Source organism: Chitinophaga sp. RAB17 (assembly GCF_052114225.1).
Classification (GTDB): domain Bacteria; phylum Bacteroidota; class Bacteroidia; order Chitinophagales; family Chitinophagaceae; genus Chitinophaga.
Genome location: NZ_JBFREI010000012.1, coordinates 57672 through 115342, shown reverse-complemented (window position 1 = coordinate 115342; position 57671 = coordinate 57672). Strand labels below are relative to the sequence as shown.

The window sequence follows — 57671 nt, the reverse complement described above, 5'->3', positions numbered from 1 at the left end:
CGGCGATGCTATTCTCGCGAATGGAGTGGGGCTATCTGTGGGGGAGCAGGCCACTATTTATAACTGGATGTCGCTGGAGGGAACCGTTACCTGGAATATTAATGTGAAGCAACCGGGTAAATACAAAATGATTTTGAGTACTGCCTGTACAGATGCTTCTGCCGGATCAAAGATTGCAGTAAGCGCTGGAAATACCACATTGACAGGAGTGGTAAAGGGTACGGATAACAGCTGGGGCGCTTATAAAGACTGGGAGTTAGGTACAGTGGCGTTATCGAAAAAAGGTGTGAATACTGTGCTGGTGAAAGCATTAGCCAAACCAGGTTTGGGGGTGATGAATCTTCGCGGTATCCGTTTGGTGCCTGTTAGCCGTTAGCTTTTAGCTTTTAGTAAATGCAGCGGAGACCAACATATATTCATTTCCGCTGCATTTACTAAAAGCTAACGGCTAAAAGCTAAAAGCTAAAAGCTAAAAGCCAATCGTAACCCCTGCAAAGAAATTAATTCCTGCCATCGGGTAATAATAATTATCATAAACTACGCGGTTATTCTTCAGGTCGTAGCTGGAGTACGTGCTGCCATTGGGCTCATATTTTGCATCAAATATATTATTGAGCATAAACTGTAATCCAAGTTCACGGAATAACGTTTGTGGCACTACGTAGTTGATACGGAGGTTGCTCACAAAGTATGGATCCAGGCTACCATCTTCGTTGGAAGTATTATCCATATACTGGCGGCTTACATATTTGCCGAGCAAATCGATGTTCAGATTTTTCACCGGCTTCGCAGATAACGTTAATCCACCTACGAAAGTAGGAGAGAAGGAAATATCTGTTTTGTTGAAGACCTGTGTGTGCCGCGCATATGCAGAATCATAGGTAACTGCATGATAGTCCAGTACTTTATTCTGACTCACGGCAGCGTTGGCTGCTATGTTCACCATGTTGCCCAGTTTTACGGTACCGTTTACTTCAATACCCATGCGGTAACTCTTAGGAATATTGGTACGCACATATGCGCCCACATTGGTAAGCTCCCCGGTTTGTACGAGTTGGTTTTTGTAGCTCATGTAGTATACATTGGCTTGTATGGCAGCAATGTTGTTATTCCATGAATAGCCGGCTTCCACATCGCGCAGTATTTCCGGTTTAGGTGTAGCCACGCCGTAGTTGTTTTCAAAATCACCTCGGTTAGGTTCTTTGTGTGCAATGGCTACAGACGCAAATATGCGGTTGGTGGCATTGATATTATAAGAGATACCGGCTTTTGGATTGAAGAAATTATAGTTTACGTGTGCTATATATTCCGGTGCCGCTTCAAAACCATCCATGTTGTACATGATGTTACGGTATTGCATATCTGCAAAAATGCTCAGTGCGGAAGTGATTTTATATTCTCCTTTCCAGTAGACGTTGAAATCATTTTTTGCTGCGGGGTAGCGGTAATATTCATGATCTTTTTCAAACTGCGTATCTGCCCATATTACTTTTCCGTAATGGTCGCCGGTATATCTGTTCCAGCCGCCGCCGAGGCTCCAGTTGAATTTTTCACCTGTGCGGTTTACAGAAAATACGCTGCCATAGAAATAATTATCTAGCCAAAGCTGGTTAATCACATCTGCAGTATCTCTTTTCACACCATTGATGATCTGGCCTGGAATACCATAATTGGCGAGTGGTTGAAAACCGTTGTAATTTTCGTAGTAACCACGCCCGCGGGTCAGATGAAAAGCCACGTTGAAATTCAGGTGAGTATTGATTTCCTGGTTGAGGAATAACTGATAATGATCCTGCTGATAGTTATCCGTCTGGTTATCGTAAGGGCTGCCTGGTTTATCGGTACCTGCGGGATTAAACGTCCGGTCGGTATTCAGGAGGGCCTGTGGTACACCATACCAGGCCTGGTATGTTTTTTCTTTTCCGGAGAAAACATTCAGCCGTATGGCTGTCTTTTTGGAAATATAGGCAGCAGAGGTATAGAAGGAGCGCAGGTCGGAGGTTGCGCGGTCTATATACCCGTCTGATGAAATTTTAGACAGGCGTGCATCGATGGTGAAATGATCGTTGATCAGTCCGGAACCTGCTTTCACGGTGTGTTTCCAGCTATTGAAAGAACCATAGCTATTGCTGATTTCGCCGTATGCTTTTTCGTTGAATTCATTGGTGCTGAGGTTAAGGGTAGCACCGAAAGCGCTGGCGCCGTTGGTAGAAGTGCCTACACCCCGTTGCAGCTGAATGCTGCTCACAGAGGAGGCAAAGTCGGGCATGTTTACAAAGAAAGTTCCCTGTGACTCTGCATCGTTTACGGGGATACCGTTTACCGTAACATTGATGCGGGTGATGTCGGAGCCGCGTACACGCATACCGGTGTAGCCGATACCGGTACCTGCGTCTGAGTTGGTTACCACACCTGGTTGCTGATCGAGTAAAATGGGTAAGTCGTGGCCCAGGTTTGCTTTCTTTAGATCAGCTGCCGATATAGTGGTATTGACGAAGGGTGAATTTTTTCCTGCACGCAGACTGCTGATCTCTACCGGTTTTACAAACAGGGGAGATACTTCCAGTGAAATATCTTCCTGTTGGGTATTATTATGTGCATTAACGGTTGTGCTGAAAGATTTGAAACCAATGAAACTGGCGGTTAAAGTATAGCTTCCTTTTTTAGGAAGGCGGATACTGTAATGACCTTTACTGTCGGTTAATGCGCCTGTTTGGTTGATAGCGATGGTCACACCTTCCAGTGGTTGGCCACTGGTTTTATTGGTAACGGTACCGGTAACCAGGGATTGTGCATGCAAAGTGCCTGCTATAGATAGCAGCACTAATAACATTAGCTGTTTCATGTAAGTATGTCTGTTTTCTGTTTGTTCATTTCCTAACCAGCATTACCTGGTCCAGGTTCATTGGGTGTGATCTCAGCCTGAAAGTAAGGCACCCCATGTATTGTGTTACTGCAAAGGTATACTTGTATGTATTAAAAATCAGAAATTATTTTTTGGGAGAAAGATTTTTGCGTAATTTCCATGGATACTTCTCTCAATCATCTTTTATAAATTTTTAACCATTTAAATCTTTATTTCTGATGATCAAGCTTCAGTTAATCGGGCATCTTGGCCGCGATGTAGTGAAAAAAGAAGTCAACGGGGCGTCCGTTTTTAATTTCCCGGTAGCTGTTAATGAGCGTTTTAAAAATGCGCAGGGCATACTGGAGGAAAGAACCACCTGGGTAGATTGCTCCTTGTGGGACAAAGGGAACGTAGCTCCTTATTTAACGCAGGGTGCCATGGTTTACGTAGAAGGGGCTCCAAAAGTGGAGGCTTATGTAAGCAACAGCACTGGTGCATTGTCTGGCGCTTTAAGATTGAGGGTTTTTTCGTTGCAGTTGCTCAGCCGTAGGGATGAGGAGAAAAGACAGGCAACCTTAACAGAAACCCCTGTTCCTGATGCAGAACCGGTTCAGGAACAGCCCGCTGACGATCTTCCATTCTAAAAGTGTATCAAGCATTCCAATATGAAAGCCAACCATTTATGGTTGGCTTTTTGTGTTTCTTTTAAAAAGATTTGGCGGGAATAAAAATAATCCTATATTTGCACCCTCATTGCGAGGTAGAGCAGAGGTAGCTCGTCGGGCTCATAACCCGAAGGTCAGTGGTTCGAATCCGCTCCTCGCTACAAAAATAGAGCTGAAGAGCATCTAAAAGATTTAAGAGCCGAAGAAATTCGGCTTTTTTTATTTCCGTAAGTTTGAGTTGTGAAAGCAGCGTTTAATTGTCATCATGCACAAAGCAGGTTTTGTAAATATTTTCGGTAAGCCCAATGCGGGGAAAAGCACATTGCTGAACGCCATTATCGGTGAAAAGCTGGCTATTATATCTCCCAAAGTGCAAACCACGCGGCATCGTATTACAGGGGTATTAACAGACCCTGCGTATCAGATCGTATTTTCTGATACTCCGGGTATTATTGATCCCAAGTATAAGTTGCACGAGAAAATGATGGGTGCAGTAAAATCTGCCCTGGAAGATGCTGATGTGGCCTTGTTGATCATGGATGCCAAAGACTCCCTGGAAGAAAACCTGGAGATGTTTGACTCACTGAAACTGAAAGTACCCATTATCCTTATCATCAATAAAATGGACAATATCCTTAAAGAGGAAATGGCTGTTTTAATTGATCGTGCAAAGGCCTGGGGCAAAGCAACAGCGGTGGTGGCAGTGTCTGCCATGCAGAAAAAAGGTATTAAAGAACTGCTCGCAGAAATTGTAGCACTTTTACCAGATGCAAACGCTTTTTATCCTGATGACACACTAACAGATAAGTCTACACGATTTTTCGTGGCAGAAATGATCCGTGAAAAAATATTCCAGTTATTCGAAGAAGAAATTCCTTATCACACTACGGTAATTGTTACACAATTCCAGGAGAAGGAAACGCTGACAAAAATAACGGCAGAAATTATTGTTACCCGCGATACCCAGAAAGGAATCATTTTGGGCGAAAGAGGTAAGTCGATCCGTGAGATAGGCACCCTGGCCCGTCAGGACATTGAAAAATTCATAGAAAGAAAAGTATTCCTGGAACTGTTTGTGAAAGTACGCGGAAAATGGCGTGATAATGATACGTTCCTGAAGGAATACGGATATTAATTATAGAAAAATTCCTGGATATATTATTCAGGTTAGTACGACAAAATATAATAGAAAATGGCAGGATTTACAGTAGCTATCGTGGGCCGTCCCAACGTAGGCAAGTCAACGTTGTTCAACCGTTTATTGGAACAACGTAAGGCCATCGTGGATGACCAGAGCGGTGTAACCCGTGATCGACAATATGGTGTTGCCGACTGGAATGGCAAAACCTTCAACGTAATTGATACTGGTGGATTTGTAACCAACAGTGATGATGTTTTTGAGCGGGAAATCCGCAAACAGGCAAAAGTGGCCATGGAAGAGGCCAACCTGATCATCTTTATGTGTGATGTAACTACAGGTATTACAGACCTGGACGCAGACGTGGCAAATATTCTCCGCCGCACTTCCAAACCGGTATACGTAGTAGTAAATAAAGTAGATAACCATCAACGCCAGCTGGAAGCCACGGAGTTTTACAGCCTCGGTTTTGAACATATTCACTTCCTTTCCTCCATGACCGGTAGCGGTACCGGTGAATTGCTGGATGAAGTGGTGACCAATATTACTCCTGAAATGGGAGATGCTACCCTCGATAATGATCTGCCGAAAATAGCGATCATCGGGCAACCGAACGTAGGTAAGTCATCCCTGCTGAATGCACTGGTAGGCGTAGAGCGTAATATCGTTTCTGATATCGCCGGTACTACCCGTGATACCATTCACACCCGTTACAACATGTTCCAGAAAGACTTTATGTTGATCGATACCGCAGGTATCAGGCGTAAGAATAAGGTAAATGAAGACCTGGAGTTTTATTCCGTTATCCGTGCAATCAAAGCAGTAGATGAGTCTGACGTGGTGATGCTGTTGCTGGATGCCGAAAAAGGCGTTACTGCACAGGATCTCAGCATCTTCAGCCTGGCTACCCGCAAAGGTAAAGGCATTGTGGTGCTGGTGAACAAATGGGATATGATGGAAAAAGGTACCAACACCGCGAGAGATTATGAGAAAGAACTGAAGAAGCGCCTGGCGCCCTTCTCCGATGTTCCTATCATCTTTACCTCTGTAACGGAGAAACAACGTATTTTCAAAGCAATAGAAACCGCGCTGGAAGTATATGATAACCGTCAACGCAGGATCCAGACTTCCGTATTAAACGAAATTCTGTTGAAAGCGATTGAAGCGTATCATCCGCCGGTAGTAAGAGGTACGCCTATCCGTATTAAATATGTTACACAGCTGCCTACGCATACGCCGGCATTTGCCTTTTTCTGTAACCTCCCGGATGACGTGAAAACACCTTATCGTAACTACCTGGAAAACCAGATCCGTACGAATTTCAACTTTACCGGGGTGCCATTGAAGATATTCTTCCGACAAAAATAGCCGTTTCGCTAAAAAAGAGATGACAGGATTTTGTAATTTATAAAATTTGTATACCTTTGCGGCGGTTTTAAAAATAAAACAAACAATCAAATGAAAAAATTATTCGTATTCGCTGTTGCTGCAGGTATGTTCTTTGTAGCTTGTAACGGTGGTAGCACTCCAGCTGCTGATTCTACTGCAACTACAACTGTTGACACTATGAACGCTGCTCCAACTGCTCCAGCAGCTGCTCCAGTTGATTCTGCTGCTCACGTTGATTCTTCTGCTGCTGCTCATGTTGATTCAGCTGCTGCTGCAACTCCAGCTAAGTAAGAGATTATTATATCAAATAATATCTTTCTTGCAAGAAATTAAAAAGCCCATCGCTTATGCGGTGGGCTTTTTGATTATACTTAAGGGTTAGTTACCCTACGTATCCTTTTGGCGCCATAGTCGGCTATTAAAAGATCTCCATTTGTACGCAAAGCTACGCCCGTAGGATACACCAAATTAGCGGCAGTAGGCAGGCCGCCATCACCCAATACCGTTCCTCCTCCTGCAATGGTGGTGATGATACCGGTTGAAATGGCTATTTTACGTATGCGCGCATTTGAATAGTCGGCCAGGATGATATTCGCCATCTTATCTACCAACAATCCGATGGTGCCAACGCGGGCATTTACAGCAGGGCCGCCATCACCTCCACCCCCATACGTGCCATTACCGGCAATAGTGCTAATGGTTCCGCTACTATTTACTTTACGGATACGGTTGGCGCTGGCAATATATACATTGCCCAGTGTATCTGTTGCTACACCAGTAGGATATTGCACTACTGCATTGATGGCCGGAATACCATCGCCGTTATAGTTTTGCATACCATTGCCGGCAAGGGTGCTAATGATACCCGCCGTATTTACCTTGCGTACGCGGTGATGAGCCCAATCCGCGATATACATATTTCCTGCTTTATCAAATGTTACATCTTGTGGTGAACTCAATCTCGCATTAATGGCAGGCCCTCCATCACCGTTGTTAGGCAGCGTAGTACCACCATTGCCTACTACTGTAGTAATAATGCCAGCGGTGCTTATTTTCCGGATACGGTCATTACAGGCAACATAAATATTACCGGTTTTATCTACCGTAATTCCCTGGATAAATCCCAGGCTGGCAACAGTAGCCAGACCTCCATCACCACTAAATCCGTTGATACCGGTACCTGCTATGGTACTAATAATACCACTCGTATTTACTTTCCTGATCCGGTTGTTGCCCACGTCAGAAATATAGAAGTTCCCGACAGCATCTGTTGCAATACGACGGTTGTTGTATAATTGTGCCGCAGTAGCCAGGCCTCCGTCACCAGTAAACCCCTGTGTGCCATTACCAGCCACCGTAGTAATTACCGGCGTGGCAAGCACTTTTACCGCCAGATCTGCCGGCTTGTTGGTGATGGTGTTTATACCGGTGGCGCCATCTTTCTTACAAGCTGCCACCACACATAAGAATGAAATACTAATGAGATAGATTGTTTTTTTCATCGCTAATGAATTTTGAAGGTTAAATAAAATGTGTCTGCCGGATTTTATTCGTTATAAGAAAGGACATTTTTCATGTGAGGAGACTTTTTGTATGTTGAAGGTGTAATGACTGCTGCAAGTATATGGGTAGGTGTCCGAATTAATTAGCCGGATTTTTTTTCAATATAATAGACATCATTGCTGAAGGGTAACCCCGGTAAAAAAGGGAAACCAGATGTTACATGCCAGGATAGTAAATAGTTTTTCATAACAGGTGTTTATTGATATTGATTGATCATGTTGAGTCAAAAATATCTCACCTATCAGACAATAAAATGGGCAATTGGAGGATGCCTTTGTTATTTGGTATATGACCTGTTTAGCGGGTTAAATGGAATTGATGCGTACTGTTTTTTTTGATATTTCGGCTATCAGCTTATTTTTCCCGTTCCTTGACGCATGTAGCGGTTCGGGAAGATATTTTAACGTCACTTCACTTTTTGTTGGCGAAAAAGTAGTGATGTATTTTAGGTTAATGATGGTGGAGTCGTGTATTCTGCAAAAATTCAGGGAGGTTAAATAATCTTCCCAGATACCTATACCAATAGTGGTGATGATACCTTTCAAATGCGTATCATTTTCATCTTCTCTGATGAAAATTTCTGTGTACTGATTAATTGATTTACAATAAATCAGGTTTTTTGCTTTTACGAAATAGGTGCCCTCTGATCGTCTGAAGGAGATGGTTTGTTCATCCACCTGGTCTGTCGTCAGGTTGGATAATAGCACATTTATTTGTCTGGAGCTATCATCGCCCGGACGTTTTTGCCAGAATTTATCCAATACTTCTTCCAGTTCGTCTGGCATATAAGGCTTTGGAAGATAGTCTATACCGCAGCGGCGGATATCTTTTATATTATGATCAATATGCGCCGTGGTGAATATTACATCGAAGGAAATCTTTTTGAATTTCTTCAACAGGTCAAATCCTCCTCTTGGATTGTCGTGAAGCTTTATGTCAAGAAATATTACATCTGGCTGATGCGTGTTGATGGCGGTGAAAGCCTCTTCTATGGTATGACATACGCTTAGCACCCGGATGCGGCTATCCGTTGCCGTCAGTAGTTTTTTCAGCCGGTTACTGTGTATCGGTTCATCTTCAACAATAATACTTGTAATAACGTCATTCATTTTGTCAGGCGTTTACCGGAAATGAAAATATTGCTTTGGTACCTGTTGGATTTCCTTGTTGGTCAGATAGGTCAATGATTTCAAAAGAAGTATTGCCATAGTCAGGTTTCCAGAATGTTATTAATTTTTCCACCAGCTGCAAGCCATAGGAAATCCTTTGCGGATCTCTTTTCTCTTGTGATTTTTTTCTACCAATGCCATCATCTTCTACTGTACAAACCATCCTGTCATTGTGCTGTTGAACAGTGACCTGTAATGTTCCTCCGTGGTCTTTGGTAAATCCATGATGCAAAGCGTTTTCCACCAATACCTGGAAAACCATGGGTGGTACCAGTATATTGGATGGATCAACGGATCTGTCAATGTTCAACTGATATTTGATATGTCCCGGAGGGTATTTGAGTTGAACAAGATGATAATAATCTTCCAGGAACTGAAGATCCTCTTTCAGGGTGACTGTTTTCTCAAAAGAATTTTTTAGCACATTCCTGATAAGCCGGCCGAATCGCATGAGGTAATTGTCGGCAGCAGCTTTGTCATTGGATGCGATGAACTCATTTACTGCCGTAATGGAATGGCTGACAAAATGGGTATCGAGTCTTGCTTTGAATGCTTCCTGCTGTAGTAATATCTGATTCAGCTGATGTTCCTGTTTCTTTTTTCTCATGCGTAGCCGGAAACTACCTGTTATGAGCAGTAGCAGTGCAGCAGCTGTTATTACACCGATTCCCAATCTTGAATTATTCCTGGCTTCTGTGAGTGCCAGTTGTTTTTCGCCGGCAGCTTTCGTGGCGATTTCTTTTTTATCAAAGTCATACTTTAAACCCAGACTGGTAATGGTTTTTATTTTTTCAGTACTGAATAGACTATCATGATACATGGTTTTTTTCTGATAACTTTCCAGCGCAGCTTTGTAGTTGCCATTTAGTTCATGAGCGGTGGCCAGGCTTTCATAATCATGTAGCAGATTACTCAAGAGGCCTAAGGCTGACGCCAGGGCTACGGATTGCTGTAGGTTATCAATACTACGGTTGAGCAATGTTTTTTTTGTTAGTTTAGCCAGACTATCCGGTAATGATGCCTGGTTGTTTTCTTGCACCATCGATAAATAGGTATTGCCGATATTTCCGAAATTAGTGCTCATCAGTTTTTGATCGCCCAATTGCTTATTTATGTTCAGGGCTTCAAAATGGGCCTTTAGGGCTTCCGGAAATTTTTTCAAATCAGTGTATGTCAGTCCCAGTTCATTTAAGGCGATGGCAAGACCATCCTTGCTATTAAGATCCTGATAAATGTGTAATGTTTTTTGAAGAAATTCCATTGCTTTTACATCATCACCTTTATCTCTGTATATGGTGCCGATATTGCTCAATGCGTCTGCCAGAAACAGTTTGTTATCATTTTTCTCCAGCCGGTCTTTCGCCAGCAGCAGGTATTGTAACGCTTTTTCGTAGTCGCCTGTTTTTTCATAGATAAGGGTCAGATCATTCAGTACTGCGGGGAATATGTAGGTATCATTGACTAGTTCACTTACTTTGAGGGCGCGTAGTTGATAGTCCATCGCTTTATCATAAACATCTATTGCCAGATAGGTATTAGCAATAGCATTGAGCGCTGCAGCTATCCAATATTTATCATCCACCTGTTGAAATACTTTCAATGCTTTTGTGTAGGTTTCGATCTCCTTATAATGGTTGTTTTCTTCCGAGTATGCTCTTCCAACTCCCATCATTGCTTTTCCTACCCATAAAGTGTCTTTGTTAGCCTCGCTTTGTGTGACCAATCGGGAAAAATATTGCCGGCCAGTGGGGCCATTATGTAAATTCAGATAGGCTTGTGCTAAGTTGCCCAATACATCCGGATTAGAATGATCGCCTATTTCGTCATTTATTTTTAATGTTTGCAGCCAGTATACGATGCATTTGTTCATATCACCATCAAAAGTGAAATCATTTCCCCAGGAGAGATAGACCTCACTGATATCCTTTTTAATCTTGTGATCTGTACACAGTTGCAGCCAAAGTTGTCTGTATTTGGTATGATTGGTGGTGTCCTTCATGATATGGTAGTAACTACCAATATTGCGGAGCAACTTTTTTCTAATGTTATAATCGTTTAACTCTTCCGCTACTTTTAATCCTTTTAAGGAATATGCGATGGCTTTTGCATAATCCTGTTTCATAGAAGCGGCGATTCCCATTGTTTTATAAGACTGTGCGATTCCTGATTGCCAATGTAGCTTTTCGGATAGCAGTACCCCTTTTCCTGCATACGCTGCGCATTCATCAGGATTATTAACAGCATAGTAATTTTCACTGAGGTTCAGCAGGCATTTTACTTTAGTGGAGTCTTCCCGCATGCCGCGGAGGGCGGAAAGCAGGGAGTCTGTCAGTGGTTGTCCTTCTTTTTGGGCAGTGAGTGTTTGCAGGTTTACCATCAGTAAAAATGCCATCATGCCAGCATGGAGTTTCATTAGGGGTATTTTTATTCAACTGGACGTATAAGGGGAATAGTTCCGGAGAAATCGGAATCCTGTTTAATTTACGAAAAAAGCAGCCGGTTCGTTTGTGAACCGGCTGCTTTTTTATTTATCAGAAAGACGTCATGCGACTAGTCTTCCAGTATACTCGCTAAATTCATTAATTCATCCTGTTTATACGCATCCTTATCATCCCGGAAGCATTTGGAAAGTTCTTCCAGCAGGAATTGTATCAGCCGTTTATTGGATTGTGGCTTGAAGTAAGAGGGAACAGATGGTACCTGTACTCTTTTCAGGTAGGTATCTACGTCCTGTTGGGTATAGATCTGACCTTGAATGGGATCTATAAAAAATAAGATCCGGTGATCGGAAGGGTCTATCGGACCAGAGAAATCAACGTAGCTGTCGAAGTAAGCCAGGATAAACTGCCTGGGTATATTAACGGCATATACCGGCAAATCCAGCATGGCGCATAAGGCCGAATAGATGATACCGTTGGTAATCGGATTCCCTTTTTTGGATTCTATGACCTGGTTAATGAAAAACTGATTTTTGCGCTGATAGGAAACTTCTTCTCCTTTGAGGCCAAAATAGTTATAGATCATGCTGTTGAGCACATTGATCTGTTCCAGTGGTGTAAGATAATTATTTAGTTCCAGCCAGATATTACGTTTGATACGGTCTATCTCTGTGATAATCTGGGAATCGATCAGGTCAGGGAACTGATACCTGGCGGCCAGTATGGCGCCCTGCAAGAGATCCTGCATTTCCGAAAGTCCCCATACACGTAACGCTGCCTGCAAATCCTGGTAATGTACCCGATGAATCAGCAGTTCTATCCTTTCCTGAATAGCTTCGTCAATTGTATTCTCCCACAAATTCTCCAGGTTTGGAATAATATCTTTACCGTACAGTAATATTTTACTGGCAACAGTGTCAAATACCTCCAGATCCGGATCATCCAACAGGTGGAACAAAGCGTTTATTTCTCTGTTTTCGTTCATACCATTATTATGATCATGTGGTAATCATCAAATAATGTGATCCTGTTGGCAAATTAAATAATAAGCATATCACTCACACTGCAGTTATTATCATTGCCTCCATTTTTCATCATATTCTTACCACTGCGTTACTCAGCTTTCTTCTTTCTGGGTGGTGCTTTTTTCTTTGGTGGATTAGCTTTAGCTTCTTCTATTATTGCTTTGGCTTCTTCTACCGTTAAATCAGCTGCCGTATCAATTTTCTCTTTCGGTATTTTAAAGTTCTTCAGACCTTGTTTAATATAAGGACCATAAGGGCCTTTCAGGATCTGTATTTTTTCTTTTTCAAATATTTTGATGGTGCGTTCGTCTTTTGCCGTACGTTTTTCTGCAATCAGTGGTGCTACTTCATCCAGTTCAACGGTATAAGGGTCCATTTCCTTCTTCAGGGAATAGAATTTCTTATCATGCTGGGCATATGGGCCAAAACGACCGATGTTCACCACTACATCAGAATCTTCAAACTGACCCAGGTTACGAGGCAATTTAAACAATTCCATGGCTTCGTCCATGGTGATGGTTTCGATACTTTGGGTAGCCTTTAATTTTGCAAAACGAGGTTTTTCCTCATCTTCCACGCTGCCTATCTGGATCATAGGGCCATAGCGACCCATGCGGGCCACGATTGGTTTGCCGGAAGCGGCATCTGTTCCCAGCGGACGTTCTCCCTTTACACGTTCTGCATTTTCCAGGGTGTTTTCCACATCTTTATGGAAAGGGAAATAGAATTCGCTGATCATATTGTTCCACACCTTCTTACCGCTGGCAATTTCATCGAATTCTTCTTCAATTTTGGCGGTAAAGCCGTAGTCCATTACATTATTAAAGTATTGGTTGAGGAAGTCTGTCACGATCATGCCCAGATCAGTAGGGAACAGTTTTGATTTTTCTGCGCCGGTATTTTCTGATTCGGTTTGTTTGCTGATCTGATCCGCCTTCAGGACCATGATGCGGTAATCTCTTTTAATCCCTTCTTTATCTCTTTTTTCTACATAATTACGCTTCTGTATAGTGGTAATGGTAGGAGCGTAGGTAGATGGACGGCCGATGCCCAGTTCTTCCAGTTTCTTTACCAGGCTGGCTTCTGTGTAACGCGGCGCCGGGCGGGAGAATCTTTCGGTGGCCTTCATTTCTTTCAGGTCCAGGGATTGTTTTACCGCCAGTGGAGGTAAAGATCCTTCCTGTTCATCTTCCTGTTCTTCCTCATCATCGTGGCTTTCCATATATACTTTGAGGAAGCCATCGAATTTCAGTACTTCACCGCTGGCAGTCAGCTCTTCGTGATTGGTAGAGATATCGATTTTGGCGATGGTCTTTTCCAGTTCTGCATCTGCCATCTGGCTGGCGATGGTACGTTTCCAGATCAGTTCATACAGTTTGCGGGTATCGCTGTCATCTACAGTGGTATTTTCCATGTAGGTAGGACGGATGGCCTCATGCGCTTCCTGTGCGGACTCATTTTTATTTTTGAATTTGCGGTGTTGATGGTATTTATCACCGAAACTTCCTTTAATAGCTTTTTCGATTTCACCTATGGCAGTATCGGACAGGTTTACGGAGTCCGTACGCATATAGGTGATATTACCGCTTTCATACAGCTTCTGGGCCAGCAACATGGTTTTGGAAACGCTGTAGCCTAGTTTACGGCTGGCTTCCTGTTGCAGGGTAGACGTGGTAAATGGCGCTGCGGGCGATTTTTTACCAGGTTTAACCTGTATGTCTTTAACGGTATAGGCAGCGGCTACGCATTGCTGGAGAAATTTCTCCGCGTCTTCAGCAGTTTTAAATTTGCCGGGGCCATCTGCCTTGAAGGAAATACTCTTACCATTAATATCTTTACCGGTAAAATAAGCTTCTACTTTAAAGGTGCTGACAGACTGGAAGTGGTTGATTTCTCTTTCGCGTTCAACAATCAGTCTTACCGCCACGGATTGTACGCGGCCGGCAGACAGGGAATTGCGCATGCTCATTTTACGCCACAGTACCGGGGAGATTTCAAAACCCACGATCCTGTCCAGTATACGGCGGGCCTGCTGTGCGTTTACACGGTCCATATCCAGTTTACGTGGATGCTGAACGGCGTTTTCTATAGCAGGTTTGGTAATTTCATGAAACACAATGCGTTTGGTCGTTAACGGATCCAGGTTCAACACCTCACACAGATGCCAGGAAATGGCTTCTCCCTCACGGTCCTCATCCGTTGCCAGCCATACCTCATCGGTATCCTTCGCCAGCTTCTTCAGCTCTTTCACCACCTTTTCCTTATCTTCCGGTATAACATACTTAGGCTTAAAGTTATTTTCGATGTCTATCCCCATATCATCCTTTTCCAGATCACGAATGTGACCGAAGCAGGACCTGACTTCAAAGTCCTTGCCTAGTATTTTTTCTATGGTCTTGGCTTTCGCCGGGGACTCAACTATAACTAAATTTTTTGCCATGTATGCTTCTTTAATGCGCTGCTAAATACGCAAAATTCTGTAAAATAATTACTTCAATGAATTCTGCAATGATATAAAAGTCACCTCAAATTAAAAAATAAGACCACTTTTAAACGTTAAAATACGTTGTAATGTAATGAAAAAAACGGGGACCCGCTAAAACACGTATATTAGAAACCACGAATCATGCACGTATTTGAATAATTCCGGTCGCAGCTACAGCAAGTGGTCTGTCCGGAGATCAGACAGCCGGGTAGACGGATACCAGGCAGTTTGTTATTTTAAAATTAATTATAATGGATATAGTAATTGTTGGCACTGGCAATGTTGCACATTGTTTCGGACATCTCTTAAAAATTCATGGCCACCAGATAAAACAGGTGATCAGCAGGCAAATGGCACATGCACAGGAGCTGGGGGAGATGCTGAATGCCTCCTATACGGATGATTTGCAGGATATTAATATGGAGGCAGACATTTACCTGCTGGCTGTCAGTGATGCCGCCATTACTGAACTAAATGACCAGTTGCGGCTGGGCAAGCGCATTGTGGTGCATACTGCAGGCGCTGTTCCACTAACAGCAATCTCCCGGATATCGGCCAACACCGGGGTATTATATCCTTTACAATCCATCCGCAAGGAAATTAAAAACTATCCGCCCATACCTGTTATGCTGGAAGCCAGCAATGACGAGGTGCTACGGCGGCTGCAGTCGCTGGCCCAGAGTATTTCCGGTAGTGTAACTGTCACTTCCTCCGCCCAGCGGCTGAAGTATCACCTCACCGCCGTGCTTTGCAATAATTTCACCAACCACCTCTTTGCCCAGGCAAAAGCCTATTGTGAAAAAGAGCAGCTGGACTTTTCCCTGCTGCAACCTATTATAAAGGAGACATTTGACCGCCTGGAAAAATATTCACCGGAAACGGTTCAAACAGGTCCGGCGCTACGCCAGGATGAAACCACTATGAGCCTGCACCGGGAATTGCTGGCCAACGATGAATATTTGCAACTGGTGTACCAGGTGATGTCCGATGCTATTTACCAGTTCCATAATAAATAGAATGACGAATTGGGAATTACGAATTACGGATTTGTGAGAAGATTATCCCCCAGAAACCCGTAATTCGTAATTCCTAATTCGTAATTCTTTACTTTTGGCCCCATGAACGTATTGGCTTTATTTAAATCTATCACCACTTTTGTGCTGGATGTAGATGGTGTACTTACCGATGGTACCCTGCAATTACTGCCAGGGGGAGAAATGTCCCGCAGAATGAATATCAAAGACGGCTATGCTTTGCAGCTGGCCGTGAAAAAAGGATATCGGGTGGTGATCATCTCCGGAGGAAAATCAGAAAGTGTGGTAAGCAGGTTACAGGGACTTGGCATTAAGGATATTTATACCGGCATACATGATAAGCAGGAAAAACTGCAGGATTATGTATTTGAACATGAGCTGCGATGGGATGAAATATTATATATGGGAGATGATATCCCGGATTATCTGCCCATGCAACTGGTAGCTTTACCCACCTGCCCTGCAGATGCAGCCCCTGAAATAAAAAGTATTTCAAAATATGTATCCCCTTTGCCCGGAGGCCACGGGTGTGTAAGGGAAGTAATGGAAAAAGTGCTGAAACTGAACGGACATTGGCTAATGGATGAAGGCATTGCATCGAAATAATAAAAGAGAAAACTATGAAGCTCTGGGCTGCATTTTTTAAACTGATCAGATACCCTAATCTGATATATATTGGCCTTACCCAGTTTTTACTGCAATACTGTGTGGTAGAACCGGTGTTGCGCAGCTCTGGTGAGGAGCCATCACTGCCTGTTCCGCAATTTGTACTACTCAGCCTGTCTACCATACTGGTGGCGGCTGCCGGCTATATTATCAATGACTATTTTGATATTAACATAGACATTGTCAATAAACCGGAGAAGATGGTGCTGGACAAAATTATCAGCCGGCGCTGGGCCATGGCCTGGCATACGCTGCTTAATATGGCCGGGGTATCACTGGGTTTTATGGTGGCCTTTAAAACAGGACAGTTCTATCTTGGTTTTACCCAGGTGATCTGTTCCCTGCTCCTGTGGTTTTATTCCACTTCTTTTAAACGGCAGGTACTCATCGGCAATGTGGTGATTTCGTTGTTAACTGCGCTGGCCGTGGTAGTAGTAGGATTTTACGAGAAACAGATCTATCATAGTTTTGAAGCCATTATGTCGGCCACCGGCAGAAAGCTGATACAGATCATCGGCGTATATGCGTTGTTTGCGTTTCTTATTTCCATGGTCAGGGAAATTGTGAAAGACCTGGAAGATATGATGGGCGACAGCAAAGATGGTTGCCGCACCCTGCCGATTGCCTGGGGCGTACTGGCTGCCAAACGGTTATGCAATGTGTTATTACTGGCGCTGGTCATCATTATCCTGGCAGTAGAAATAAGGGTGTGGATACTGGGTTGGTATATTGCCATCGGTTACCTGCTCCTGTTTGTACAGGTGCCATGTGGGTACATTTATTTACAGCTGAAAAAAGCCAGCCTGCCAGAGCATTATCATAAAGTGAGTTCCCTGGTAAAGGTGGTAATGCTGACAGGCATTTTATCCATGATATTTTTTAAAATTTATTTATAGAGATGTATAAAGGATCACCCGTAATTCTGGCATCGCAGTCGCCCCGCAGAAAGCAGTTGCTGGAGCAGGCCGGCATTCCTTTCCAGGTGAAGGTTGTAGAAACAGCAGAAACGTTTCCTCCGGAGCTGGCGGTACCGGATATCCCGGTGCATATTGCCCGCCAGAAGGCAGCGGCCGTAAGGGATCTCTGCGAATCCACGGATATTATTGTGGCTGCCGATACAGTGGTGGTGCTGGATGACAGCATCATTGGCAAGCCAAAGGACCGGGAAGATGCTATTGGCATCCTTACCCGCCTGAGTGGAAGAGAACATCGTGTAGTCACCGGCGTTATAATACAGCAGGGCGCAAAGGAAGTAGCCTTCTCCAAAACTACTTCCGTGTATTTTAAGCTGCTGAATAAAGAACAGATCACTTATTATGTAGATCATTTCAAGCCGTTTGATAAAGCGGGTGCTTACGCCATCCAGGAATGGATTGGTGCAGTAGGGATAGACAGTATTAATGGTTGCTTCTATAATGTAATGGGACTCCCCGTTAGCAGAGTGGTAGAAGAACTGGAAAACTTTTAGCAATAAGAACGGCGCTGTGAACAGCGCCGTTTTTGTTTACGATTGGTTTTTGCTTATTACATTTCTTTATTCCAGTACAAGAATATTCACGTCTTTATTTTTCAGCCAGCCGGCTTCTCTCAGTTTCTGTAAGTTAATAGTACCTACCACATAACGCCATTCTGTAGATTCGTATTTCTCAGAGATGTTGAAGAACTCTGCCAGGTCTACCTGATCAGGTGTTTTGTAGCGCAGGTATATTTTCAGATTTACATCATTGGTAAAGCTGGGCTGATTATTTTGTTTAATCTTTTTATACTCGTAGCGATAGTTGTATAATAATGCGGAGATGTCGGACAGTACGGCACTACCGGTAGCGGTGCCACCGGCACCTTTACCTACAAAGAATTGTTTGTCGGTGAAAGCACTTTCCAGCAAAATGCCGTTGTATTCATTGTATACATCGTAGAGCAGGTTGTGTTCTTTGATCAGGTGCGGCAGTACATATGAGAATACGTGTCCGTTCTGACGGCGGCACTGGGCGATCAGTTTGATGGTACAGTTTCTTTGTTTGGCAAATTGTATATCAAAATCGTTCAGGTGATGAATACCGAAGTTGAATACTTCTTCCGGTTTTACGAAGGTGCCAAAGGCATGGAGGAGGAGGATCACGATTTTGAATTTCGGATCATATCCTTCGATGTCGAGGGTAGGGTCGGTTTCAGCGAAACCCAGGTCCTGCGCTTGTTGCAGGGCGGTAGCAAAGCTGAGATTTTCTTCAAATATTTTTGTAAGAATATAATTCGTTGATCCGTTACAGATACCTTCCACGGCATTCAGCAGATCATTATCATAATATTCTTCCAGGTTGCGGATAATGGGAATACTGGCGCAACTGGACGCTTCATACAGGAATGGCACTTTGTTTTCCGCCTGCAGCTGATACAGTGCGGGCAGGTTTTCAGCGATCATGCGTTTGCTGGCGCTTACTACAGCTTTGCCATTGCGGAGCGCTGTACTCACAATTTCAAAAGCTGCTTCGGTTTCATTGATCAGTTCTACTACTACGTCAATGGTAGGATCTTCGAGGATTTCATTTTTATCGGTAGTAAAATAACTGCTATCGATAGGTCTTGATTTATTGGGGTCCTTAATACAGATTTTTTTGATCCGTGCATTAATACCTTTTGTTCTGTTCAAAACCTCATAGAGTCCTTGTCCTACGACGCCGAATCCGAAAATGCCTAAATTGATGGTCTTGTTTTCCATACTTTTTTTTGAGCTTGCACCCTCAGCAATTAGTCTTTGACAGTTCAGAGATGATCAGTTTCTGAAAGGTCAAAGTGGTGTGCTAACCACTAAGGGCTTTATTGTAAAACAGTAATTTGCTTGCCGGCTGGATGATTTAATTTATCCAGCGCCTGTTTCAGGTCGTTGATCAGATCTTCGGCATCTTCAATACCCACTGATAAACGGATACAGGAGTCCTGTAAACCTGTTTTTTTCCGGAATTCTTCCGGTATGTTACGATGTGTCATGGTGGCCGGATGGGCCAGCATACTTTTCACGCCGCCGAAACTCTCCGCCAGTTTAAATAGTTTGGTAGCGTTTACGATACGGATGGCATTTTTGATATTGTCGCTTTTCAGGGAAAAGCTCACCAGTGCGCCGTAATTTTTCTGTTGTTTGCGGGCAATATGATGATTTTTATGAGTAGCCAGTCCTGGATAATATACCTTATCGATAGCGGGGTGGGCGGCCAGCCAGTTAGCGATAGCGGTGGCATTGCTGCATTGCTTTTCCAGGCGCAGGTACAGTGTTTCAATACCGCGGATGGTTAGCCATGCTTCAAAAGGACTGAGAATGCTACCGGAAATATTCTGATTATAGCGGATCTGATCTGCCAGTATTTTGCTGTTAACGACTACCAGTCCGGCAATCACATCACTGTGACCGGAAAGATATTTGGAAGCGCTGTGGATAACGATATCCGCGCCCAGTGTTAAGGGTTGTTGCAGTAAAGGCGTACTGAAAGTATTGTCTACTACCAGCAGTATATTATGTTGTTTGGCGATTTTGCTGATAGATTTGATATCAGAAATGCGCAATGTTGGATTGGTAGGGGATTCCAGCCAGATGATTTTTGTATTGGGCGTAATGGCTGCCAGTACTTTATCGATGTTGCTGGTATCTACGAAATTAACTTTAATACCGAAGCGTTCAAACATGTGGTTAAATATCTGGAAGATGCCACCGTAGGTATCTTCCACCGCCATGATCTCATCGCCGGTCTTTAACAGCTTCAGCACCGCATCTATGGCCGACATACCACTGGCAAACCCAAATCCGGCAAACCCTTCTTCCAGGTTGCAGATCAGGTCTTCCAGCACCTTTCTTGTGGGATTGTTGGCCCTCGAGAACTCAAAGCCTTTATTAATGCCGGGTGATTCCTGCACAAAGGTGGATGTTTGATAGATAGGCACAGAAATAGCGCCTGTCAGTTCGTCTATCGGAATGCTATGAATCAGTTGTGTAGCTGTTTTCATGTTATAAAGTATTTTTAATGATGTTCAATGTGCACAATTATCTGCTGCAACTTTATCATTAAAGATCAACTTAAACAACAACAAATCCATGAAAGGTGAGTGGGGAGGGCATAAAAAAAGCTCTCCCAGGGTGTTGGAAGAGCTTTTTTAGAAAGTTATATATATCTGTGAAGTATTATCTCTGCCAACTTATCTTTCCCCGATTTGCACCGGGGCAGGAATTAGCACCTTTTTCCTGATCGTAAAATCAGGAAAGGTTGCTAAGGCATCGCAGGGCCAAGTCCCTCCGCCTTTCTGGATAAGTGATGTGTAAGAACTGGCGCAAAGGTAATATCACTTTGATCAGATTTCCAAATTGAATCGGGAATTTATTTATTAAACGATGTTTTATTACCTTTGACTGATATTATTTTATACCCAACCATGTCTTTATGTTTGTTAACCCGCTGCTCTCTGAGGAGCTATTCCAGCACATCTGGGCGTTCCGGCTATTTAAGCAGGATCATCTTACCACTACCAGTGGAGAACCCGTTCAGATCTTATATCCAGGCCTTCATAATCATCACAGCGGACCTGATTTTTCGGCTGCAAAAATCAGGATCGGCGCTACTTTATGGGTAGGGCAGGTAGAGCTGCACCTGAGAACTTCCGACTGGTTCCGGCATGGGCATCAGCATAACCTGCAGTATGGGCGTATTATTTTGCATGTTGTGTTTATACATGATATGCCGGCCGATCGTATTCCTGGAGTGCCCTGCCTGGAGTTACAGCAGTATATTCCCAAATTGCTGCTGCAGCGTTATGAGCAGTTGCGGCAGCTGACACCTTTTGTGCCCTGTGCGCCACATGCCGCGTTGGTACCACAACTGACCTGGCTTAGCTGGAAAGAGCGACTGCTGGCAGAGCGTTGGGAGCGCAAAATGGGGGCCCTGCGTGCCTGGCTGCAAAGCAACCATTTTAACTGGGAAGAAGTCTGTTATTGGGCAGTGGCGCAGAGTTACGGCATGCCCATAAATGCCCTGCCCCTGCTACAGGTAGCACAATCGCTGCCACATGTAGTGCTTATGCGGCACCGGCATCAGGGAATGCAGCTGGAAGCCCTGTTGTTCGGACAGGCAGGGATGCTGGAGGAACCGCATGCCGACGTATATGCGTTGCAGCTGCAGGACATCTATTTTCACCTGCGCCACAAGTATAAGCTTTGTCCTATGCCGTCCCACACCTGGCATTGGCTGCGGATGCGTCCGGCAGCGTTTCCTACTATGCGGCTGGCTACTTTTGCGGCGTTGCTGCAGCACACCACCCACCTGTTTTCCAGGATACTGGAAGCCACAGAGGTAACGGCACTGGAACAATTGTTTTTCGTACAGCCGTCTGCGTACTGGCATACCCATTACCGGTTTGGGCAGCCGGTGCAGCAGACACACCGCCCGGGGAAACAGGCCGTACATGGCATACTTATCAATACGGTATTACCGCTCCTGTTCCTGTACGGACAACAAAAGAACCTTAAATATTACCAGGAGAAAGCCCTTCATTTCCTGCAACAATTGCCGGCAGAAAAAAATAGTATTACCAATAGCTGGGCGGAGTTAGGTGTAATACCCGAAAGTGCGATGGAATCACAGGCGCTGTTGCAATTGAAGCAGTACTACTGTGATGAGAAGCGGTGTTTGCATTGTGCAATCGGGGTGAAGATCCTGAGCAGCTTTTAGCCATTAGCTTTTAGCTGTTAGCCAAATGCAGCGAAGACCAGCATAATATGTTCTCCGCTGCATTTGGCTAACAGCTAAAAGCTAATGGCTAAAAGCTGTTTCACCAGTTAAACGTTACATCCTGCACCATGTCAGGGTGTACACTTTTAGCTACCGGACAGGTATGGGCAGCTCTTTCAAGTATGGTTCTTTCCTTTTCGCCCAGGTTATGGCCTGCAGGGAAGTCGAATACGATGGTAACGCCGGTGATGCGGCGGGGTTCTGTGCCCATAGTTTTCAGGACACTTACTTTAGTGCCTTCAATCGCCCAGTTGTTTTCCATAGCCTTGATCCCCATAATAGAGAGCATGCAGGAGCCCAGTGCGGTAGCCACCAGGTCAGTAGGCGAAAACCTTTCTCCCTTGCCTTTGTTATCTACAGGTGCGTCTGTTTCAATCACAGTGCCTGACCGTAAATGTGTGGCGGTGGTCCGCAGTTCCCCGTTATAGATGATAGATGCCGTTTGCATATTGTTTCTTTTTATGATCTAACCGTAAAAATAAATGTATTTTCAGTATAAGTGCAACATGGAAAGTGGGCGGGCTGTTAAACTAAAAAAAAATTAGCTACGTTTGTAATATATACATAACAATACCTTTGTTCAAGCGTTTATTTATTATAATAATAGCCCACTGTGAAAAAAATATACTTAATCCTGTTTTTGGCAATGATATCCGGCGGCTTGTTTGCGCAAACCACTAATACCACCAACACAACTACGCAAAAAAGCAAAAAAAGCGATAAGGAGCAGCGTAAGCTGAAGAAGATCTCTATTTTCCGTGAACAGGAAGAGGGGGAGAATGTGTTCCAGCGTGATTTTTCGGTGGGCGGCAGGATAACTACCGATGGCTGGGGTGGATTTGTGGAAATGGGGTATCGTAAAAGCAGAAAGAAAGTCAACTACTTCCAGTTTGAGTTTGGGGAGAAGAAAAGCGATAAAGAAGTAAAGAAAAGTGGCGGTTTTTCTTATACCCAGCGTCCATTCATATATGGTAAACGGAATAATTTTTACCAGGCCAAGCTGGGAGTGGGGCAGCGCTACCTGATTGGTGGCAAAGCCAATAAAAACGGGGTAGAGGTGGACTTGATCTACTATGGTGGCATATCTCTGGGGCTGCTGAAACCTTACTATCTGAATATGGTTACCGCAACCGGCGAGAATAAGGACGTAAAATATGACCCTTCTGATCCGGAAGCTTTCCTGAAGCTCGCGGACATCAACGGTGCCGGTGGATTTGGGAAAGGCTGGGATAACCTCAGTGTGGTACCGGGTTTACACGCCAAAGTGGGTATGCGCTTCGATTGGGCCCACTTTAACGAGGTGGTAAGTGCCCTGGAAGTGGGTGTAAATGCGGAAATGTATACTAAAAAGATCCCAATCATGGTGGTGTCGGAAGGTGTGGACTATAACAAACAGTTCTTTTTTGGTGGATATCTGAGCATCCAATTCGGGAAGCGCTGGAATAAGAGATAAGTGTTAACTTTGCTTTTCTAAAGAAAGGAATAAGCGATGCAAGAACTACCCGTAATAGCCGCCGAACCGGCTACAACAAGAGTAAAAAAGCCTGATTGGCTGCGCGTTAAATTACCGATAGGCGAGAACTATAAACAGGTGAGAAGCCTGGTAGATACCCATAAATTACATACGATCTGTGAAAGTGGTAACTGCCCTAACATGGGTGAGTGCTGGGGAGCTGGTACAGCTACTTTCATGATCCTGGGGAATATCTGTACCCGCAGTTGCGGTTTTTGTGCCGTAGCTACCGGCCGCCCGGAAGCAGTGGATTTTGACGAGCCTCAGCGCGTGGCGGAAGCCATTTACCTGATGAAAGTAAAACATGCCGTTATCACCTCTGTAGACAGAGATGAGCTGAAAGACGGTGGTTCTATCATCTGGGCCAATACCATCAATGCAGTCAGGGCTTTAAATCCTAACACCACCATGGAAACGCTGATCCCGGATTTCCGTGGTCAGTGGGAAAACCTCCAGCGCATCATCGATGTAGCGCCTGAAATCGTATCTCATAACCTGGAAACAGTAGAACGTTTAACCAAACAGGTGAGGATACAGGCAAAATATCACCGCAGCCTGGAAGTGATCCGCCGCCTGAAAGAAGGTGGGATGCGTACCAAAAGCGGTATTATGCTGGGCTTGGGTGAAACCAAAGAAGAAGTAGTACAAGCCATGCAGGATCTGTACGACAACGGTTGTGATGTAATCACACTGGGTCAGTACCTGCAGCCTACCCCTAAGCATTTGCCGGTAGCACGCTTCGTACATCCTGATGAATTTGCCGAATTGCGCGAGATCGGTTACAACATGGGACTGGACTACGTAGAGTCCGGACCGTTAGTAAGATCGTCTTATCACGCGGAAAAACATATTGTCAGCGGTCGTAATAAAGGATAACCGGAACTGATTTTCACTTAATTGTTAAAATCCACCCAAAAGGGTGGATTTTTGTTTTCATAACATTATCTTAGCGCCCGAATTGATTTTACCTAACAACAAAATGTTTGTTGTCTAACCTACTTCTCTGTTATACGTTGTGTTCAAAAATTTGGAACCACACCTGGAAACCGTGCTGCTAATGTTTCAGACGATTTTGAATAAGCAACTCTCTAATCAACCTGCCTGTTTGCTGTAGCGATTACGGCTTAACATGTTTTTGCGGTAGTTAATACTGTTATAACGCCTATGGCTATATAACAAATAAAGAATAATGATGCGATGCCGGTAAAAAGCGTTTAGCGATTAGCTTTTAGCTGTTAGTCAAATGCAGCGAAGAAGATAAAAAGCCAACCCCTTTTTTCGTGCAGGCATTATTTTCTTTCGATTGGTACAATGATGAACTGAATGTCAAAAGCCTTTTATGAAAAGAGCATTTTATTTGTTAGCTGTGTCCTGCGGATTGTTTATTTCCCCGCAGCTATTTGCACAGCAATCTACGGACTCCCTGTTAACCAGCGCTACCCTGCAGGAATGCATCCGGTATGCCATCTCGCATCAGCCGGTCATACGGCAGTCGCTCATTGATGAAGCGATTACCGACAGAACCGTGAAGAGTAAGCTGGCCGACTGGTATCCACAGATCAATCTGGACTATAATATCCAGCATTACCTGAAGATACCCACCACTATTTTTAATGGTAGTCCTGTGCAGCAGGGCGTGGCAAACTCCTCTGCCGCACTGTTTGGGCTAAATCAAAACATCTTTACCCGGGACCTGTTGCTGGCCACAAACACGGCCAGGGATGTACGAAAACAGAGCCAGCAAACCACTGCGCGCAATCAGATAGACCTGGTGGCCAGTGTGAGCAAAGCCTACTATGATGTGCTGCTGACCGCGGAACAAATAAAGGTGTTGAGCGAAGACATTACCCGCCTGGAACGCAGTCTGAAAGATGCGAATAACCAATATGCGAGTGGTGTGGTGGATAAAACAGATGCCAAGCGTGCCACCATTTCCCTGAATAATGCGCGTGCCCAACAGAAGGCTGCCCGTGAGCTGCTGACAGCCAAACAGGCCTATCTGAAGGAATTGATGGGATACCCAACTAATGCCGGCGATGTACCACTGACAACCGATTCTTCGGCGGTAGCATCGCAGGTAACTGGTGAGGATACCTTGCTGACGGCAGACTATAAAAGCCGCATAGAGTACCAGTTACTCCAAACACAGGAAAGCCTGTTGCAGGCCAACCTGAAGTACAACAAATGGAGCTATCTGCCTACCGTATCCGCATTTATCAACTATTCCTTTGCTTACCAGAGTCCTGACTTCAATAAACTGTATAGTCATGATTATCCGAACTCTTTAATGGGGCTGAAATTATCGCTGCCTATTTTCCAGGGAGGAAAACGGGTACATAATATCCGGATGGCCGAACTGCAGTTGCAGCGTACACAATGGGATTATGCCGCTTTGAGAAGCCAGATTAATTCGCAGTATGCGCAGGCCATGGCTACTTACAAGAGTAACTACAACGACTATCTCACACTAAAAGAAAATGTGCAGATGGCAAAGGATGTATATGATATGTTGCAGCTGCAGTATAAGGAAGGTATTAAAACGTATCTCGATGTACTGGTGTCTGAAACAGAGCTGCGCTCTGCACAACTGAATTTTTATAATTCCATGTACCAGGTACTGTCCAGCAGGATAGATCTGCAAAAAGCATTAGGAACCTTAACAGCTAATTATTAAATGGTAACCGGAACGGATATGAAAAAAATGAACAACATTGTCTTAATCAGCGCTGCCAGTATCCTGGGCTTATCTGCCTGCAGTGGTCCTGCTAAGAAAACAGCGCCTGTAATTCCCCCTACACCGGTAAATATTACAGCAGCATCTGTAGCACCGGCCGTTTATTACGATAAATACCCTGCCTCTGTAGTAGCGTTGAACCAGGTGGAACTGCGTTCTCAGGTAGGAGGATTTATTACCGGTATCTTCTTCAAAGAAGGGGAAGTTGTGCAGAAAGGAAAAACCCTGTATGAAATAGATCGTCGTAAATATGAAGCGGCTTACCTACAGGCACAGGCTAATGTAGCCAGTGCAAAAGCCAGCTTTGAAAGAGCGAGGAAAGATGACGATCGTTACCAGCGCCTGGCCGACCAGGACGCGGTTGCCCGTCAGATCCTGGATAATGCGAAAGCTACCCTGGAAACTTCCCGTAGCCAGCTCGCGGCAGCAGAAGCCAGTCTTGCGTCTGTGCGTACTGACCTTGACTATTCCCTCATCAAAGCACCGTTTACGGGACGCATTGGTATTTCCCAGGTGAAACTGGGCGCTCAGGTGAGCCCCGGCACTACCCTGTTGAATACCATCTCCAGTGAAAATCCGATAGCAGTGGATTTTGTGGTAACAGAAAATGATATTCCCCGCTTTGCTGCCATGCAGGGCAAGGGTAACGCCAACGATAGTACGTTCCGCCTGCAGTTATCTGATGGTACAGAATATGTACATACCGGTAAAATACTTGCGATTGACCGTGGCGTGGATAATCAAACCGGTACCATCCGCGTGCGTATTGAATTCAATAACCCCGATGATAAGCTGAAAGACGGTATGAGCTGCGTGCTGCGTGTACTGAATGAACAATCCGGCGACAGGTTGATCATTCCTTACAAAGCCATCACAGAGCAGATGGGTGAATACTTTGTATTTATTGCAAAAGATTCGGTAGCTGCCCAGCAGAAAGTACACCTGGGTCCTAAACTCGGCGACAAAATAGTGATCATGGACGGCATTCAGGCGGGTGATCAGGTCATTATTGAAGGTTTCCAGCGTTTACGTGATGGTGGAAAAATACAGATTGGAATACCAGCCGCACCACAAGGTGCGCCTGCGAAGAAATAGTTTATCAGTAGAATCAACAGCGAAGATCATGATTGCAGATACTTTTATAAAACGACCCGTAACGGCAATAGTGATATCTATTGTACTGGTACTGGTGGGGATATTGGCGATGATGAACCTGGCCATTGGCCAGTATCCGGAGATTTCACCCCCCACTGTACAGGTAACAGGTACCTATACCGGCGCGGATGCACAAACGGTGGAGCAAACAGTTGCTACCCCTGTGGAAGTGCAGGTGAATGGTACGCCGGGCATGACCTATATCAACACCAACAATACCAGTAGCGGACAAATGAGTATGACGGTAAACTTTGAAGTAGGTACCGACATCAATATTGCCGCCCTGGATGTGCAGAACCGTGTGGGTATTGCACAACCTACCCTGCCACAGGAAGTACAGCGTTTAGGCCTGACCGTTAGAAAGCGTAACCCCAGCATCCTCATGCTGGTAGCCCTGTATTCTCCCAAAGGCACACACGACATTACCTTCCTGGATAACTATACCAACGTATATGTAAAAGATGCGTTGCTGAGAGCAAAAGGAGTAGGTGATATCTTTACCCGTGCAGATGATTTCAGTATGCGTATCTGGCTGAAACCAGATAAGCTGGCCGAAATGGGTGTTACCGCCGATGACATCCGCGCTGCCCTGGCAGAACAGAATGCGCAGATCACCGCGGGTTCCGTAGGTGCACCACCACAGCAAACAGGCCAAACATTCGAATACAACATCTTCACCAAAGGTCGTTTATCTACGCCCGAGGAATTTGGAAATATCATCGTGAAAACCCGCCCTGCGGATGGAACATTGGTATACCTGAAAGATGTAGCCCGCGTACAGCTGGGTAAATTTAACTATGCCGGTAACAACTACGTAGATGGTAAACGTGCCGCTTATCTGCTCGTATACCAGGCGCCTGGCAGCAATGCGCTGGAAACGGCTGCCAATGTAACCGCAGCGATGGAAGAGCTGAAAAAGCAATTCCCGCAGGATGTGGATTATGTAGTGCCGTTTGAATCTGTATCAGTAGTAAAAGTATCTATTGAAGAGGTAGTACATACCCTGGTAGAAGCGCTGATACTGGTAGTGATTGTCGTGTTCCTCTTCCTGCAGAGCTGGCGCGCTACTTTGATTCCTATCCTGGCCATCCCGGTATCTATTATAGCCACCTTTATCTTCTTCATACCACTTGGATTTACCATTAACACCTTAACGCTGTTCGGTTTCGTACTGGCTATCGGTATTGTGGTGGATGATGCGATTGTAGTGGTGGAAGCGGTGCAGCATAATATTGATCATGAGAAAATGACGCCTAAGGATGCGACTGCACAGGCCATGAAAGAAATTTCCGGACCTGTTATTGCGATTGCATTGATCCTGGCAGCGGTGTTTGTACCGGTAGGATTTATACCTGGTATCGTAGGCCGTTTATACCAGCAGTTTGCGATCACCATCGCCATCTCTGTAATGATCTCCGCTTTTGTGGCGTTGTCATTAACACCGGCATTGTGTATCCTGTTGCTGAAACCGATGCACCTGGATAAGGACTCAAAAGGCCTGAACAAATTCTTCTTCAAATTCAACCGTTGGTTCGGACACACTACTTCCCGTTATTCTATGGGGGTGAAGAAAAGTATTCGTTACTTCCGTTTTGCTATGGTAATCCTGGTCTGCATTTTCGTAGGTACGATGATGTTATTCAAGGCGAAGCCCACCGGGTTTATTCCTACGGAAGATGAAGGCCGTTTGATCATCACTTTTGACTTACCGGAATCTTCTTCTACAGAACGTACAGTAAACGTAATGTCGCAGATGATGAAAGACCTGGAAAAGATACCGGGTATTGCGCACTATGCAGCATTAGGTGGTTTGAATGCGGTGAGCTTTGCTACCAAATCCAACAGTGCCACGATTTTCTGTTCACTGAAGCCATGGGCGGAACGTAAAGCGGATTCGCTGCAGATCACCGGTATGGTGGCTAAAGTGAGAAAAACGCTGAGCAAGTATAAAGAAGCGAATGTGGTGGTAATTCAACCGCCGGCTATTCCAGGTCTGGGACAAACCGCCGGTTTCTCTTTTGTATTACAGCAAAGGGGAGCCGGTGAAATCAAGGCCTTTGAAGGGGTATTACAGAAGTTCCTGGCGGCAGCTAATCAGCGTCCGGAAATAGCCCAGGCATTCTCCTTCTTTACCGCACGTACGCCAGGTTATCAACTGGACATAGACCGGGAAAAGGCGAAGAAAATGGGTGTGAAAATATCCGATATCGCCTCTGCATTGCAGACGTATATGGGTAGTGCGTATATCAATGACTTCACTATTTACGGCCGTAACTTCCGTGTGGTAACGCAGGCGGATTCCACTTACCGTGGAGATATCAAGAACCTGAATCAGTTATTTGTACGCAATGCTGCTGGTTCCATGGTGCCATTGAGTACACTGACTTCTTATAAAGTCATTGAAACCGCGCCGGTGATTTCTCACTATAACCTGTTCCGTTCTGCGGAAATAAATGGTGGTCCTGCTCCGGGCTATAGTAGTGGTGATGCTATCAAGGCATTGAAAGAAGTGGCGGCAGAAACATTACCGGATGGATACGGGTATGAGTTTTCCGGTTTGAGCCGTGAGGAATTATTATCGGGGTCTAAGACGGTGTACATCTTTGCCCTGTCAATCATCTTTGTGTTCCTGTTCCTGGCCGCTTTATATGAAAGCTGGTCTGTACCATTCTCGGTGCTGTTAGCAGTCCCTATTGGTGCCTTTGGTGCCATTACCGTACTGACCTTCCTGCCTAAGCTGAGTAATAACGTATATGCACAGATTGGTTTGATTACCCTGATTGGTTTGTCGGCCAAGAATGCGATCCTGATCGTGGAATTTGCGAAGGAACGTGTAGATAGGGGCATGGACCTGGTAACGGCGGCAGTGGAAGCAGCGAAGCTGCGTTTACGCCCTATTATCATGACTTCCCTGGCCTTCCTGCTGGGTATTCTACCACTGGTGTTTTCTTCCGGTGCGGGTGCAGAAGCTCGTAAAACCATGGGATGGACCGTATTGGGTGGTATGTTTACCGCTACCTTCCTGGCGATCTTTATTGTGCCGGTGTTGTACGTAGTGATTACCCGTTTGGCATATGGTAAGGAAAAGCTTCGTAAAATGAAGGAAAGCTATCAGTCAGTACCTGAACATGATATACAGGGGAAACTGTAAGTGAGGCGGATGTTTAAAAAGTAGGGTTTATAATTACATATGCAGAGAGGCGTTGCGCAAGCAGCGCCTTCTTTGTTTTTATTCGGGAAGAATGCGTTTGCCGTCTTTATCGAAATGCCGGGTTAACTGCCATTCTGTGTCTCCCACCATATACATGGTGCCTGCTACTACTGCGCCTACGGTGATGTAAAGGAACCAGTCTGACTGACTTTCAAATATCAGTGCACAGGCGATACCGGTCACCAACAGGATGACACCTATGCGCCGGGAAATATAGGCCGCATATTCATTGGCGGAATGCCACATTTCGGGTGTTTTGGTAGACAGGAAACTTCGGTAACCATACCAGGATTTGGTGCTTTTAGGTGGGAAGCGGTGAATAATATATCCCATCAGAAAGAATAATGCACCGGCGAAGATCGCAGCATTGCAGTAGGTCGTATGGAGGAAACGCAACAGCATGGTCCGGGGTTTTGGTTACCATAAGTTACGGAAAAATTGGGAATAACGGGATCAGGGTAAGAGATTTACGCGGAAGGGCTCCGCGTAAATCTCTGTCAGCCTGTATTTAGTGTTTGGTAGTGTCGGCATTATTGGCTTTCTTCTTAAACAGTCCGTTCAATGTATTCTTCACAGACTCACCGGCTTGCTTGCCTACATTTTCCAGTGGTTTGCCGGTAGTTGTTGTAGAATCTTTTTTACCGCTGAGTTGATTTTTTAATTCATTTTTCAGTGAATTCACTGCGGTATTTTTGATCTGGTTAAGACTGTCTTTTACCGTCGTTTTTACAGAATCTACTTTATTTTTCACCAGTTCAGCGGCCTGTGCTTTCAGGTTGTTGGCCGTTTCACGCAGATCTGTTTTTACACTTGGTTTGAGAATGTTACCGCCCATTAAAACCTGCAGGTGTACGCTATCACCCAGGTTTACGGGGATGCCTTTGCTTTGCGCCTGCGATGCCAGGTTATTCACCAGGGTGTTGCCGGCGGAGCCCATCATACTGCGGGGTAATGCCAGCTGCAGGGTGTAGTCGAGTGACTGGTCAAAACCGTGCGAACCGCCAATATTCATTTTGATACCGGCTACCGTTACATTGAAGGGATTGATTTTTACGCGACCATTTTCAAAAGCAAAGTAATTTTTAATATCGCGGAGAGAAAGATCTTTCAGCTGTGCCACGTTCAGGGTGTTGGCCAGTTGGTCTACCGGTGCAAACTGTTTCAGGAAGCCCTGTATCAACAGTAGGTTACCATCGCCGGTGAGTGTGCTCAGGTCGGGCGACATATCCTTCCCTAATTTGCCGTGCATGGTTAACTGGGAGGTAATTTTTCCGGAAAGGAATTTACCGATCGGCATCAACTTCTGCACTGTATTAAAGGTGTTGAAGGTTTGTTGTACATCCAGGTTTTGCACATTATAGGCCAGGTTTATATCCGGATTGTTTTTGTTGGCTTTGGTGCTGTAGCTGCCGTTGATTTCCATAGTTCCCTGCAGTGCATTGGCTTTGAGCTGTTGCATGGTGACTGTTTCATCTTTCACCAGCAGGTTACCGCCTACGTTAGTCAGATCAGCTTTATCATAATGTATTTTATTTACGTTGGCCTGTAAGCTCAGATTCAGGTTGGCAGGAACGGCAAAAGGCGTAGCGGCGGCTGAATCTTTTTTGGCAGTAGCCGGATCGGCAGCGGTAGGCGTAGTGCCCATCCATTTATCCAGGTTTATTTCGTCTGCCTTGAAGTTGAGCTTACCATCGAGTGGTGCATTTTTAAATGTGTAGGCGAGCAGGTTATTCACTTCTCCGTTTGCTTCAAAGTTGGTACCCAGGTATTGTCCGTTCAGGTCTTTTACTGTTACGTTTTTAGGGTTAAACTGTAAAGAGAGATTATTCACTTTTACGCCATCGGGGTAGTCTTTGCTTTTGTAGAGCATATTGCTCAGCTGCAGGGTGCCGGCGGCATAGAAGCGATCGTATTGTTGTTTTTCGATGGCGCTCATATTGCCTTTGGCGCTGATATCCGCATCCAGCAAACCGGATAGATTAGTGCCGGCTTCCAGTTTTACGAACTGGGTGATTTTAGAGAGATCCAGTTTCCCTTTGGCAGCAGCATCCACATACAGATCGGATATCGGCGTTTTAACCAGTAAGCGCAGATCCAGCGGGGTATTATCCATTTCCAGGTGACCAGTAGGCATATCTATTACCGTGTGATCAGGTACGCCATCCGGGTTGCTGATCTTCATGGCTATCTGTATATTTTTTACTGGTTTTGGCAGATCAGGATATTGGAAGAAGCCATCTTTTACGGCCAGGTCCAGTCCGAAAGAAGGCATCTGTACAGGAGAGTAGTTGCCTTTTACGAACCCATCAAAAGCAGCAGTACCACTGGTTTTGATCTTATCAAAATCTGTTTTGTATACGGCGGGTACTAATGATAACAGGTCTTTAAAATTAGTAGAAGGTGCTTTAAAGCTCATGTCCATTCCATAGGTGGAATCGTTTACCAGCTTGAAAAATCCTTGCAGTGCCAGTTCCAGGTTGTTGATAGATGCTTTACCGTCTTTAAACGTATAGGTACTGCTGTTATTATCAACCTGGATAGCGGCATCCAGTTTGGTTTTAACCTGGGATAGGTAAGGGATCAGTCCATATCTGAAGGTGATGCCTTCTGCTACGGTGCTGGTTTGCAGGAGGAACTGGTCCTGTGTGAAATCGCCTTTACCCTGATGTGTCAGGCCGGTGATGAGTAACGCCATGTTACCCTGCCGGTCATCATAGCTGATCCAGGCGTCTTCAATTTTATATTGTTGCAGGCTGAGGGCAAATTTACTTTTGCTGGTATCAGCGGGCGTGGCGGCGGCGGTATCGGGTTTGGTAATATTCCAGTTGGCGGCGCCGTCTTTATTTACGATAGCGTGTATCCGTGGTTGTATGAGGGCGATGTTATAGATATCCATCTTATCTCCCTTAATTACACTCATGAGGTTGAGGGCTACATCGATCTGTTTTACAGCGAGGAGGGTGTCCCCGGCAAATTCACCGATGCCTACTACCTGCAGTTCTTCCAGGCCAACAGCCAGTCGTGGGAAATGACGGAATAGACTGATATCCACATCTTTGAAATCCACTTTGGCATTGAGACGGTTATTAAGCTCCGTTTTTACTTTTGCAATGATCTTGTCTTTAAAGAAATAGGGTATGGCTATAGCGGCCAATATCAAGACCACCATTGTGATACCCACAATTTTCAGGATCTTTTTGAGCATAGGTTAATTTTAATTTGGGAGTGAAGATAAGCAGAAAGCTCAAAGCAAAAAGCAAAAAGCTATGGAGAAGGAGATTGGCTTTTTGCTTTCGGCTTTACGCTTTTTGCTATTTTTGCATTATGACACCAGAAAGAAAAGAAAGATTACTGTCGGTATTAAACAAACGGCAGGCTAATTTAACAGTGGTGCTGGAGGATGTACAGGACCCGCATAATGTGGCCGCAGTAATGCGCACATGTGATGCCGTGGGTATACAGGATATTTATATTATCACCTCAAAACCGCCCCGGATAAAGAACTGGGGACACCGGAGCAGCAGCAGTGCCAAGCAATGGCTCACCATACATGATTTTGATAATGCGGCAGATTGTTTTAAGGAACTGCGTAAACATTATGATAAGATACTGACTACGCATCTGTCGGCAGATGCGGTAAGTTTATATGATATAGATTTCAGTGGCTCTGTGGCACTGGTTTTTGGTAATGAGCAGAATGGCGTAAGTGATCACGTAAGATCGATGGCCGATGGTAATTTTATTATTCCGCAGATGGGCATTATCCGGTCTTTAAATATATCAGTGGCCTGTGCGGTGAGCATTTACGAGGCCATGCGCCAGAAAACGCTGGCAGGACACTATCAGCAACAGGGATTGCCGGATGCACAATATAATACCCTGCTGACTGAGTGGGGCTTTAAAGCAGAAGATTTGCAGGAAGACGAGATTTAATTTTTCTTTATGGCATTAACAGGTAAACGTTTTGAGGTGCAACCACCACTATCGGATATAGTGAAGCACTTTTATGTGATGCAAACAGCAGCAGATGAATTGCCTGTTATCCACCATCTTTCACCTAATTATGAAATGATGCTGCTCTTCAATTTCGGTTCGCCGGTAAGAATTTCTTTCGCAGGAGAACTGTTTGGAGGCATGCAGGTAGACAAGGTAGGAGTATTGGGACCATTGAGAAAAATGTTGAATTACGAAATGCTGCCCGATGCAGATCTGCTGATAGTGATATTTAACCTGGATGGATTTTACCGGTTGTTCCAGGTGCCGGTAGATGAACTGGATGGAGAAAAATTGCATGCGCATATCATAACCTCCGGTTACGAAGAACTGTGGCAGATATTAAGTAAAACAGCTATTATAGAAGAGCGGATAGAAATACTGAGTGATTATATCCGCACGTGCATGCATGACGCGGAAGATGGGGCCCGGCCGCTGCTGCAGGGAGCGGATTATTTTAAAGACCCGCTTATTCAGCCAGCCAAAGCGATTGCAGCAGATGCTGCATTAACTGAGCGTTCCATACAGTTAAGATTTAAAAAGTATGTAGGATATTCTCCTAAAGAGATGTTGCGTTTTCTCCGTTTCAAACAGGTGATTAACAGTATAGAAAACAATCCGGGTGCGGAGATCGACTGGTATGATCTGATCCACGATTTTGGGTATCATGACCAGAGTCATCTGATAAAAGACTTTCACCATTTCCTGGGTACCACACCGGAAATATTTATCAAACAGATAGCAGGTAAAGCGTTTTGCACCACTGGACCTGGAAGGCATTACTCMTGAAAAGGCAGCCCGGTTGACGGTGGTTACAAGGAAAGAATAATTGTGTGGAACATTGGCATTTACTATATTAGCACTGATACAGGATTGATTACTAATGTCTGCCTACCTACCATTTGATGAAATAGTATTGCTCCGGCAACTGTCCAATAACGACAGAAGAGCATTCGAAACAGTGTATAACTATTATTTTCTGCTGGTGTTCTCTTTTTCGCTAAAATTTGTGGAAGACAGGCAGGTTGCGGAAGACATAACGTTGGAAACATTTGTGAAACTATGGGATAAACGTAGTAGCCTTACTACGTACTCCAATATCAGCCCATTATTGTATACTATTGCCAGAAATGCATGTCTCAATCACCTGAGGGATGAAGATCGCATGAACCGTCGTCACCGGGAGTTAGCCAGACAACAATCAGATGAACAACTATCGCTGGAGTCATTCAGTGATGTAAGGGAAGAAATCTACCAGCACCTGTACCTGGAAATCGAGAAACTGCCCGGGAAGATGGCCAATATCCTGCAATTGAGTCTTAAAGGATTTAAAAATGCTGAAATTGCGGGCCAGACAGGGATTGGCGAGAAAACGGTCAGAAACCTCAAAACCGAGGCTATCAAACAATTACGCACGAAATTGTTGAAGAATGAATTATTGCACCTCCTTATTTTCCTATCTCACTAAAAAAAATTAAAAAAAGCCGGGACAATTTAGCATCGGTGGTGTTTATCTAATACAACCAGTACTAAATCGCGCTCCATGTCGCCGGAACAGGAACAAATAACAGCTCTCATCCTGAAATATCTTTCAGGGGAAATCACCGTTGAAGAACAGGTGCAATTGGATACATGGTTGAATGCCAATGTTGAAAACCGTGCATTGATGGAGGAGTTTCGCAACGAAGCCGCTGTCAGGCAGGAGTTGGAAGACATCTATCATACCAAATCAAGGATATGGCAGCAACTGCAGGAATATACAGTGACTAATGTCCGTTCGGTCCGTAACTACCGCAGGATAGCACTGTATGCCGCCAGTGTTTGTTTATTGGTAGTAGGAGCATCGGTTTACCTGGTTAATCGCTGGCGTACACCTATACCAATACACGTAGCCGCCACCCGTAAAGAGCGCGTAGATATCCCATCTCCAACCACCGGCAGGGCTTATGTAACATTAAACAATGGTAAAAGAGTGTACATAGACAGCTTGCAGACTGGTGCCAATATTGTACCTGGTGGTAACCTTGCACAGAAATTATCGCCGGATAAAATTGAATATGCGAATAATTCCCGGGCCGCCGCCCCGGAACTTAATACAATCACAGTTCCCAGGGGGAGCAAACCATTGCTCATCGCTCTGCCGGATGGCAGCCAGGTATGGGTAAACGTAGCATCCACCATTTCATTTCAGGTGCCTTTTGCCGGAAAAGAGCGACTGGTCAACGTTTCCGGGGAGGCATACTTTGATGTAGCCGCTGCCGCAACTCAGCCCTTTATTGTAAAAAGTAAAGGGCAGGAGATTAAAGTGTTAGGAACGGCATTCAATATTAAATCATATGAAGATGAGTCAACCATAAGAACAACATTAGTAAAAGGAAAAATTCAGATCAGCCAAAATAAATCAGGAACAATGAAAACGCTGACTGCCGGACAACAAGCCATTTCACCACCAGATGGCCCATTATTAATAAACCAGGACGCTGACATGGAAGAAGCGCTTGCCTGGAAAGCAAATGTATTTCAGTTCAGAAATGAAGACCTGAAATCTATTATGCAGCAACTGGGCCGATGGTATGATGTGGAAGTTGTATACCAGGGATCAGTACCGAATCGCTTCTTCACCGTAAAAATTTCACGAGACAAAAGCCTGACGGCCGTATTAAAAATCATGGAGCTATATGGAATAAGTTTCCGGCTCGAAGGTAAAAAACTGACAGTGCTGCCATAGCATCCTGCCACAAAAAACTGCTTTGAATAAAAAAAGCCGGAAGTCCTGGTAAGACCTCCGGCCTGGTTCAGGCATGCGCAAACATTTTGATCGTAAACACAGCTTCCTGGTAAGAAGCTATTTTTTGACACGCCTAAAAACAAAAGTATGATTTTCTTGTATTCCTCTCAAAAAAGGGAATTCAGCCAATGGTCTTTACTAAAGAAGCTATTGATTATGAAACTGACAGTGTTATTCCTATTATCTGTCTGCCTGCAATTGTCAGCCAAAACGAGCGCTCAGAATGTGACAATTACCGCAGATAAAATTTCATTGGAGAAAGTCCTGCGGTCTATCACCAGGCAAACGGGCTACGATTTCTGGTTCGACAGCCACTTGTTGGAGCGCGCCAACAAAGTAGCGCTTACCATCCGCGATATGCCAATGGAAAAGGCATTGGCCTTATGTTTCATCGGGCAGCCGTTTGATTATAAGATCTACGAAAAAACAATCGTAATCCAAGAGCGGGCAATGCCTCTCAATGCCACGGAAGTATTGGCTGATATCATTATCAGGGGACGTATTACAGACGAGAAAGGTCAGGTACTTCCCGGAGCTACCGTATCGCTGAAAGGTACCAATAAGGGAACCGCCGCGGATGCCACGGGCTCCTTCACACTTCATATCCCCGATAAAGGAGGTACTTTGGTCATTACCTTCGTAGGCTACGATCCCATGGAGATACCGGTGACGAAATCCGGTAATCTCGACATCGTGTTGAAGCCCTCTGATAAAAAAATAGATGAGATTGTAGTGGTAGGATTTGGCACACAAAAGAAGACCAATCTTACCAGCTCCGTGAATACAGTTAAAATGGATGAACTGGCCGGTAACCGGCCTGCCAGTACTGCCGGTACACTTTTACAAGGTATTGTTCCCGGGCTGCAGGTAACCTCAGGTACCGGTGAGCCGGGTGGAAGTTTTTCCTTCAATATTCGTGGTACCACCAGCATTAATGGTGGCAGCCCTTTGATTCTTGTAGACAATATCCCTTTCAGCGGACCTGTCAATATGCTGAACCCCAATGATATTGAAACCGTTACCGTGTTGAAAGATGCTGGCTCCGCTGCCATCTACGGCGCACGCGCCGCCTTCGGCGTGATACTCATCACCACAAAAAAAGGATCAAAAAATAGTAAGGCAAGATTCGATTACAGCAACAACTTCACATTTTCCACCCCCAGCTCTATCCCTAAGGCAGCCAGTCCGCTGGCGACTGTACAAGCCTATAAAGACATGGGCTACGGCGCATACTGGACAGGTCAGAACGTGGATAAATGGCTGCAATTACTGAATGATTATAAGGTAGATCCTTCTAAATTTCCACTGGGATATGCTACGGATGCGGGTGTAAGATACCAGCTGGCCCAGTCTGATGTTATTGGGCAGTTATTTGAAAACGCAGGGGTACAACAGATGCATGATTTTGCAGTTAGCGGAGGTTCGGAAAAAACAGCCTACCGTGTTTCTCTTGGTACTGTAAAAGAAGATGGTATCATGATTTCCAATGCCGACTCCTACAAACGCTATAATGTAAAGTCTTATCTCAGTACCGATGTTACAAAATGGCTGACCACTCAACTGGATGCGAGCTACTATAATTCCGTTAAGTCTGATCCCAACAGCGCCTGGTTATGGGGAACCGCCAGCAACAGCCCTTCTTATGTGCCAACGGTAGATACCATGACTATCGGGGGCGTACTGTATCCAACCGGCACACCAAAGAATCTCCTGTTGAATTCAGTACCGACAAAAGACCGGTTTGATGATATCCGGTTAATGGGAAAGGTAATTGCCAAACCAATACAGGGGCTTACCATTACGGGTGAATACCTGTATGAAAATCTCCGGGAAACAGTTACCAGTTACAATAAGTCTTTTAACTACGCCGATATTTCTGAATTTGTTGTAAAAACAACAGTGCCTCCCAACAATGCCGGTTTTTATAAGTCCAACCAATCAGACGATCGCCGCACATTGAATGTTTACGCGAACTATAATAAATCAATCAAAAACCACAACTTCACGGTGATGGCAGGTTATAATCAGGATGATTTTCATAGCGAAGCGCTCTGGGCAAACAAGACACAGATGATATCTGCCGATCTCCCCTCGATTTCCACTGCTGTGGGCAATCTTACCGCCGATGACAATTACCTGGAATGGAGTGTGCAAGGATTCTTTGGACGCATTAATTACGATTATAAGGGGAAATATCTGCTGGAAGTAAACGGCAGAACGGATGGGTCTTCCAAATTTCCTACCAGCCGGAGATGGGGTTTCTTTCCTTCGGCTTCCGCCGGATGGCGCGTATCAGAAGAAAATTTCATGCGCCGCCTAAAGCCTGTATTATCGGAGCTGAAATTAAGAGCTTCACTGGGTGAAGTGGGCAACCAGGATATTGCACCCTATCGTTTCCTGGATGCGATGAATCCGGCACTGACCGGCTGGCTGGTGGGCGGCACACGGCCTACCACCTTAGGTACGCCGGGCCTGATCAGTCCTAATTTTACCTGGGAAACTGTCAGAACGCTGAACTTCGGTATCAATGCAGGCTTCCTGGATAACCGCCTGAATTTGTCGGCCGACTGGTATAAGAGACAGACATTGAATATGCTTACCAGCGCTATTCAACTGCCGGCAGTATTAGGGACCGGCGCTCCGCTGCAAAATGCCGCCAACCTGCAATCACAGGGATATGAACTGTTGTTGGAATGGAGAGATAAGGTGGGAGAATTTAACTACTATATCTCTGCCAATCTCTATGACTTCAAATCAAAAATTACCAAATTCGATAATAATAAGGCGGGATCTCTGAGTACCTATTATGTAGGGAAAGATATGACCGAAATCTGGGGATATACCACCGACCGGTTATACCAGGAATCAGATTTCGAAAATGGTGTTATCAAGTCCGGTATTGTTAAGCAAATAAGAAATGGCTCGAACCTCGTGACGCCTAACCCAGGAGATGTGTTGTATAAAGACTTTGATGGAGATGGCGTGATTACCAACGGACAAAATACGCTGGCTAATCACGGCGATATGTCAATAATAGGTAACAACCGGTTGGCCTTGCAGTATGGCATCAATGGAGGTATTGGGTATAAAAACTGGAACTTTTCTTTTGTTATTGCGGGAGTAGGTAAACGTGATCTCTGGCTCAGCAACAACCTGACATTCCCCTACAACTATGAATTTGGAACGATATTCCAGCATGAGCTGAATTATTGGACGCCTGCTAATACCGATGCACATTATGCACGTATTTATGCCAAAGCAGCCGGTAACTCTGCTACTAACAAATTCGTGCAGACAAGGTATCTCACCAATGCCGCATATATGCGTGTAAAGAATCTTAGTCTTGCTTACAGTCTTCCTGAATCTATGCTAAAAAGGATTTTATTCAACAAACTACAGGTGTTCTTCAGCGGTGAGAATCTCTTTACTTTCAGCAAATTTCCTAAAGGATTAGATCCAACATCTACTGATGACAAAGGCTATGGTATTAATTACCCGATGATGCGAATGTTCTCCTTCGGTGTTAATGCTTCCTTTTAATGACTGATTATTTAAAATGCGTGTAATGAAAAGAAATACATTTCTACTACTGTCTTTGCTGGCTACAGCAGCCTGTAATAAAGACTATCTCGATAAATTACCATTGGATCAGATGACGGAAGCTACTTCCTTCAAAACAGCTGATAATTTTAAAACGTATATGTGGGGTTGTTATGAATATCTGCCCTACTATGATATTGATGTGCCGGGCGGGGAATTCAATTCAGATAATTTTGTAAACAGTTACAACGTTGCCAATAAATCACCTTATGCTTTTCAGTTAAAGATCATCCCTGCGGTGACTTCGGGTACACAGTGGGATTTCAGTTTCATACGCAGGGTTAACATTGCATTGGATAATATTGATCAATCTTCGATGAATCAGACAGATAAAGATCATTGGAGGAGCGTGGGATATTTTTTCAGGGCGATGAGGTATTACGATTTGCTGGCAGCATATGGTGATGTGCCCTGGATTGAGCATAAGGTGTCTGATACTTCTACCAGCGTGTTGTATGGTGCCAGAACACCCCGGGATCAGGTAGCAAAAAACATCCTGGATAACCTGGTATGGGCGGAGTCACACATCAAAACAGATGGTGATGGTCCCAACACAATTAATGTACATGTAGTTAGGGCATTGTTATCGCGCTTCGGATTATTTGAGGGCACCTGGCGTAAGTACCGGAATATGCCGGACGCAAATACTTACCTTAATGCGTGTAAAACCTACTCGGAGAAGTTGCTGGCTTCCTTCCCTAATGTGATGGGCAGCTATGATGATGTATTTAATTCAGACGAACTGGTAGGGAAACCGGGTATCATCCTGGCTCGTCAATACATTACCGGTCAGGTAGGGCACAATGCCGCGCGTTATGTGCGTACTTCTTCCTGGGGCTCTGATTTATCAAAGGACGCAGTAGAAAGTTACCTCTGTGCGGACGGTAAACCCATTTCCTCCACTATTACCGGCTACAGTGATTCTACGATGAATGCAGAGTTCAGAAAAAGGGATAGAAGATTATACTTTACTGTACTACCTCCCTATCGGGTGATCGCATCCGGTCAGGTAACAACGTATACCCGTACAAGTAATCCGGCAGACAACGAATTTATTGATTTCATGGCTACACTGCCAGGTAATGATGCCAACAGGAAAAGGCTACCTGTTGCAAACTGGGCAGGGTATTATCTGTACCGGGCGCCACACTTCCTGAATGATAAAACTGCCGGTGCCCAGGGCTTCATGAATACTTCTACCGGATATTATTACTACAAACCGTATAATACTTTTACAGATGTAAGTACTACCGGCGTAGCCACTACCGATTTCCCTATTTTCAGAGTGGAAGAGACGATGCTTAACTATGCAGAAGTAATGTGGGAACTGGGACAGTTTAATCAGGGTATTGCGGATATGACGGTGAATAAATTACGTCCAAGAGCCGGACTGCCCAACATGTTGGTCGCTGATATAAACGGCGCCTTCGATAATAAAAGAGATGCTGGCATCGATCCTGTTTTATGGGAAATCAGGAGAGAAAGAAGGGTAGAACTGATGGGGGATGGATTCCGTTTTAATGATTTGAAAAGATGGAAGAAGGGGGAATATTTCAACAGGCAATTGCTGGGTGCCAGGGTAAAGGTATCTGATTACGGCGCGGGAACACCCATTAGCTTAAATAGCAGTGGCTCGGTGGTATTTTACCCTGTACCGGTGGGCTGGTTGGATAAATACTATTTGGAACCGCTGCCATTGGAACAAATACAACTCAATAATAATCTTGCACAAACGGATGGATGGAAGTAATGTTGGTCGCTGCTTCATCAGTCCTGAGGAGAAGGTTATGCATATTCTTTCCCTGATTACTGCACAAAAAAATCCCTGGCCATTCAGCCAGGGATTCGCATTTATACTTACATAAACCCTTATGCACTACATGTAACGCAACCTTCTTCCATGGTGCAAACTGCACCCACGATGATTTCTTCTTCTGCGCTGTCGCCACCGGCGGCAACCACAGGTTGCATTTGCTGACCACCTTGTTTTTCCACGGTAAACTGTACTGCCTGAGTAGCAGCCTGAGTACGCAGATAATACATGCCTGTTTTCAAACCTTTTTTCCAGGCGTAAAAGTGCATAGAGGTAAGTTTCGCGTTGGTTGGGGTATCAACAAACAGGTTCAGTGACTGAGACTGGCAGATGAAAGCACCGCGATCGGCTGCCATGTCAATGAGGTTACGTTGTTTGATTTCCCAAACTGTTTTGTATAGTTCTTTAATATTTGCTGGTATTTCGGCAATGTTCTGGATAGAACCATTGTGCGAAATAATCTTTGTCTTCATTTCATTATCCCACAGGCCCAGTTCTACCAGGTCTTTCAACAGGTGTTTATTAACGATTACAAACTCACCACTCAGTACACGACGGGTGTAGATGTTGGAAGTGTATGGTTCAAAACACTCGTTGTTGCCGAGGATCTGGGAAGTAGAAGCAGTCGGCATTGGTGCCAGCAACAGGGAGTTGCGGATACCATCTTTTACGATTGCTTTTTTCAGTTTATCCCAATTCCAGCGTGCGGATGGTTTTACATCCCACATATCAAACTGGAGGATACCTTTGGAAGATGGGGAGCCAGGGAATGTTTCGTAGGCACCTTCTTTCTTAGCCAGGTCGTTGGAAGCGCTTAAACCCGCGAAGTAGATGGTTTCAAATATTTCGCTGTTCAGTTTTTTCGCTTCGGCACTTTCAAACGGATACCGCATGAGGATAAACGCATCAGCAAGACCTTGTACACCTAATCCTACAGGGCGGTGGCGCATGTTGCTGCGTCTGGCCTCTTCAATAGGGTAGTAGTTATTGTCGATGATTTTATTCAGGTTCAGGGTAGCCTGGTAAGTTACTTCGTATAATTTGTCGTGGTCAAATTTACCATCAATTACAAAGCGTGGCAATGCGAGAGAAGCCAGGTTACATACAGCTACTTCGTTTGCATCAGTGTATTCGATAATTTCTGTACACAGGTTGGAACTCTTGATGGTACCCAGGTTCTGCTGATTGGATTTGCGGTTGGCAGAATCTTTATACAGCAGGTATGGATTACCGGTTTCGATCTGTGCATCCAGGATGGCAAACCAGAGGTCCTGTGCTTTCACGGTTTTGCGGGCACGGCCTTCCTGTTCGTACTTGGCATATAATGCTTCAAATTCTTCTCCCCAGCATTCGTGCAGTCCTGGTGCTTCATGCGGGCAGAATAATGACCAGTCGCCATTGGCTTCTACACGTTTCATGAACAGGTCTGGCATCCAGAGGGCGTAAAACAGGTCACGGGCGCGCATCTCTTCTTTACCATGGTTCTTACGCAGATCCAGGAATTCGTAGATGTCGGCATGCCATGGTTCCAGGTAGATAGCGAAAGCACCTTTACGCTTGCCACCACCCTGATCTACGTAGCGTGCTGTATCGTTGAACACGCGCAGCATAGGAATGATACCATTGGAAGTACCGTTGGTACCACTGATATAAGACCCTGTAGCGCGGATGTTATGAATGCTTAAACCGATACCACCGGCACTCTGGGAAATTTTAGCCGTTTGTTTCAGGGTATCGTAGATACCTTCGATGCTGTCGTCCTGCATGGTAAGCAGGAAGCAGGAAGACATCTGTGGTTTTGGAGTGCCTGCGTTGAACAGGGTAGGCGTGGCATGTGTAAACCAGCGCTCACTCATCAGGTTGTATGTTTTGATGGCAGACTCAATATCTTCTTTGTGAATGCCTACAGAAACACGCATCAGCATATGCTGCGGACGTTCCTGTATCTTACCGTCTGTTTTCAGCAGGTAAGAGCGCTCCAGGGTTTTGAAACCGAAGTAGTCAAACGCAAAGTCGCGGTCGTAGATAATGCTTGAATCCAGGATGTCTGCATTTTTAGTAATGATCTCCCAGATATCATCAGACAGCAAAGCAGCTGACTTACCTGTTTTAGGATCAATATAATCATACAGTTTCTTCATCGTTTTGGAAAACGACTTAATCGTATTTTTATGCAGATTGCTTACTGCTATGCGGGAAGCCAGCAGGGCGTAATCCGGGTGTTTGGTCGTGAGGGAAGCGGCTGTTTCGGCAGCCAGGTTGTCGAGTTCACTGGTGGTTACCCCATCATATAAACCCTGTATTACTTTTTTTGCTACATCTATTGCATCTACATATTCCGTATTGAAACCATAGCATAGTTTTTCAATACGGGCAGTGATTTTATCAAACTTCACTGCTTCTTTTCTGCCATCTCTTTTGATTACGAACATGGGTTTGTGAATTTAGGTTTTAGCTATTAGCAGTTAGCTATTAGCCAAAGGAGGTTAGTAAATTGTGTTTGTTCGCTGCATTTAACATAAAAGCTAAAAGCTAACAGCTAAACGCTATCTAAAAATCTTCTTCCAGGCTGAATGTCTGTGACTCTTTAGTACCACCCATTACGCCGGATTTCTGGTAATCTCCCACACGTTTTTCAAAGAAGTTGGTCTTGCCCTGTAATGAAATCATTTCCATGAAATCAAATGGGTTAGACGCGTTGAATATCTTGCTATAGCCCAGTTCACCGATCCATCTGTCCGCAACAAACTCAATGTATTGCGACATCAGGTCAGCGTTCATACCGATCAAACCAACCGGCAGGGCTTCTGTAATAAATTCTTTTTCATAAGCTACGGCGTCACGGATAATGCCATGTACTGCTTCTTCACTCAGCTTATTTTCCAGCATACTGTAGAGCAGGCAGGCAAATTCGCAATGCAGTCCTTCATCTCTGCTGATCAGCTCGTTGGAGAAGGTCAGACCTGGCATCAGGCCTCTTTTCTTTAACCAGAAAATAGAGCAGAAACTGCCGCTGAAGAAAATACCTTCTACGGCTGCAAAGGCTACCAGGCGCTCTGCAAAATTGCCGTTCTCAATCCAGCGCAATGCCCATTCTGCTTTCTTTTTCACAGCAGGTACGGTGTCAATAGCGTGGAATAAACGATCTTTCTCTGCCGGATCTTTCACATAAGTGTCAATCAGCAAAGCATATGTTTCAGAGTGGATGTTTTCCATCATAATCTGGAAACCGTAAAAACAACGGGCTTCCGGGATCTGTACCTCACTCATAAAGTTTACTGCCAGGTTCTCATTTACAATACCATCGCTGGCAGCAAAAAACGCCAGTACGTGGGATATAAAATGACGTTCACCATCATTCAGTGCTGCCCAATCCTTAAGGTCACTGCTTAAATCTATTTCTTCCGCTGTCCAGAAACTTGCTTCGTGCTTTTTGTATTGCTCCCAAATTTTCGGGTATTTGATCGGCAATAGCACAAAACGATCCTTGTTCTCTTTTAAAAGAATTTCATTCTCGTTACTCATCTTTAATTATTTTATGGGTACTGTCGAAGGTTTTTGGTTTTTCTGTTTGGGGGTCAGCATACTGAAATCTACACTCTTCTCCTCACACAAATCATATTTCAACATTCTTGCATCCTAAAATCCATACGCTCAGGATTACAAATGTAAGCATCCAGTTATGGGTGTCACTTTTAAGTTTTCAACAGGTGTGGAAAAAGATAATGAACATTCTCGCAGTATAGTGGCATAGCATGTTTCACGGAATAAGGAGGTAGTGTATATGTAATATCATTCGCATGTGAAATGCACCTGCTCAGATACTGGCATATATGATATTTTTTCCCCTGTTGCCGCTAACCACATGAACTTCAACCTAAAAAAAGCCCCGAAAAAAATATTTGTTAAAAAGCACCTGCATAGTGTATATATATGCGTTAATTTTTCATATTTACATTTTAAGCTATTACGTATGCCCGAACCGGTTATTGCCCTAAACGCTGTCAAAAAGAACTACCAGGATGTGCCCATCCTGGATATTGCCCGACTGGAACTGCCTGCCGGCATCTATTGGCTGCAGGGCGAAAATGGGGCGGGCAAAACCACCTGTATGAAGGTGATGGCGGGTTTGATCCCTTTTAAAGGGGAAATAGTACTCAAGGGCAATGTGAGCAGCCGGGAACACCCGGTCCAGTTCCGCCGCCTCATTAACTATGCAGAAGCAGAGCCATTATACCCGTCTTTCCTTACCGGACGCGACTTACTGGAGCTTTACCTCCATACCAAAGGAGGCGACAGGGAAGAAATCCGGGAGATCGGCGAAAGACTGGGTGTGGATATCTTTGTTAATAACCCCGTAAGCAGCTACTCCAGCGGCATGCTCAAGAAGCTGTCACTGCTCCTGGCCTTCACCGGTAATCCCGCCCTGATCCTGCTGGATGAACCACTGATCACCATCGATACCCGGGCATTGGCAATATTATATGACCTGATCCGTACCTATAGCAATAACGGCGTTTCTTTTTGTATCACCTCCCACCAGCCACTGGATGCGGAAGAATTAACGGTAACGGGCACACTGAAAGTAGCTCACAAAAACATTACGCTCAGTTAATATGCGTTCCACTTCAGCGATACTCAGTAAAATATTTACCCAAAGGTTTTATATTCAGAATACCGGTTTTTTCCTGGTATTGTTTTATGGCCTGTTCGGCATCGTCAACGGGGCTAACCTTTTAGCTTATCATAAAGGATTAATGCTCGGGTTCCTGGGAAATTACACCTTCCTCTTCCTGGTATTCCTGCTATGGACCGCCTACGCATTGAAATGCAGCGGGTTTATCCTGAAAACATTTCAATTGCAGGGATATGATTTTTTATTCCCCACTATGGGGAGCATTCATAAACCCACCCGTATACGTATCTGGTTCCTGTTACATACCGCTATCTATATGCCCGTACTGGTGTACGCCGGCATCGCACTCCTGGTAGCTATACAACAACATTACTATATACCTGCTGTCCTGATGGTGATACTCAATATCGCCAACTGCATATGGCCGTTAGCGTTATATGAAAGAAAACTCGCGCAGCCAGATATCATCTTTTTTTCCGGACACCTGCAACGTTGGCTCAACAAGCATTTCACCAAACCACCGGTACTGTTTTTCCTGTACGAACTGTTCACTAATTTCCCCCGGCGCATTGTGAGCACCAAGCTGTTTTCCGCCGCTGTATTATGGCTTACTTTTCTGATCATGCGACAGGGAGAGTATTTCGACCTGCGCGGATTGCAGATAGGTGTCATGATCAGTGTACTTACACATATGCAGCTAATGGTACACCACCGTGCTTTTGATGATACCTATCTCAATTTCATGGAAAATCTGCCTATCCGATTACGCACACATTATCTGCGGCTGATCGGTGTATATGTTATTATGTTTTTACCGGAGATGGTCATGATTACTGTGAACGCCTATACGAAAACATCGGCGATGGGACTTATTACTGTTTTTGGTACCGCATTATCATTGCTCATCTTATTCCGTACCCTGTTGTTTTTTCCGAAGATGAATCCTGAAGTACATGTAAGATATACCCTGCTCACTTCCTTCATTGTATTATTCATGATCCTCGGACATTACGAATGGCCGGCTATCCTGTTGTTACAGGCAGCATCGGCCATTATATTTTTTAAAAAATATCGTCAGTATGAACCTTATATAGAATTAAATTCCTGATGACATTTTATCACTCAGCTTTGCGAGCGATTCCAGTAACAACGGTAATTGTTTCCCGATAAATTCATCGGTGAGATTACCGGATGCATCAAATTTGTTTTGTGCATGACCAATCATGATCTCAGGCTTGTTGATCACATAAGCGTTCAAAAATACCATCACCTGCCGTAAATGGTATTGCATCCTGGCCGTACCTATCTGTCCCTGCGATGCACCCATAATAGCCACCGCTTTTTCACTGAATGGTTTGTCAGGATGCCTGGACACCACGTCTATGAAGTTTTTCAGCGCACCGGGAATAGAGTAGTTATATTCCGGAGAAACAATGATCACCCCATCTGAATCTTTAATCTTTTTTACCAGTGGCACCACTTCTTCCGGTAATTGTTCTGTATGCAGATCCGCATTATAAAAAGGGATATTATCGAAATGCAGCTGCTCAATTTTAATATGCGAAGGAGCATGCTGCTGCAGCGCTTTCAGCGCCATGGTGTTATAGGAACCTTTACGGAGACTGCCGGAGATGGCAACAAAATGGTATTCTTTTTCAACGGACATATGATCATAGATTTATGTCCGCTAATATAGATTTTCCCTTCGAGAAAAATGTATCTATATGCGTTTCTCTTTATTCACAAATTTGCGGTGAATTACTTCCTGTACCGGGATACTTTCAATTTTACTTTCCAGCCAGGAAATAATATCCAGGTAAAGAAAGGAACGGCGTTCGTAGGGATCCTGCGAAATCTGTTCCAGCCGTTGTTTCAGGTCTACGAACGCATTGCGTAATGCTTTGGGATTGGCATAAATATACCGGCGTAAAAACTTCATGATTTCTTCCATCACCAGCCCAAGATCTTTATGTTTGGAAATGAAATGATACACGGATTTAATCAGGTATTCTACCAGGCTGTAATTCTCCAGTTCATAATGCGCAATCAGGTGCAGGATGCGGGCAAAGCATTGTATATCTGCCCGCAGGTTACCAATTTTCAGGTTAATAATTTTATTGAGATAGACAATAGCTTTACTGTTATCTCCACTACCAAAATACAAACAGGCTATCTTATAATAGAATACCAGCACCCGGTGCTGATCTATTTTCAGTGTATGGTTACTGATCTCTGTTTCCAATTCTGGTACCATCGCCAAACCCTGACTGAATGTGCCTTCCAGGAAGTATCGGTTTATTTTGGCCGTATATAAATATACAAAAGCAGAGGTGCGTGTGTTTTCGTGGAAGTTGTCCTGGTTGTCCTGAATAAAATCTTCCAGGTCCTGCAGGGCGGACTTGAACTTTTCGGAATTGGATGTGTAGAAATGTGCTGTCAGCAGGTTATGCTGCGCTTTGATATACAGGTCCATGTCCGTTTGCTGCAGGGAAGGATATTTGCGGAACAGGTCCACCCATTTCTGGGTGTAACGGTAGTACATCACAAAGTCCTGCAAAATATAGTAATACCAGCTGGATGCCTGGTACATGTACACTTTCTCGTAGAAGCTCATATGAGCGTGTTGTAATGCCGGCAGCTGACTCTCGAAAAATGACTTCACCATTTCGCCATCGCGTTCATTACGGGCATGTCCCAGTTTCAGGTACAATCCATACATACGCAGGGAAAGGGTGGAAAGGCGGCTGATGTTGGTAAGCTGTTGTTCTATCTGTCTTGATTCCGCGCTGAGCACCTCCGCGCGGTTTTCCAGGCTGCGGGTGATGTGTCGGGACTCAATCAGTTTTTCAAACTCCACGATTTCATACGTCAGCATCACCTCTTCCTGCTCCAGTGCCATTGTTTTGGCTTTGGCCAGTATTTTCAGACTCTGGTTGTACAACCCTTTGTTGTAAAGTACACGGGCATGGTCCAATTGTTCCCGGAGGTCGATGAGTGGGTCTTTTTGTTTATATAACTGCCGCAAACTGGACAACAGATGTTTGTAAAGATGTGCTTTTACGTTAGACAGCTGCTGTTTCTTGATATCAGTGATTTTCTTTAATATCTGTTCTTCATCGTACTCCTTCATTTTGTCCAGGGTGGTGAAAAGCTGGATGAATAGTACGTCTTCCTTGGTGTTATTTTTATTGAACGCCAGCTGAAAATTGCGCTTTTCCGCTTTGGTTAGTGTTTTTATTAATATGAATAAGGCGTCACTTTGACTGTTGGGCATCGTTATTAAAATCTTGTAAATGACTGATAAACAATATATTAATGTGTATCTAGGGCTGTTAAAGGTTGTAATTAAAGCAAATTTAACGATATGGCAATTAATTAATGACCGTTAGATTTGAAGGTATAAACAATTCTAAAAGGAAGCAAAAGGATGGGAAAAACGTTATTTGATAAAATCTGGGATGGCCACATAGTGGTGAGTAAGCCGGGGCATCCCGATGCCGTGTATATCAACACGCACTTTATTCACGAGGTAACCAGCCCCCAGGCATTTGACGGACTGCGTAAACGTGGTATCCCCGTATTTCGTCCCGCTAAAACCAGGGCCACAGCGGATCACAACGTACCTACCCTACACCAGGACCAGCCCATTAAGGAAACATTAAGCCGCCAGCAGGTGGAAATGCTGACTAAGAATACTTCAGAATTCGGCGTAGAACTGTATGGCCTGGGCCACCGGTTCCAGGGCATTGTGCACGTGATAGGACCTGAGCTGGGCATCACCCTGCCAGGGATGACTATCGTATGTGGCGACAGCCATACCAGTACCCATGGTGCTTTTGGCGCCGTTGCTTTTGGTATCGGCACCTCAGAAGTAGAACAGGTACTGGCTACCCAGTGTATCCTGCAATACAAGCCTAAGCGCATGAAGATCGAAGTAAACGGCCAGCTGGGCAAAGGCGTACTCTCTAAAGACATCATTCTATATATTATCTCTAAAATATCCGCTTCCGGTGCTACCGGCTACTTTGTGGAATATGCAGGAGAAGCGATCAGGAGCCTTAGCATGGAAGCGCGTATGACGATCTGCAACATGAGCATCGAAATGGGGGCACGTGGAGGATTGATTGCACCGGATGATACTACCTTCGATTATATCAAAGGCCGTGAATTTGCACCTAAAGGAGCCGACTGGGATCAGTCCCTCGCCTTCTGGAAAACGTTGTATTCCGATCAGGACGCTGAATTTGACAAGATACTCACCTTCGATGCCGCCGACATAGAGCCGCAGATAACCTATGGCACCAACCCGGGTATGGGCATGGGCGTTACCCGCCACATTCCTTCCCTGGAGCAACTGGAGGAAAAAGAAAGACCTTCTTTCAAAAAATCACTGGAGTATATGGACCTGGAACCCGGCGCAGAACTGCTGGGTAAAAAAGTGGATTACGTTTTCATTGGCAGCTGTACCAACTCCCGTATTGAAGATTTACGCCTGGTAGCAGATTTCGTGAAAGGCAGACATAAAGCAGCCGATGTTGTGGTATGGATTGTACCGGGATCCAAACAGGTAGAAGCACAGGCCATGGAAGAAGGGATTGATAAAATCTTTGCAGCAGCAGGTTTTCAGCTGCGTGAACCAGGTTGCTCCGCCTGCCTGGCCATGAACGAAGACAAGGTGCCTGCCGGCATGTATTGCATCTCCACCTCTAACCGTAACTTCGAAGGTCGTCAGGGGCCCAATGCCCGCACCTTCCTGGCAAGCCCGCTTACCGCTGCTGCTGCAGCAATTACCGGTAAGGTAACAGATGTAAGAGAGCTATTAGCGGATAGCCATTAGCTTTCAGCTAACAAGCTTCCCGGACAGTATCAAAGAAACATGACGTGCCTGTCACACACCAGTTGAAGAAACACTAACTGCTAAAAGCTAAAAGCGATATGGACCAGTGGAATGCCGATTTATACAAAGAGAAACATGCTTTCGTGTTTGAATATGGTAACAGCCTGATTGACTGGTTGCAGCCGCAGGCCGGAGAAGCCATACTGGACCTGGGTTGTGGTACCGGTGAACTGACAGCGCAACTGGCGCAGAAAGGGGCGATCGTTACCGGCATAGATGCTTCTGCAGCGATGATAAAAAGTGCGAGCGCTCATTACCCGGAAGTCACTTTTGCCGTGGCGGATGCCACTACGTTTGCCTTACCACAACAGTTTGATGGCATCTTCTCGAATGCAACACTGCACTGGGTACCTGAAAAAGAAAAGGCGATAGCAAGGATGTATACACACCTGAAAAAAGGTGGCAGACTGGTGATTGAAATGGGCGGTAAAGGCAATGTACAGCATATTCTGACTGCACTGGAAAAAGCTATGCAACAACGGGGATATACCTACGAACCATTCTGGTATTTTCCTTCTCCCGCAGAATATATTACCCTGCTGGAAAAGGCAGGATTTAAAATAGACCGGGTACACTTCTTTGATCGCCCATCCAAACTGGTAGATCCGGAAACGGGCATCAGCGACTGGCTGGAGATGTTTGGTGGTCACTTTTTTGCCGGCGTACCGGAAAAGGATAAAGGCGCCATTCTGCAGCAGGTACAGCACGAGCTGGCCCCGAAGCTGATGAGAAACGGAGACCTGTATGCCGACTATGTTCGCTTACGTGTTGCTGCCACAAAAATTTAAACAGTAAAATTCATCATGAGTAAAATATTTCAACACCTCGTTTCACCTGCGGTACCTGTACCCATCGAAAATATAGATACAGATCAGATCATCCCGGCGCGCTTCCTGAAAGCCACTACCAGGGATGGTTTTGGCGAGAACCTGTTTCGTGACTGGCGCTATAATGCCGATAATACACCTAAAGCAGACTTTGTACTGAATAATCCTGTCTACAGTGGTAAGATCCTGGTAGCAGGTAAAAACTTCGGCTGTGGTTCCTCCCGTGAACATGCTGCCTGGGCCATTGCTGATGCAGGATTTAAGGTAGTAGTGAGTAGTTTTTTTGCAGACATCTTCAAAAATAACGCCCTCAATAACTTCATTCTGCCGGTACAGGTGTCCGATGACTTCCTGGATAAAATTTTTAAAGCCATAGAAGCCAACCCCCAAGCTGAACTGGAAGTAGACCTCGACAACCAGTTTATTAAAATCGTGGGCAGCGGCGAAAGAGAAAGCTTTGATATCAATCAGTATAAGAAAACATGTCTGCTGAACGGCTATGATGATATTGACTACCTGCTCAGTCTCCGTCAGGAAATTGAACAATACGAATCCACAAGACCATTCAATTTTTAACAACCTTTACGGAATATCCGCTAAAAACAAAAAGCAAAAAGCTAAATTCAAAAAGCTATATGGGCGTTGAGAAGAAAATACTAGTAATACCCGGCGATGGGATCGGACAGGAAGTGACAGCATGGGGCCAGAAAGTGCTGATGACCATTGCAAAAAACTATCATCATACTTTCACCTTCGAAGAAGGTATCATGGGACACGTAGCGATTGAAGCTACTGGAGATCCTCTACCGGAAGAGACATTGCAGAAAGCAAGAAATTCAGATGCGATCCTGTTTGGTGCTATCGGTCATGCTAAATATGACAACGATCCTACACTGAAAGTAAGACCAGAGCAGGGATTGCTGAAGATCAGGAAAGAACTGGGATTGTACGCCAATCTCCGCCCGATAAAATTATTTGATGAACTGCTGGAAGCATCCAGCATTAAGCCCGAAATATTACGTGGTGCAGATATCCTCTTCTTCCGGGAGCTGACTGGTGACGTATATTTTGGCGAAAAGATCAGAACTGCCGACCGCAATACGGCTTCCGATCTGATGATTTATCATCGCTATGAAGTAGAACGTATTGCCCGCAAAGCCTATGAAGCAGCACGTTCGCGCCGCAAAAAGCTATGCTCTGTGGATAAAGCAAACGTACTGGAAGCCAGCCGTCTCTGGAGAGAAGTGGTACAGGAAATTGCGAAAGAATATCCGGACGTGGAAACAGAACATATGTTTATCGACAATGCCGCTATGCAGCTGATCAAAGATCCCAAACGCTTTGATGTAGTTGTTACCGGTAACCTGTTCGGTGATATCCTCACAGACGAAGCTTCTCAGATAGCCGGTTCTATGGGTATGCTGGCTTCTGCCTCTGTGGGCGACAGCATCGGTTTCTACGAGCCTATTCATGGCTCAGCACATGATATTGCCGGTAAAGGCATCGCCAACCCGCTGGCCTCTATCTTATCTGCTGCCCTCATGCTGGATATTTCTTTTGGCCTGAAAACAGAATCACAAAGAGTGATTAAAGCAGTGGAAGCTACACTCAGACAGGGTTACAGGACCATGGATATCGCTAACAAACATATTGTGAACGATTTCGTGATGGGTACAGACGCTATGGGTGCCAAAGTATTAGAGAATCTGAATTAATCATTCAATAAAATTATTACACTTATCATGGATAAAAATCGTGTATACGTCTTTGATACCACCTTGCGTGATGGAGAACAGGTCCCCGGCTGTCAGCTGACTACCGTAGAAAAAATTGAAGTAGCAAAGAAACTCGAAGCATTAGGCGTAGATATTATAGAAGCAGGTTTCCCCATTTCCAGCCCCGGCGATTTTCAGAGTGTGGTGGAAATTTCCAAGGCCGTTACCGAACCGGTTATTTGTGCATTAACCCGTGCCAATACCAAAGATATAGATGCAGCCGCTGACGCATTACGTTTTGCAAAACGTGGTCGTATACATACCGGCATCGGGTCTTCCGATATGCACATCAAATACAAATTCAACAGTACCCGTGACGAGATCCTGGAGCGTGCAGTAGCTGCTGTAAAGTATGCCCGCAAGTTTACGGATGATATAGAATTTTATGCAGAAGATGCCGGCCGCGCAGACAACGAATACCTGGCCCGTATGATCGAAGCCGTTATTGCTGCCGGTGCCACCACCGTCAACATTCCTGATACCAATGGCTATTGCCTGCCGGATCAGTATGGCGCTAAAATTAAATACCTGGTAGATCACGTATCCAATATCGATAAAGCGATTATCTCTGTGCATTGCCATAACGACCTTGGTTTGGCTACTGCCAACACCATTGCAGGTGTAATCAATGGCGCCCGCCAGGTAGAATGTACGATTAACGGTATCGGCGAACGTGCTGGTAACACTTCCCTGGAAGAAGTAGCGATGATCCTGAAAACGCATCATGCGCTGGGCTACCATACCCAGATCAATTCAAAAGGGATTTACGAAATCAGTAACCTGGTAGAAACAATGATGCACATGCCGGTACAGCCTAACAAAGCTATTGTGGGCCGTAATGCATTTGCACATAGCTCTGGTATTCACCAGGATGGGGTGCTGAAACACCGCGAAAACTACGAAATCCTGAATCCGGAAGACGTAGGGATTAATTCCAACTCCATTATTCTGACAGCCCGCAGCGGACGTCATGCACTGAAACATCACCTTTCCCGACTGGGCTACAACCTGGAACGCGTAAACGTGGATGAAGTGTATGAGCGCTTCCTGCTGATGGCCGATACCAAAAAGGAAATCAGTGACGCCGATCTGCTGGAACTGATGGGCGATGGAGATGCCAAAACATATGAGGAAAACGCCATTAAGGTAGTATTACTGCAAGTCGTTTGCGGTGATCCGCTGCGCCCCATGGCTACCGTGAAGCTGCGCATCAACGGCGAAGAAAGAGAAGCCAGTGCCGCAGGTAATGGTCCGGTAAATGCGACTATCAACGCTATCCACAATATCATCAAAGACGATATTGAACTGGATGAATTTAATATCCAGTCTATGCGTGGAGGCAGTGATGATGTGAGCAAAGTGAATATGCGCGTAAAACATAACGGACAATCCTATTATGGCTTCGGCATATCCACAGACATCGTGAACGCTTCTGTACACGCCTATGTGGATGCATTAAATAAGATATACTAGAAAAAAGACCGCAGAGGGGAATAGGAAGATAGTGTTGCTCACCCGGGTAACACTAAATTCATATTCCCCTCAGTAACTTTTACCCCTACAGCCCGTTCTACTTGATAATAATACTTTTGGCTGATGAGAACGGTGCTTATACTCTTCCTGGTGTTGCTGATCTTCCCTGCCTGTAAAAAAGGGGGAGACAGCTGTTCACAATATCAATTAACCAATATCAAGAGTGTGCGGTATATGGGTACTTCTGCATCCGGTATACGGGGGCAGGATGGGGCTTTCTTTGATGTGGCCTGCACGTTGGGCAGCAGTTGCTATTCCATTAATAAGATGGTGGAGTCAAAGACGGGCAATGTTGTTACCATAAAAGCGGAATCGGTTTACAACACCTGTACTACCTGCCCGGCGATGACGGTGACGCTATCCAAAACTTATGTATTTATTCCTCCTGATGCGGGTACCTACTACCTTAAATGGGAGGGTGTTCCGAACCGGACAGATACTGTTGTTATCCGGTAGGTTTAGAAGAAGATATCCATCAGCGGATATTTTTTATAATCAGGAAGATAATAATGCCACCATTCTGTGGTACTTCCTTTAAAGCCAAATTGTTTCATCGTATCCCGCAGTAATTTGCGGTTGGCTGCTACCACCGGATCTGCCGGGTTATAGTTCTCATGTGCTTTTGAGGTAAAGTCATCGAAGTCCGTAGGCATGGCCACGGGCTTATTTGTTTTCAGGTTTACCATACTCAGATCTACCGCCACGCCGCGGTTATGTCCCGACCCTTTCCTGGGGTCGGCAGCATAGAGGTCGTTCGGAACGATCTTAAACATGGCTTCTGTGACGTGATAAGGCCTGTAGGCATCATAGATCAGCAGGCCATATCCTTTCCTGCGCAATACTTCCTGTACGGCTTTCAGCGCTTTGGCGGCAGGCAGCCGCATATAGATGTCTGTTTTGGTATATAGCTTTTGTTTGGTGAAATTGTTGGTGGTAGCATACCGGACGTCTTTTTGAATGCCTGGTATATAATGTTCCAGGTTCACCAGCTGCTGATTACTGTCGGCT

The 57671-nt window shown here is 44.8% G+C and carries 45 protein-coding genes, 1 tRNA gene and 1 riboswitch (2 of these 47 cut by a window edge); of the genes, 30 read left to right on the top strand and 16 right to left on the bottom strand.

The window, feature by feature from the left end:
- Positions 1-376, top strand: partial view of an alpha-L-fucosidase gene (locus AB4Z08_RS29390; RefSeq protein ID WP_441577362.1) — the end only. Its footprint begins 1430 nt before the window's first position; only the last 376 of its 1806 coding nucleotides appear in the window; its start codon lies off the left edge, out of view; its stop codon occupies positions 374-376.
- 93 nt (positions 377-469) lie between these two features.
- Here the strand turns inward: AB4Z08_RS29390 and AB4Z08_RS29385 are convergent, their stop codons facing one another.
- Positions 470-2845, bottom strand: coding sequence for a TonB-dependent receptor (locus AB4Z08_RS29385; protein WP_441577361.1), 2376 nt, complete (start codon positions 2843-2845; stop codon positions 470-472).
- Positions 2846-3084: 239 nt separating this feature from the next.
- On the opposite strand from AB4Z08_RS29385, the gene AB4Z08_RS29380 reads away from it, so the two are divergent.
- From AB4Z08_RS29380 to AB4Z08_RS29360, 5 genes are all read left to right on the top strand, one after another.
- Positions 3085-3492 carry a single-stranded DNA-binding protein gene (locus tag AB4Z08_RS29380; RefSeq protein WP_441577360.1) on the top strand — a complete coding sequence of 136 codons (408 nt, stop codon included), beginning with the start codon at positions 3085-3087 and terminating at the stop codon, positions 3490-3492.
- A gap of 110 nt (positions 3493-3602) precedes the next feature.
- Positions 3603-3674 (top strand) — tRNA-Met (locus tag AB4Z08_RS29375).
- A gap of 104 nt (positions 3675-3778) precedes the next feature.
- Complete coding sequence (gene era, locus AB4Z08_RS29370) at positions 3779-4648, top strand: GTPase Era (RefSeq protein ID WP_441577359.1); 870 nt, start codon at positions 3779-3781, stop codon at positions 4646-4648.
- Between the two features lie 57 nt (positions 4649-4705).
- The gene (gene der, locus AB4Z08_RS29365) at positions 4706-6019 is read left to right on the top strand and encodes a ribosome biogenesis GTPase Der (RefSeq protein ID WP_441577358.1); all 1314 of its coding nucleotides are present in this window, start codon (positions 4706-4708) and stop codon (positions 6017-6019) included.
- Positions 6020-6109: 90 nt separating this feature from the next.
- A complete protein-coding gene (locus AB4Z08_RS29360) occupies positions 6110-6331 on the top strand; it encodes a hypothetical protein (RefSeq protein ID WP_441577357.1) in 222 nt (73 codons plus the stop codon).
- Between the two features lie 80 nt (positions 6332-6411).
- Here the strand turns inward: AB4Z08_RS29360 and AB4Z08_RS29355 are convergent, their stop codons facing one another.
- From AB4Z08_RS29355 to topA, 5 genes are all read right to left on the bottom strand, one after another.
- A complete protein-coding gene (locus AB4Z08_RS29355; RefSeq protein ID WP_441577356.1) occupies positions 6412-7542 on the bottom strand; it encodes an NHL domain-containing protein in 1131 nt (376 codons plus the stop codon).
- A gap of 366 nt (positions 7543-7908) precedes the next feature.
- A complete protein-coding gene (locus tag AB4Z08_RS29350; RefSeq protein WP_441577355.1) occupies positions 7909-8712 on the bottom strand; it encodes a LytR/AlgR family response regulator transcription factor in 804 nt (267 codons plus the stop codon).
- A gap of 4 nt (positions 8713-8716) precedes the next feature.
- The gene (locus tag AB4Z08_RS29345; protein WP_441577354.1) at positions 8717-11185 is read right to left on the bottom strand and encodes a tetratricopeptide repeat protein; all 2469 of its coding nucleotides are present in this window, start codon (positions 11183-11185) and stop codon (positions 8717-8719) included.
- A 137-nt stretch (positions 11186-11322) separates the two neighbouring features.
- Positions 11323-12195 (bottom strand): transglutaminase-like domain-containing protein, encoded by an 873-nt coding sequence (locus AB4Z08_RS29340; protein WP_441577353.1) that lies wholly within the window; start codon positions 12193-12195, stop codon positions 11323-11325.
- A gap of 128 nt (positions 12196-12323) precedes the next feature.
- Entirely contained in the window at positions 12324-14675 is a 2352-nt protein-coding gene (gene topA / locus AB4Z08_RS29335; protein WP_441577352.1) for a type I DNA topoisomerase, read from the bottom strand.
- Between the two features lie 296 nt (positions 14676-14971).
- Between topA and AB4Z08_RS29330 the strand changes: the two genes are divergently transcribed.
- From AB4Z08_RS29330 to AB4Z08_RS29315, 4 genes are all read left to right on the top strand, one after another.
- On the top strand, positions 14972-15736 hold the full coding sequence (locus AB4Z08_RS29330; RefSeq protein WP_441577351.1) for a Rossmann-like and DUF2520 domain-containing protein: 765 nt from the start codon (positions 14972-14974) through the stop codon (positions 15734-15736).
- 102 nt (positions 15737-15838) lie between these two features.
- Positions 15839-16360, top strand: a complete 522-nt coding sequence (locus AB4Z08_RS29325; RefSeq protein WP_441577350.1) for a KdsC family phosphatase — start codon at positions 15839-15841, stop codon at positions 16358-16360.
- Positions 16361-16374: 14 nt separating this feature from the next.
- On the top strand, positions 16375-17316 hold the full coding sequence (locus AB4Z08_RS29320) for a geranylgeranylglycerol-phosphate geranylgeranyltransferase (protein WP_441577349.1): 942 nt from the start codon (positions 16375-16377) through the stop codon (positions 17314-17316).
- A 2-nt stretch (positions 17317-17318) separates the two neighbouring features.
- Entirely contained in the window at positions 17319-17888 is a 570-nt protein-coding gene (locus AB4Z08_RS29315) for a Maf family nucleotide pyrophosphatase (protein WP_441577348.1), read from the top strand.
- A 66-nt stretch (positions 17889-17954) separates the two neighbouring features.
- On the opposite strand, the gene AB4Z08_RS29310 is transcribed toward AB4Z08_RS29315, so the two are convergent.
- Both AB4Z08_RS29310 and AB4Z08_RS29305 read right to left on the bottom strand, forming a co-directional pair.
- Positions 17955-19136, bottom strand: coding sequence for a homoserine dehydrogenase (locus AB4Z08_RS29310; protein WP_441577347.1), 1182 nt, complete (start codon positions 19134-19136; stop codon positions 17955-17957).
- Positions 19137-19234: 98 nt separating this feature from the next.
- A complete protein-coding gene (locus AB4Z08_RS29305; protein ID WP_441577346.1) occupies positions 19235-20413 on the bottom strand; it encodes a trans-sulfuration enzyme family protein in 1179 nt (392 codons plus the stop codon).
- 186 nt (positions 20414-20599) lie between these two features.
- A riboswitch (SAM riboswitch) is annotated at positions 20600-20718 on the bottom strand.
- A gap of 126 nt (positions 20719-20844) precedes the next feature.
- Between AB4Z08_RS29305 and AB4Z08_RS29300 the strand changes: the two genes are divergently transcribed.
- On the top strand, positions 20845-22128 hold the full coding sequence (locus AB4Z08_RS29300; protein WP_441577345.1) for a DUF2851 family protein: 1284 nt from the start codon (positions 20845-20847) through the stop codon (positions 22126-22128).
- Positions 22129-22228: 100 nt separating this feature from the next.
- On the opposite strand, the gene AB4Z08_RS29295 is transcribed toward AB4Z08_RS29300, so the two are convergent.
- Complete coding sequence (locus AB4Z08_RS29295) at positions 22229-22636, bottom strand: OsmC family protein (RefSeq protein WP_441577344.1); 408 nt, start codon at positions 22634-22636, stop codon at positions 22229-22231.
- Positions 22637-22801: 165 nt separating this feature from the next.
- Here AB4Z08_RS29295 and AB4Z08_RS29290 point away from each other — a divergent pair, with 165 nt between their 5' ends.
- The 5 genes from AB4Z08_RS29290 to AB4Z08_RS29270 all read left to right on the top strand — a co-directional run bounded on the left by AB4Z08_RS29290 (position 22802) and on the right by AB4Z08_RS29270 (position 30741).
- Positions 22802-23641 carry a hypothetical protein gene (locus AB4Z08_RS29290; RefSeq protein WP_441577343.1) on the top strand — a complete coding sequence of 280 codons (840 nt, stop codon included), beginning with the start codon at positions 22802-22804 and terminating at the stop codon, positions 23639-23641.
- A gap of 36 nt (positions 23642-23677) precedes the next feature.
- The gene (gene lipA / locus AB4Z08_RS29285) at positions 23678-24577 is read left to right on the top strand and encodes a lipoyl synthase (protein WP_133809126.1); all 900 of its coding nucleotides are present in this window, start codon (positions 23678-23680) and stop codon (positions 24575-24577) included.
- Positions 24578-25040: 463 nt separating this feature from the next.
- A complete protein-coding gene (locus AB4Z08_RS29280) occupies positions 25041-26375 on the top strand; it encodes a TolC family protein (RefSeq protein ID WP_441577342.1) in 1335 nt (444 codons plus the stop codon).
- 18 nt (positions 26376-26393) lie between these two features.
- Positions 26394-27530: an efflux RND transporter periplasmic adaptor subunit gene (locus AB4Z08_RS29275; RefSeq protein WP_441577341.1), complete on the top strand. Its 1137-nt coding sequence runs from the start codon at positions 26394-26396 to the stop codon at positions 27528-27530.
- Between the two features lie 28 nt (positions 27531-27558).
- Positions 27559-30741 (top strand): efflux RND transporter permease subunit, encoded by a 3183-nt coding sequence (locus AB4Z08_RS29270; protein WP_441577340.1) that lies wholly within the window; start codon positions 27559-27561, stop codon positions 30739-30741.
- Positions 30742-30819: 78 nt separating this feature from the next.
- On the opposite strand, the gene AB4Z08_RS29265 is transcribed toward AB4Z08_RS29270, so the two are convergent.
- Both AB4Z08_RS29265 and AB4Z08_RS29260 read right to left on the bottom strand, forming a co-directional pair.
- Positions 30820-31203: an SdpI family protein gene (locus AB4Z08_RS29265; RefSeq protein ID WP_441577339.1), complete on the bottom strand. Its 384-nt coding sequence runs from the start codon at positions 31201-31203 to the stop codon at positions 30820-30822.
- A 106-nt stretch (positions 31204-31309) separates the two neighbouring features.
- Positions 31310-34006: a hypothetical protein gene (locus AB4Z08_RS29260; protein WP_441577338.1), complete on the bottom strand. Its 2697-nt coding sequence runs from the start codon at positions 34004-34006 to the stop codon at positions 31310-31312.
- 119 nt (positions 34007-34125) lie between these two features.
- On the opposite strand from AB4Z08_RS29260, the gene AB4Z08_RS29255 reads away from it, so the two are divergent.
- The 6 genes from AB4Z08_RS29255 to AB4Z08_RS29230 all read left to right on the top strand — a co-directional run bounded on the left by AB4Z08_RS29255 (position 34126) and on the right by AB4Z08_RS29230 (position 42932).
- The gene (locus AB4Z08_RS29255; RefSeq protein WP_441577337.1) at positions 34126-34734 is read left to right on the top strand and encodes a TrmH family RNA methyltransferase; all 609 of its coding nucleotides are present in this window, start codon (positions 34126-34128) and stop codon (positions 34732-34734) included.
- Between the two features lie 9 nt (positions 34735-34743).
- Complete coding sequence (locus tag AB4Z08_RS29250; protein ID WP_441577336.1) at positions 34744-35583, top strand: helix-turn-helix domain-containing protein; 840 nt, start codon at positions 34744-34746, stop codon at positions 35581-35583.
- A gap of 94 nt (positions 35584-35677) precedes the next feature.
- On the top strand, positions 35678-36262 hold the full coding sequence (locus AB4Z08_RS29245) for an RNA polymerase sigma factor (RefSeq protein ID WP_441577335.1): 585 nt from the start codon (positions 35678-35680) through the stop codon (positions 36260-36262).
- A gap of 75 nt (positions 36263-36337) precedes the next feature.
- The gene (locus AB4Z08_RS29240) at positions 36338-37522 is read left to right on the top strand and encodes a FecR family protein (RefSeq protein WP_441577334.1); all 1185 of its coding nucleotides are present in this window, start codon (positions 36338-36340) and stop codon (positions 37520-37522) included.
- 216 nt (positions 37523-37738) lie between these two features.
- The gene (locus AB4Z08_RS29235; protein ID WP_441577333.1) at positions 37739-41122 is read left to right on the top strand and encodes a SusC/RagA family TonB-linked outer membrane protein; all 3384 of its coding nucleotides are present in this window, start codon (positions 37739-37741) and stop codon (positions 41120-41122) included.
- A 25-nt stretch (positions 41123-41147) separates the two neighbouring features.
- The gene (locus AB4Z08_RS29230; RefSeq protein ID WP_441577332.1) at positions 41148-42932 is read left to right on the top strand and encodes a RagB/SusD family nutrient uptake outer membrane protein; all 1785 of its coding nucleotides are present in this window, start codon (positions 41148-41150) and stop codon (positions 42930-42932) included.
- Between the two features lie 119 nt (positions 42933-43051).
- Here the strand turns inward: AB4Z08_RS29230 and AB4Z08_RS29225 are convergent, their stop codons facing one another.
- The gene (locus tag AB4Z08_RS29225) at positions 43052-45427 is read right to left on the bottom strand and encodes a ribonucleoside-diphosphate reductase subunit alpha (RefSeq protein ID WP_441577331.1); all 2376 of its coding nucleotides are present in this window, start codon (positions 45425-45427) and stop codon (positions 43052-43054) included.
- Positions 45428-45545: 118 nt separating this feature from the next.
- Entirely contained in the window at positions 45546-46520 is a 975-nt protein-coding gene (locus AB4Z08_RS29220) for a ribonucleoside-diphosphate reductase small subunit (RefSeq protein WP_441577330.1), read from the bottom strand.
- A gap of 448 nt (positions 46521-46968) precedes the next feature.
- Here AB4Z08_RS29220 and AB4Z08_RS29215 point away from each other — a divergent pair, with 448 nt between their 5' ends.
- Both AB4Z08_RS29215 and AB4Z08_RS29210 read left to right on the top strand, forming a co-directional pair.
- Positions 46969-47610, top strand: coding sequence for an ABC transporter ATP-binding protein (locus AB4Z08_RS29215; RefSeq protein ID WP_441577329.1), 642 nt, complete (start codon positions 46969-46971; stop codon positions 47608-47610).
- A gap of 1 nt (position 47611) precedes the next feature.
- Positions 47612-48739: a hypothetical protein gene (locus tag AB4Z08_RS29210; RefSeq protein ID WP_441577328.1), complete on the top strand. Its 1128-nt coding sequence runs from the start codon at positions 47612-47614 to the stop codon at positions 48737-48739.
- Here AB4Z08_RS29210 and AB4Z08_RS29205 read toward each other — a convergent pair.
- The gene (locus AB4Z08_RS29205; protein ID WP_441577327.1) at positions 48728-49297 is read right to left on the bottom strand and encodes an NADPH-dependent FMN reductase; all 570 of its coding nucleotides are present in this window, start codon (positions 49295-49297) and stop codon (positions 48728-48730) included. The two genes, AB4Z08_RS29210 and AB4Z08_RS29205, sit on opposite strands and share 12 nt — an antisense overlap.
- A gap of 54 nt (positions 49298-49351) precedes the next feature.
- On the bottom strand, positions 49352-50905 hold the full coding sequence (locus AB4Z08_RS29200) for a hypothetical protein (RefSeq protein ID WP_441577326.1): 1554 nt from the start codon (positions 50903-50905) through the stop codon (positions 49352-49354).
- Positions 50906-51058: 153 nt separating this feature from the next.
- Between AB4Z08_RS29200 and leuC the strand changes: the two genes are divergently transcribed.
- The 6 genes from leuC to AB4Z08_RS29170 all read left to right on the top strand — a co-directional run bounded on the left by leuC (position 51059) and on the right by AB4Z08_RS29170 (position 57119).
- Positions 51059-52468: a 3-isopropylmalate dehydratase large subunit gene (gene leuC / locus AB4Z08_RS29195; RefSeq protein WP_441577325.1), complete on the top strand. Its 1410-nt coding sequence runs from the start codon at positions 51059-51061 to the stop codon at positions 52466-52468.
- 98 nt (positions 52469-52566) lie between these two features.
- The gene (locus AB4Z08_RS29190; protein ID WP_441577324.1) at positions 52567-53316 is read left to right on the top strand and encodes a class I SAM-dependent methyltransferase; all 750 of its coding nucleotides are present in this window, start codon (positions 52567-52569) and stop codon (positions 53314-53316) included.
- 15 nt (positions 53317-53331) lie between these two features.
- The gene (gene leuD / locus AB4Z08_RS29185) at positions 53332-53931 is read left to right on the top strand and encodes a 3-isopropylmalate dehydratase small subunit (RefSeq protein WP_441577323.1); all 600 of its coding nucleotides are present in this window, start codon (positions 53332-53334) and stop codon (positions 53929-53931) included.
- A gap of 59 nt (positions 53932-53990) precedes the next feature.
- Positions 53991-55070 carry a 3-isopropylmalate dehydrogenase gene (gene leuB, locus AB4Z08_RS29180; protein WP_441577322.1) on the top strand — a complete coding sequence of 360 codons (1080 nt, stop codon included), beginning with the start codon at positions 53991-53993 and terminating at the stop codon, positions 55068-55070.
- A gap of 27 nt (positions 55071-55097) precedes the next feature.
- The gene (locus AB4Z08_RS29175; protein ID WP_441577321.1) at positions 55098-56603 is read left to right on the top strand and encodes a 2-isopropylmalate synthase; all 1506 of its coding nucleotides are present in this window, start codon (positions 55098-55100) and stop codon (positions 56601-56603) included.
- Between the two features lie 123 nt (positions 56604-56726).
- On the top strand, positions 56727-57119 hold the full coding sequence (locus AB4Z08_RS29170; protein WP_441577320.1) for a hypothetical protein: 393 nt from the start codon (positions 56727-56729) through the stop codon (positions 57117-57119).
- A gap of 2 nt (positions 57120-57121) precedes the next feature.
- Here AB4Z08_RS29170 and AB4Z08_RS29165 read toward each other — a convergent pair whose 3' ends face one another.
- A protein-coding gene (locus AB4Z08_RS29165) for a M15 family metallopeptidase (protein WP_441577319.1) crosses the window boundary here: on the bottom strand, positions 57122-57671 show its 3' portion. Its footprint extends 128 nt past the window's final position; only the last 550 of its 678 coding nucleotides appear in the window; its start codon lies beyond the right edge, outside the window; it ends in the stop codon at positions 57122-57124.

Excerpts from the sequence above, each read along its gene's own strand:
- AB4Z08_RS29275 (WP_441577341.1), top strand. The coding sequence starts at position 26,394 with ATGAAAAAAATGAACAACATTGTCTTAATCAGCGCTGCCAGTATCCTG.
- AB4Z08_RS29345 (WP_441577354.1), bottom strand. The coding sequence starts at position 11,185 with ATGAAACTCCATGCTGGCATGATGGCATTTTTACTGATGGTAAACCTG.
- AB4Z08_RS29245 (WP_441577335.1), top strand. The coding sequence starts at position 35,678 with ATGTCTGCCTACCTACCATTTGATGAAATAGTATTGCTCCGGCAACTG.
- lipA (WP_133809126.1), top strand. The coding sequence starts at position 23,678 with ATGCAAGAACTACCCGTAATAGCCGCCGAACCGGCTACAACAAGAGTA.
- AB4Z08_RS29215 (WP_441577329.1), top strand. The coding sequence starts at position 46,969 with ATGCCCGAACCGGTTATTGCCCTAAACGCTGTCAAAAAGAACTACCAG.
- leuB (WP_441577322.1), top strand. The coding sequence starts at position 53,991 with ATGGGCGTTGAGAAGAAAATACTAGTAATACCCGGCGATGGGATCGGA.
- AB4Z08_RS29220 (WP_441577330.1), bottom strand. The coding sequence starts at position 46,520 with ATGAGTAACGAGAATGAAATTCTTTTAAAAGAGAACAAGGATCGTTTT.
- era (WP_441577359.1), top strand. The coding sequence starts at position 3,779 with ATGCACAAAGCAGGTTTTGTAAATATTTTCGGTAAGCCCAATGCGGGG.
- AB4Z08_RS29270 (WP_441577340.1), top strand. The coding sequence starts at position 27,559 with ATGATTGCAGATACTTTTATAAAACGACCCGTAACGGCAATAGTGATA.
- AB4Z08_RS29260 (WP_441577338.1), bottom strand. The coding sequence starts at position 34,006 with ATGCTCAAAAAGATCCTGAAAATTGTGGGTATCACAATGGTGGTCTTG.
- AB4Z08_RS29240 (WP_441577334.1), top strand. The coding sequence starts at position 36,338 with ATGTCGCCGGAACAGGAACAAATAACAGCTCTCATCCTGAAATATCTT.
- AB4Z08_RS29205 (WP_441577327.1), bottom strand. The coding sequence starts at position 49,297 with ATGTCCGTTGAAAAAGAATACCATTTTGTTGCCATCTCCGGCAGTCTC.
- AB4Z08_RS29200 (WP_441577326.1), bottom strand. The coding sequence starts at position 50,905 with ATGCCCAACAGTCAAAGTGACGCCTTATTCATATTAATAAAAACACTA.
- leuC (WP_441577325.1), top strand. The coding sequence starts at position 51,059 with ATGGGAAAAACGTTATTTGATAAAATCTGGGATGGCCACATAGTGGTG.
- AB4Z08_RS29280 (WP_441577342.1), top strand. The coding sequence starts at position 25,041 with ATGAAAAGAGCATTTTATTTGTTAGCTGTGTCCTGCGGATTGTTTATT.
- AB4Z08_RS29300 (WP_441577345.1), top strand. The coding sequence starts at position 20,845 with ATGTTTGTTAACCCGCTGCTCTCTGAGGAGCTATTCCAGCACATCTGG.
- AB4Z08_RS29235 (WP_441577333.1), top strand. The coding sequence starts at position 37,739 with ATGAAACTGACAGTGTTATTCCTATTATCTGTCTGCCTGCAATTGTCA.
- AB4Z08_RS29355 (WP_441577356.1), bottom strand. The coding sequence starts at position 7,542 with ATGAAAAAAACAATCTATCTCATTAGTATTTCATTCTTATGTGTGGTG.
- leuD (WP_441577323.1), top strand. The coding sequence starts at position 53,332 with ATGAGTAAAATATTTCAACACCTCGTTTCACCTGCGGTACCTGTACCC.
- AB4Z08_RS29320 (WP_441577349.1), top strand. The coding sequence starts at position 16,375 with ATGAAGCTCTGGGCTGCATTTTTTAAACTGATCAGATACCCTAATCTG.
- der (WP_441577358.1), top strand. The coding sequence starts at position 4,706 with ATGGCAGGATTTACAGTAGCTATCGTGGGCCGTCCCAACGTAGGCAAG.
- AB4Z08_RS29350 (WP_441577355.1), bottom strand. The coding sequence starts at position 8,712 with ATGAATGACGTTATTACAAGTATTATTGTTGAAGATGAACCGATACAC.
- AB4Z08_RS29380 (WP_441577360.1), top strand. The coding sequence starts at position 3,085 with ATGATCAAGCTTCAGTTAATCGGGCATCTTGGCCGCGATGTAGTGAAA.
- AB4Z08_RS29175 (WP_441577321.1), top strand. The coding sequence starts at position 55,098 with ATGGATAAAAATCGTGTATACGTCTTTGATACCACCTTGCGTGATGGA.
- AB4Z08_RS29305 (WP_441577346.1), bottom strand. The coding sequence starts at position 20,413 with ATGAAAACAGCTACACAACTGATTCATAGCATTCCGATAGACGAACTG.
- AB4Z08_RS29210 (WP_441577328.1), top strand. The coding sequence starts at position 47,612 with ATGCGTTCCACTTCAGCGATACTCAGTAAAATATTTACCCAAAGGTTT.
- AB4Z08_RS29325 (WP_441577350.1), top strand. The coding sequence starts at position 15,839 with ATGAACGTATTGGCTTTATTTAAATCTATCACCACTTTTGTGCTGGAT.
- AB4Z08_RS29295 (WP_441577344.1), bottom strand. The coding sequence starts at position 22,636 with ATGCAAACGGCATCTATCATCTATAACGGGGAACTGCGGACCACCGCC.
- AB4Z08_RS29190 (WP_441577324.1), top strand. The coding sequence starts at position 52,567 with ATGGACCAGTGGAATGCCGATTTATACAAAGAGAAACATGCTTTCGTG.
- AB4Z08_RS29340 (WP_441577353.1), bottom strand. The coding sequence starts at position 12,195 with ATGAACGAAAACAGAGAAATAAACGCTTTGTTCCACCTGTTGGATGAT.
- AB4Z08_RS29255 (WP_441577337.1), top strand. The coding sequence starts at position 34,126 with ATGACACCAGAAAGAAAAGAAAGATTACTGTCGGTATTAAACAAACGG.
- AB4Z08_RS29315 (WP_441577348.1), top strand. The coding sequence starts at position 17,319 with ATGTATAAAGGATCACCCGTAATTCTGGCATCGCAGTCGCCCCGCAGA.
- AB4Z08_RS29265 (WP_441577339.1), bottom strand. The coding sequence starts at position 31,203 with ATGCTGTTGCGTTTCCTCCATACGACCTACTGCAATGCTGCGATCTTC.
- AB4Z08_RS29170 (WP_441577320.1), top strand. The coding sequence starts at position 56,727 with ATGAGAACGGTGCTTATACTCTTCCTGGTGTTGCTGATCTTCCCTGCC.
- AB4Z08_RS29385 (WP_441577361.1), bottom strand. The coding sequence starts at position 2,845 with ATGAAACAGCTAATGTTATTAGTGCTGCTATCTATAGCAGGCACTTTG.
- AB4Z08_RS29230 (WP_441577332.1), top strand. The coding sequence starts at position 41,148 with ATGAAAAGAAATACATTTCTACTACTGTCTTTGCTGGCTACAGCAGCC.
- topA (WP_441577352.1), bottom strand. The coding sequence starts at position 14,675 with ATGGCAAAAAATTTAGTTATAGTTGAGTCCCCGGCGAAAGCCAAGACC.
- AB4Z08_RS29225 (WP_441577331.1), bottom strand. The coding sequence starts at position 45,427 with ATGTTCGTAATCAAAAGAGATGGCAGAAAAGAAGCAGTGAAGTTTGAT.
- AB4Z08_RS29360 (WP_441577357.1), top strand. The coding sequence starts at position 6,110 with ATGAAAAAATTATTCGTATTCGCTGTTGCTGCAGGTATGTTCTTTGTA.
- AB4Z08_RS29330 (WP_441577351.1), top strand. The coding sequence starts at position 14,972 with ATGGATATAGTAATTGTTGGCACTGGCAATGTTGCACATTGTTTCGGA.
- AB4Z08_RS29310 (WP_441577347.1), bottom strand. The coding sequence starts at position 19,136 with ATGGAAAACAAGACCATCAATTTAGGCATTTTCGGATTCGGCGTCGTA.